The sequence below is a fragment of the Streptomyces sp. NPDC102258 genome (assembly GCF_055584685.1).
This window is the reverse complement of the sequence record NZ_JBVJLO010000023.1, coordinates 9,886-65,905: the sequence shown is the minus strand read 5'-3', so window position 1 is coordinate 65,905 and position 56,020 is coordinate 9,886. Positions and strand designations below refer to the sequence as shown.

54 protein-coding genes and 5 pseudogenes (1 of these 59 cut by a window edge) are annotated in these 56,020 nt (G+C 71.6%); 45 read left to right on the top strand and 14 right to left on the bottom strand.

Annotated features, from left to right (window positions below; genetic code table 11):
* Positions 1-96, bottom strand: a pseudogene (locus ACZ6ZT_RS30245) (NF041680 family putative transposase) (its annotated part extends 189 nt beyond the left edge of the window); the annotation flags it as partial.
* Between the two features lie 31 nt (positions 97-127).
* Here ACZ6ZT_RS30245 and ACZ6ZT_RS30240 point away from each other — a divergent pair.
* The 27 genes from ACZ6ZT_RS30240 to ACZ6ZT_RS30110 all read left to right on the top strand — a co-directional run bounded on the left by ACZ6ZT_RS30240 (position 128) and on the right by ACZ6ZT_RS30110 (position 27,311).
* Entirely contained in the window at positions 128-403 is a 276-nt protein-coding gene (locus ACZ6ZT_RS30240) for a hypothetical protein (protein WP_469723317.1), read from the top strand.
* Positions 404-482: 79 nt separating this feature from the next.
* Positions 483-2,237 (top strand): acetyl/propionyl/methylcrotonyl-CoA carboxylase subunit alpha, encoded by a 1,755-nt coding sequence (locus ACZ6ZT_RS30235; protein ID WP_469723316.1) that lies wholly within the window; start codon positions 483-485, stop codon positions 2,235-2,237.
* 310 nt (positions 2,238-2,547) lie between these two features.
* Positions 2,548-4,023 carry an FAD-dependent monooxygenase gene (locus tag ACZ6ZT_RS30230; protein WP_469723314.1) on the top strand — a complete coding sequence of 492 codons (1,476 nt, stop codon included), beginning with the start codon at positions 2,548-2,550 and terminating at the stop codon, positions 4,021-4,023.
* A gap of 63 nt (positions 4,024-4,086) precedes the next feature.
* The gene (locus ACZ6ZT_RS30225) at positions 4,087-4,746 is read left to right on the top strand and encodes a TetR/AcrR family transcriptional regulator (RefSeq protein ID WP_469723312.1); all 660 of its coding nucleotides are present in this window, start codon (positions 4,087-4,089) and stop codon (positions 4,744-4,746) included.
* Between the two features lie 20 nt (positions 4,747-4,766).
* Complete coding sequence (locus ACZ6ZT_RS30220; protein WP_469723310.1) at positions 4,767-5,096, top strand: TcmI family type II polyketide cyclase; 330 nt, start codon at positions 4,767-4,769, stop codon at positions 5,094-5,096.
* Positions 5,097-5,133: 37 nt separating this feature from the next.
* Entirely contained in the window at positions 5,134-6,402 is a 1,269-nt protein-coding gene (locus ACZ6ZT_RS30215; RefSeq protein WP_469723309.1) for a beta-ketoacyl-[acyl-carrier-protein] synthase family protein, read from the top strand.
* Positions 6,399-7,616: a ketosynthase chain-length factor gene (locus ACZ6ZT_RS30210; RefSeq protein ID WP_469723308.1), complete on the top strand. Its 1,218-nt coding sequence runs from the start codon at positions 6,399-6,401 to the stop codon at positions 7,614-7,616. Before ACZ6ZT_RS30215 ends, ACZ6ZT_RS30210 begins: the two co-directional genes overlap by 4 nt.
* Before the next feature lie 167 nt (positions 7,617-7,783).
* The gene (locus ACZ6ZT_RS30205) at positions 7,784-8,053 is read left to right on the top strand and encodes an acyl carrier protein (protein WP_469723307.1); all 270 of its coding nucleotides are present in this window, start codon (positions 7,784-7,786) and stop codon (positions 8,051-8,053) included.
* Positions 8,054-8,084: 31 nt separating this feature from the next.
* Positions 8,085-8,870, top strand: a complete 786-nt coding sequence (gene fabG / locus ACZ6ZT_RS30200; RefSeq protein ID WP_469723306.1) for a 3-oxoacyl-ACP reductase FabG — start codon at positions 8,085-8,087, stop codon at positions 8,868-8,870.
* Between the two features lie 53 nt (positions 8,871-8,923).
* The gene (locus tag ACZ6ZT_RS30195) at positions 8,924-9,871 is read left to right on the top strand and encodes an aromatase/cyclase (RefSeq protein WP_469723305.1); all 948 of its coding nucleotides are present in this window, start codon (positions 8,924-8,926) and stop codon (positions 9,869-9,871) included.
* A gap of 2 nt (positions 9,872-9,873) precedes the next feature.
* On the top strand, positions 9,874-12,186 hold the full coding sequence (locus ACZ6ZT_RS30190; RefSeq protein ID WP_469723304.1) for an SDR family oxidoreductase: 2,313 nt from the start codon (positions 9,874-9,876) through the stop codon (positions 12,184-12,186).
* 60 nt (positions 12,187-12,246) lie between these two features.
* The gene (locus ACZ6ZT_RS30185) at positions 12,247-13,653 is read left to right on the top strand and encodes an MFS transporter (protein ID WP_469723303.1); all 1,407 of its coding nucleotides are present in this window, start codon (positions 12,247-12,249) and stop codon (positions 13,651-13,653) included.
* A gap of 38 nt (positions 13,654-13,691) precedes the next feature.
* Positions 13,692-14,276: an NADPH-dependent FMN reductase gene (locus ACZ6ZT_RS30180; protein ID WP_469723301.1), complete on the top strand. Its 585-nt coding sequence runs from the start codon at positions 13,692-13,694 to the stop codon at positions 14,274-14,276.
* Between the two features lie 88 nt (positions 14,277-14,364).
* Positions 14,365-15,213 (top strand): 4'-phosphopantetheinyl transferase family protein, encoded by an 849-nt coding sequence (locus ACZ6ZT_RS30175; protein WP_469723300.1) that lies wholly within the window; start codon positions 14,365-14,367, stop codon positions 15,211-15,213.
* A complete protein-coding gene (locus ACZ6ZT_RS30170) occupies positions 15,210-16,175 on the top strand; it encodes an ACP S-malonyltransferase (RefSeq protein WP_469723299.1) in 966 nt (321 codons plus the stop codon). Before ACZ6ZT_RS30175 ends, ACZ6ZT_RS30170 begins: the two co-directional genes overlap by 4 nt.
* Before the next feature lie 34 nt (positions 16,176-16,209).
* Entirely contained in the window at positions 16,210-17,775 is a 1,566-nt protein-coding gene (locus ACZ6ZT_RS30165; RefSeq protein WP_469723298.1) for an acyl-CoA carboxylase subunit beta, read from the top strand.
* Between the two features lie 47 nt (positions 17,776-17,822).
* A complete protein-coding gene (locus ACZ6ZT_RS30160) occupies positions 17,823-18,695 on the top strand; it encodes an NAD(P)H-binding protein (RefSeq protein ID WP_469723297.1) in 873 nt (290 codons plus the stop codon).
* A 70-nt stretch (positions 18,696-18,765) separates the two neighbouring features.
* On the top strand, positions 18,766-19,470 hold the full coding sequence (locus tag ACZ6ZT_RS30155) for a putative quinol monooxygenase (protein ID WP_469723296.1): 705 nt from the start codon (positions 18,766-18,768) through the stop codon (positions 19,468-19,470).
* Positions 19,467-20,294 (top strand): methyltransferase domain-containing protein, encoded by an 828-nt coding sequence (locus ACZ6ZT_RS30150; RefSeq protein WP_469723294.1) that lies wholly within the window; start codon positions 19,467-19,469, stop codon positions 20,292-20,294. The genes ACZ6ZT_RS30155 and ACZ6ZT_RS30150 overlap by 4 nt, the downstream gene beginning before the upstream one ends.
* Positions 20,295-20,350: 56 nt before the next feature.
* Positions 20,351-22,090, top strand: a complete 1,740-nt coding sequence (locus ACZ6ZT_RS30145; protein ID WP_469723293.1) for an MFS transporter — start codon at positions 20,351-20,353, stop codon at positions 22,088-22,090.
* Between the two features lie 14 nt (positions 22,091-22,104).
* A complete protein-coding gene (locus tag ACZ6ZT_RS30140) occupies positions 22,105-22,773 on the top strand; it encodes a DsbA family oxidoreductase (protein WP_469723292.1) in 669 nt (222 codons plus the stop codon).
* Between the two features lie 113 nt (positions 22,774-22,886).
* The gene (locus ACZ6ZT_RS30135; RefSeq protein ID WP_469723291.1) at positions 22,887-23,825 is read left to right on the top strand and encodes a hypothetical protein; all 939 of its coding nucleotides are present in this window, start codon (positions 22,887-22,889) and stop codon (positions 23,823-23,825) included.
* Positions 23,822-24,058, top strand: coding sequence for an acyl-CoA carboxylase subunit epsilon (locus tag ACZ6ZT_RS30130; protein ID WP_469723289.1), 237 nt, complete (start codon positions 23,822-23,824; stop codon positions 24,056-24,058). The genes ACZ6ZT_RS30135 and ACZ6ZT_RS30130 overlap by 4 nt, the downstream gene beginning before the upstream one ends.
* The gene (locus ACZ6ZT_RS30125) at positions 24,055-24,651 is read left to right on the top strand and encodes a nuclear transport factor 2 family protein (RefSeq protein ID WP_469723288.1); all 597 of its coding nucleotides are present in this window, start codon (positions 24,055-24,057) and stop codon (positions 24,649-24,651) included. The genes ACZ6ZT_RS30130 and ACZ6ZT_RS30125 overlap by 4 nt, the downstream gene beginning before the upstream one ends.
* Before the next feature lie 230 nt (positions 24,652-24,881).
* Complete coding sequence (locus tag ACZ6ZT_RS30120) at positions 24,882-25,856, top strand: alpha/beta hydrolase (RefSeq protein WP_469723287.1); 975 nt, start codon at positions 24,882-24,884, stop codon at positions 25,854-25,856.
* A complete protein-coding gene (locus tag ACZ6ZT_RS30115) occupies positions 25,853-26,029 on the top strand; it encodes a hypothetical protein (protein ID WP_469723286.1) in 177 nt (58 codons plus the stop codon). Before ACZ6ZT_RS30120 ends, ACZ6ZT_RS30115 begins: the two co-directional genes overlap by 4 nt.
* Before the next feature lie 10 nt (positions 26,030-26,039).
* Entirely contained in the window at positions 26,040-27,311 is a 1,272-nt protein-coding gene (locus tag ACZ6ZT_RS30110; RefSeq protein ID WP_469723285.1) for an MFS transporter, read from the top strand.
* A gap of 13 nt (positions 27,312-27,324) precedes the next feature.
* Here the strand turns inward: ACZ6ZT_RS30110 and ACZ6ZT_RS30105 are convergent, their stop codons facing one another.
* Together ACZ6ZT_RS30105 and ACZ6ZT_RS30100 are read right to left on the bottom strand one after the other, a co-directional pair.
* Positions 27,325-28,290 (bottom strand): NAD-dependent epimerase/dehydratase family protein, encoded by a 966-nt coding sequence (locus ACZ6ZT_RS30105; protein WP_469723283.1) that lies wholly within the window; start codon positions 28,288-28,290, stop codon positions 27,325-27,327.
* 28 nt (positions 28,291-28,318) lie between these two features.
* Positions 28,319-28,858, bottom strand: coding sequence for an AfsA-related hotdog domain-containing protein (locus ACZ6ZT_RS30100; protein ID WP_469723282.1), 540 nt, complete (start codon positions 28,856-28,858; stop codon positions 28,319-28,321).
* A 456-nt stretch (positions 28,859-29,314) separates the two neighbouring features.
* Between ACZ6ZT_RS30100 and ACZ6ZT_RS30095 the strand changes: the two genes are divergently transcribed.
* Positions 29,315-29,962, top strand: coding sequence for a ScbR family autoregulator-binding transcription factor (locus tag ACZ6ZT_RS30095; protein ID WP_469723281.1), 648 nt, complete (start codon positions 29,315-29,317; stop codon positions 29,960-29,962).
* Between the two features lie 208 nt (positions 29,963-30,170).
* Positions 30,171-30,965: a response regulator transcription factor gene (locus ACZ6ZT_RS30090; protein WP_469723280.1), complete on the top strand. Its 795-nt coding sequence runs from the start codon at positions 30,171-30,173 to the stop codon at positions 30,963-30,965.
* Between the two features lie 37 nt (positions 30,966-31,002).
* On the opposite strand, the gene ACZ6ZT_RS30085 is transcribed toward ACZ6ZT_RS30090, so the two are convergent.
* Both ACZ6ZT_RS30085 and ACZ6ZT_RS30080 read right to left on the bottom strand, forming a co-directional pair.
* Positions 31,003-31,847 (bottom strand): IS5 family transposase gene (locus ACZ6ZT_RS30085; RefSeq protein ID WP_469723278.1). Its coding sequence is split into 2 segments (ribosomal slippage): positions 31,003-31,517 and positions 31,517-31,847, totalling 846 coding nucleotides; the frame shifts between segments, so codons are not numbered across the junction.
* Positions 31,848-31,933: 86 nt separating this feature from the next.
* A pseudogene (locus ACZ6ZT_RS30080) lies at positions 31,934-32,229 on the bottom strand (integrase core domain-containing protein); the annotation flags it as partial.
* Positions 32,230-32,827: 598 nt separating this feature from the next.
* Between ACZ6ZT_RS30080 and ACZ6ZT_RS30075 the strand changes: the two are divergent.
* Together ACZ6ZT_RS30075 and ACZ6ZT_RS30070 are read left to right on the top strand one after the other, a co-directional pair.
* Positions 32,828-33,331 (top strand): MarR family winged helix-turn-helix transcriptional regulator, encoded by a 504-nt coding sequence (locus ACZ6ZT_RS30075; RefSeq protein WP_469723276.1) that lies wholly within the window; start codon positions 32,828-32,830, stop codon positions 33,329-33,331.
* A 64-nt stretch (positions 33,332-33,395) separates the two neighbouring features.
* Entirely contained in the window at positions 33,396-33,893 is a 498-nt protein-coding gene (locus ACZ6ZT_RS30070; RefSeq protein WP_469723275.1) for a transposase, read from the top strand.
* 1,141 nt (positions 33,894-35,034) lie between these two features.
* On the opposite strand, the gene ACZ6ZT_RS30065 is transcribed toward ACZ6ZT_RS30070, so the two are convergent.
* The 5 genes from ACZ6ZT_RS30065 to ACZ6ZT_RS30045 all read right to left on the bottom strand — a co-directional run bounded on the left by ACZ6ZT_RS30065 (position 35,035) and on the right by ACZ6ZT_RS30045 (position 39,189).
* The gene (locus ACZ6ZT_RS30065; RefSeq protein WP_469723274.1) at positions 35,035-35,643 is read right to left on the bottom strand and encodes an SMI1/KNR4 family protein; all 609 of its coding nucleotides are present in this window, start codon (positions 35,641-35,643) and stop codon (positions 35,035-35,037) included.
* A gap of 456 nt (positions 35,644-36,099) precedes the next feature.
* Positions 36,100-36,291, bottom strand: a complete 192-nt coding sequence (locus ACZ6ZT_RS30060; protein WP_469723273.1) for an excalibur calcium-binding domain-containing protein — start codon at positions 36,289-36,291, stop codon at positions 36,100-36,102.
* 219 nt (positions 36,292-36,510) lie between these two features.
* Entirely contained in the window at positions 36,511-37,680 is a 1,170-nt protein-coding gene (locus ACZ6ZT_RS30055) for an MAB_1171c family putative transporter (protein WP_469723366.1), read from the bottom strand.
* Between the two features lie 205 nt (positions 37,681-37,885).
* Positions 37,886-38,452, bottom strand: coding sequence for a hypothetical protein (locus tag ACZ6ZT_RS30050; RefSeq protein WP_469723272.1), 567 nt, complete (start codon positions 38,450-38,452; stop codon positions 37,886-37,888).
* Positions 38,453-38,721: 269 nt separating this feature from the next.
* Positions 38,722-39,189, bottom strand: coding sequence for an XRE family transcriptional regulator (locus ACZ6ZT_RS30045; RefSeq protein WP_469723270.1), 468 nt, complete (start codon positions 39,187-39,189; stop codon positions 38,722-38,724).
* Positions 39,190-39,405: 216 nt separating this feature from the next.
* Between ACZ6ZT_RS30045 and ACZ6ZT_RS30040 the strand changes: the two genes are divergently transcribed.
* The 9 genes from ACZ6ZT_RS30040 (at position 39,406) to ACZ6ZT_RS30000 (ending at position 47,627) form a co-directional block, all read left to right on the top strand.
* Positions 39,406-39,600: a hypothetical protein gene (locus ACZ6ZT_RS30040; protein ID WP_351819693.1), complete on the top strand. Its 195-nt coding sequence runs from the start codon at positions 39,406-39,408 to the stop codon at positions 39,598-39,600.
* Between the two features lie 40 nt (positions 39,601-39,640).
* A complete protein-coding gene (locus ACZ6ZT_RS30035) occupies positions 39,641-39,841 on the top strand; it encodes a hypothetical protein (protein WP_469723269.1) in 201 nt (66 codons plus the stop codon).
* A 133-nt stretch (positions 39,842-39,974) separates the two neighbouring features.
* Positions 39,975-41,894, top strand: a complete 1,920-nt coding sequence (locus ACZ6ZT_RS30030) for an alpha/beta fold hydrolase (protein ID WP_469723268.1) — start codon at positions 39,975-39,977, stop codon at positions 41,892-41,894.
* Positions 41,895-41,899: 5 nt separating this feature from the next.
* Entirely contained in the window at positions 41,900-42,481 is a 582-nt protein-coding gene (locus ACZ6ZT_RS30025; RefSeq protein ID WP_469723267.1) for a hypothetical protein, read from the top strand.
* Between the two features lie 29 nt (positions 42,482-42,510).
* On the top strand, positions 42,511-43,338 hold the full coding sequence (locus tag ACZ6ZT_RS30020) for a class I SAM-dependent methyltransferase (RefSeq protein ID WP_469723266.1): 828 nt from the start codon (positions 42,511-42,513) through the stop codon (positions 43,336-43,338).
* The gene (locus ACZ6ZT_RS30015) at positions 43,338-43,514 is read left to right on the top strand and encodes a hypothetical protein (RefSeq protein ID WP_469723265.1); all 177 of its coding nucleotides are present in this window, start codon (positions 43,338-43,340) and stop codon (positions 43,512-43,514) included. The genes ACZ6ZT_RS30020 and ACZ6ZT_RS30015 overlap by 1 nt, the downstream gene beginning before the upstream one ends.
* The gene (locus tag ACZ6ZT_RS30010) at positions 43,511-45,316 is read left to right on the top strand and encodes an ABC transporter ATP-binding protein (protein WP_469723263.1); all 1,806 of its coding nucleotides are present in this window, start codon (positions 43,511-43,513) and stop codon (positions 45,314-45,316) included. The genes ACZ6ZT_RS30015 and ACZ6ZT_RS30010 overlap by 4 nt, the downstream gene beginning before the upstream one ends.
* Positions 45,313-46,800 (top strand): phytoene desaturase family protein, encoded by a 1,488-nt coding sequence (locus ACZ6ZT_RS30005; RefSeq protein WP_469723262.1) that lies wholly within the window; start codon positions 45,313-45,315, stop codon positions 46,798-46,800. Before ACZ6ZT_RS30010 ends, ACZ6ZT_RS30005 begins: the two co-directional genes overlap by 4 nt.
* Positions 46,797-47,627 (top strand): M23 family metallopeptidase, encoded by an 831-nt coding sequence (locus tag ACZ6ZT_RS30000; protein ID WP_469723260.1) that lies wholly within the window; start codon positions 46,797-46,799, stop codon positions 47,625-47,627. Before ACZ6ZT_RS30005 ends, ACZ6ZT_RS30000 begins: the two co-directional genes overlap by 4 nt.
* Before the next feature lie 183 nt (positions 47,628-47,810).
* Here ACZ6ZT_RS30000 and ACZ6ZT_RS29995 read toward each other — a convergent pair whose 3' ends face one another.
* Both ACZ6ZT_RS29995 and ACZ6ZT_RS29990 read right to left on the bottom strand, forming a co-directional pair.
* Positions 47,811-48,320 carry a hypothetical protein gene (locus ACZ6ZT_RS29995; RefSeq protein WP_469723259.1) on the bottom strand — a complete coding sequence of 170 codons (510 nt, stop codon included), beginning with the start codon at positions 48,318-48,320 and terminating at the stop codon, positions 47,811-47,813.
* 95 nt (positions 48,321-48,415) lie between these two features.
* On the bottom strand, positions 48,416-49,714 hold the full coding sequence (locus ACZ6ZT_RS29990; RefSeq protein WP_469723258.1) for an alpha/beta hydrolase: 1,299 nt from the start codon (positions 49,712-49,714) through the stop codon (positions 48,416-48,418).
* Between the two features lie 60 nt (positions 49,715-49,774).
* Here ACZ6ZT_RS29990 and ACZ6ZT_RS29985 point away from each other — a divergent pair.
* The 4 genes and pseudogenes from ACZ6ZT_RS29985 to ACZ6ZT_RS29970 all read left to right on the top strand — a co-directional run.
* Positions 49,775-50,653 (top strand): annotated as a pseudogene (locus ACZ6ZT_RS29985) (AMP-binding protein); the annotation flags it as partial.
* A gap of 69 nt (positions 50,654-50,722) precedes the next feature.
* Positions 50,723-51,757: pseudogene (locus tag ACZ6ZT_RS29980) on the top strand (diaminobutyrate--2-oxoglutarate transaminase); the annotation flags it as partial.
* A gap of 85 nt (positions 51,758-51,842) precedes the next feature.
* Entirely contained in the window at positions 51,843-52,505 is a 663-nt protein-coding gene (locus ACZ6ZT_RS29975; RefSeq protein ID WP_469723256.1) for a LysE family translocator, read from the top strand.
* A 410-nt stretch (positions 52,506-52,915) separates the two neighbouring features.
* The gene (locus ACZ6ZT_RS29970; RefSeq protein WP_469723254.1) at positions 52,916-53,245 is read left to right on the top strand and encodes an STAS domain-containing protein; all 330 of its coding nucleotides are present in this window, start codon (positions 52,916-52,918) and stop codon (positions 53,243-53,245) included.
* A 467-nt stretch (positions 53,246-53,712) separates the two neighbouring features.
* On the opposite strand, the gene ACZ6ZT_RS29965 is transcribed toward ACZ6ZT_RS29970, so the two are convergent.
* Both ACZ6ZT_RS29965 and ACZ6ZT_RS29960 read right to left on the bottom strand, forming a co-directional pair.
* Positions 53,713-53,937, bottom strand: coding sequence for an XRE family transcriptional regulator (locus tag ACZ6ZT_RS29965; RefSeq protein ID WP_469723253.1), 225 nt, complete (start codon positions 53,935-53,937; stop codon positions 53,713-53,715).
* 622 nt (positions 53,938-54,559) lie between these two features.
* The gene (locus ACZ6ZT_RS29960; protein ID WP_469723251.1) at positions 54,560-55,156 is read right to left on the bottom strand and encodes a hypothetical protein; all 597 of its coding nucleotides are present in this window, start codon (positions 55,154-55,156) and stop codon (positions 54,560-54,562) included.
* Positions 55,157-55,468: 312 nt separating this feature from the next.
* Here ACZ6ZT_RS29960 and ACZ6ZT_RS29955 point away from each other — a divergent pair.
* Positions 55,469-56,020 (top strand): annotated as a pseudogene (locus ACZ6ZT_RS29955) (hypothetical protein); the annotation flags it as partial.

Below are 56,020 nucleotides of genomic sequence, written 5' to 3'. Positions count from 1 at the left end.
GTGGGCGACGACCAGGAGCCAGGTCCAGCGGTCCGCGGCCTCGGGAGTACGCAGTTTCGGGGTCGTCCAGCCCAGCGTCTGCTTTACAAAACGGAACCCCGACGGATCCGACGGCAACTCGCAGCTCGTGGGAGCGGTTCTGGGCCAGGTGCGCGACCGGATGCGGGGGCTGCACGAGGACGGCGTGGCGGACCTGGCCGTGGTCGTGACGGCCGGCCTGGAATCGCTTGGCCGCGTTGATGCCACGTGGTGGGACCCGGAGACCTCCGAGCGCATCTGGGGCCTCCTCGGCCCGCTGTTCGAGGAAAGGAAAGGCTTAGGGGAACATCAGCGGAAGGAAAGAAACGGAATCCATGTGACCGGTTCTTGTCCCGGTGGCGGCGAGGAATTCACCAACGTCTGAACAGCGTCGAGTTGATCTCTGATGATGCCTGTGGGGAAACTGGCCCCGATCTCTAGGTCGTCAGGAGAAACGAGCCATCGTGCGCAAGGTACTCATCGCCAATCGTGGCGAAATCGCTGTCCGTGTTGCTCGGGCCTGCCGGGATGCCGGGATCGCGAGCGTAGCCGTCTACGCCGATCCGGACCGGGATGCTCTGCACGTCCGAGCGGCGGACGAAGCTTTCGCGTTGGGCGGTGACACCCCGGCCGCCAGCTATCTGGACATCGCCAAGATCCTGCAGGCCGCCACCGATTCCGGTGCGGACGCCATCCACCCCGGATACGGCTTCCTCTCCGAGAACGCCGACTTCGCCCAGGCCGTCCTGGACGCCGGCCTGATCTGGATCGGCCCGCCCCCGCAGGCCATCCGCGACCTCGGAGACAAGGTCGCCGCCCGCCACATCGCGCTGCGCGCCGGCGCACCCCTGGTCGCCGGCACCCCCGACCCCGTCTCCGGCTCCGACGAAGTTCTCGCCTTCGCCGAAGAGCACGGCCTGCCCATCGCGATCAAGGCCGCCTTCGGCGGCGGCGGCCGCGGACTCAAGGTCGCCCGCAACCTCGAAGAAATCCCCGAGCTCTACGACTCCGCCGTCCGCGAGGCCGTCGCCGCGTTCGGCCGCGGCGAATGCTTCGTCGAGCAGTACCTCGACAAGCCCCGCCACGTCGAAACCCAGTGCCTCGCCGACACCCACGGCAACGTCGTCGTGGTCTCCACCCGCGACTGCTCCCTCCAGCGACGCCACCAAAAACTCGTCGAGGAAGCCCCCGCACCGTTCCTGAGCGACGCCCAGAACGCCGAGCTCTACGCCGCGTCCAAGGCGATCCTGAAGGAAGCCGGCTACGTCGGCGCCGGCACCGTCGAATTCCTCGTCTCCGCCGACGGCCTGATCTCCTTCCTGGAGGTCAACACCCGCCTCCAGGTCGAACACCCGGTCACCGAGGAAGTCACCGGCATCGACCTCGTCCGCGAAATGTTCCGCATCGCCGACGGCGAAGAACTCGGCTACGAAGACCCCGCCCTGCGCGGCCACTCCTTCGAGTTCCGCATCAACGGCGAAGACCCCGGCCGCGGCTTCCTCCCCGCCCCCGGCACCGTCACCCGCTTCTCCCCGCCCACCGGCCCCGGCGTCCGCCTCGACACCGGCGTCGAAACCGGCTCGGTCATCGGCCCCGCCTGGGACTCCCTCCTCGCCAAACTCATCGTCACCGGCGCCACCCGCGAACAGGCCCTACAACGCGCCGCCCGCGCACTCGCCGAGTTCGACATCGACGGCATGGCCACCGCCATCCCCTTCCACCGCGCCGTCGTCACCGACCCCGCCTTCACCACGAACCCCTTCACGATCCACACCCGCTGGATCGAAACCGAGTTCGTCAACAACATCCCCGCCTTCGTGGTCCCCCCCACCGAGGACACCGAAGACGAACCCGGCCGCGAAACCGTGGTCGTCGAGGTCGGCGGCAAACGCCTCGAAGTCTCCCTCCCGTCCTCGCTCGGCATGACCCTGGCCCGCACCGCCGCGGCCGGCGGAGCCAAGCCCAAGCGCCGCGCCGCGAAGAAGTCCGGCCCGGCCGCCTCCGGCGACACCCTGGCCTCCCCCATGCAGGGAACCATCGTCAAGGTCGCCGTCGAGGAAGGCCAGCAGGTCAACGAAGGCGACCTCATCGTCGTCCTCGAAGCCATGAAGATGGAACAACCCCTCAACGCCCACCGCTCCGGCACCATCGTCGGCCTCAACGCCGAAGTCGGCGCCTCCCTCACCTCCGGCGCCACCATCTGCGAAATCAAAGACTGACACGCCCGTTCTACGGAACGGATGCGGAAGGCGGTACCACCGGACCACCCGGGGGTACCGCCTTCCGGCATGTCAGGGCACCCGCGCGAAGGCCCGTACGGGCATCCGAGCGTGTCCCGTCCGGCCCGGCCGGTGACGTCCCGCTTTTAGTTCCTCTGTAGTTCCTTTCACACTTCGCTGAATAATGCGCGAACCCGTGACGGAATATCACCAGGGTTTGAATAGCAGCGCATTGTTGCTTTCTCTTTCATCGCGGAGACTATTAACAGCTTCCGCTGAAAGGAACCTAGAGATGTCTGAGGAGAGGTACATGGACGCTGCCGTGATTGTCGTGGGCGCGGGTCCGGCCGGGCTGACGCTCGCCGGTGAGCTGCGGCTCGCGGGAGTCGATGTCATCGTTCTGGAGCGACTTCCCCAGCGCACGGGAGAATCCCGTGGCCTCGGGTTCACCGCCCGCACGATGGAAGTCTTCGACCAGCGGGGCATCCTGCCCCGTTTCGGTGACGTCGAGACGAGCAACCACGGGCACTTCGGCGGGATCCCGGTCGACTTCTCCGTGCTCGAAGGGGCCCTCCAGGCCGCCAAGACGGTGCCGCAGTCGGCGACCGAGACGCACCTGGAGGAATGGGCGACCAGCGTCGGCGCCGACCTGCGGCGCGGACACGAGGTGCTGTCCATCGACGACGACGGTGACGGGGTCTCCGTCGAGGTCCGCGGACCCGGCGGCGTCACCACGCTGCGCGCCGCCTACCTGGTCGGATGCGACGGCGGGCGCAGCATGGTGCGCAAGGCGGTCGGTTTCGACTTCCCCGGCACGGCCTCGACGATGGAGATGTTCCTCGCCGACCTGAAGGGCATCGAGCTGGAGACCCGGATGATCGGGGAGACGCTGCCCGGCGGCATGGTCATGGTCGGCCCGCTGCCCGGCGGCATCACCCGCATCATCGTGTGCGAGCGCGGCACCCCGCCGCGCCGCCGCCAGAGCCCCCCGGAGTTCCAGGAGGTCGCGGACGCCTGGAAGCGGCTCACGGGCGACGACATCTCGCACGCCGAGCCGGTGTGGGTGAGCTCGTTCGGCGACGCCACGCGGCAGGTGACCGAATACCGGCGCGGACGGGTGCTGCTCGCGGGAGACTCCGCGCACATCCACCTGCCGGCCGGCGGCCAGGGCATGAACACCAGCATCCAGGACGCCGTGAACCTGGGCTGGAAGCTCGCCGCCGAGGTCAACGGCTGGGCGCCGCAGGGCCTGCTGGACACGTACCACACCGAACGGCACGCCGTCGGCAAGCGCCTCCTGATGAACACCCGGGCACAGGGCCTGCTCTTCCTCAGCGGCCCGGAGGTGCAGCCGCTCCGCGACGTGCTCGGCGAGCTGATCGGGTACGAGGACGTCGCCAAGCACCTCGCCGCCATGGTGAGCGGGCTGGAGATCAGCTACGACGTCGGCTACGGCGACCACCCGCTCCTCGGCCGGCGCATGCCGCACGTGGAGCTGACGATCGGACAGCGCCGCAGGACGAGCCGGGAACTGCTGCACTCGGCCCGCGGAGTCCTGCTCGACTTCGAGGACAACGCACGGCTGCGCTCCCGGGCCGCCGGCTGGGCCGACCGCGTCGACATCGTCACCGCCGAGCCGGGCGAAACGGCCCCGGCGAGCGGGCTCCACGGAACCTCCGCCGTGCTGATCCGCCCCGACGGCTATGTGGCCTGGGCCGCGCCCGGCAGCCACCACGACCTGCCGATGGCCCTGGAGCGGTGGTTCGGCAAGCCCCTCGCGGTCTGAGACCAGCCCGCACCGACCCCGCAGACGCAGTCACATCAGCCGGACCACTGGAGACACAGACCCATGGCTACCACCCAAGCAACGATCGCCCGGCCCAGCGCCGGTCCGGCCGAGGAGCGCCGCGCCGTCGTCGCCGCGGCCCGCACGGTCTTCGCCCGCGAGGGCTGGACGCACACCGCCGTCGACGCCGTGGCCGAGGAAGCCGGGCTGGAGCAGGGCACCGTAGAGCACTACTTCAAGGACAAGGAACAGCTGCTGCTGTCCGTCCTGCTCGACGGCGCGGCCTCCGTCGCCGCCGCCCTGACCGTCATCGCCGAGGACCACCTCGTCGACGTCACGGACCTGGAGCGGGACCTGACCACCCTCGGGCGCGCCTGGCTCTCGCCGCTCGCCGTGTTCCCCGAGCACTTCGCCGTCGTACGCCACCTCAGCGCCGAGATCGTCCGACTCCCGGGCGGCGTGGTGGAGATGTGGCAGACCTCCGGCCCGCGGCAGGCACAGCGCGAGCTCGCACGCCGGCTCCAGCGCCTCGGCGACGCCGGACTCCTCGACATCCCCGACAGCGACCACGCTGCCGGCCGATTCATCCAACTGGTCGCGGGTGGCGTCGTCCAGGCCTCGTTCCACGGCGCACTGCCGCTGTCGGAGTTCGAGACCGACTCCCTCGTCACGGCCGGTGTCGCGGACTTCATCCGCCTGTTCAGCCCCGCGACCGCGCGCTGACCCCACGGAAGAGAGAAGACATGCACAGCACCCTGATCGTGGCTCGGATGGACCTGGCGTCCAGCACCGAGGTCGCCAAGCTCTTCGGCGAGTTCGACTCGACCGAGATGCCGCACCGGATGGGCACCCGCCGCCGCCAGCTGTTCTCGTACAAGGGCCTGTACTTCCACCTGCAGGACTTCGACGGCGACAACGGCGGCGAGCTGATCGAGCAGGCCAAGTCGGACCCCCGCTTCGTCGGCATCAGCCAGGACCTCAAGCCATTCATCGAGGCCTACGACCCGCTGACCTGGCGCTCGCCGGCCGACGCGATGGCCACCCGCTTCTACGACTGGACGGCCTCCAAGTGAAGCCGCTCCGCCACGACATGATGGGAGGCCACCGCTAGTGGGCCGCCGTGTAGTGATCACCGGTGTCGGTGTGCTGGCACCCGGAGGAATCGGTGCCAAGAACTTCTGGAGTCTGCTGAGCGAAGGCCGCACAGCGACCCGGGGCATCACCTTCTTCGACCCCTCCTCCTTCCGCTCCCAGATCGCGGCCGAGGCCGACTTCGACCCGGAGCTGCACGGGCTGACGCCCCAGGAGATCCGCCGCATGGACCGCGCCGCGCAGTTCGGCGTGGTCACCGCCCGCGAGGCGCTCGCGGACAGCGGCCTGGACCTGGCCGGCTTCGACCCGCACCGCACCGGCGTCACCATCGGCAGCGCGGTCGGCGCCACCACCGGACTCGACAACGAGTACCGCGTGGTCAGCGACGGCGGCCGCCTCGACCTGGTGGACCACTCGTACGCGCCCCAGCACCTCTACAACCACTTCGTGCCGAGCTCCTTCTCGGCCGAGGTGGCCTGGGCGGTCGGCGCGGAGGGCCCGGCCACGGTGGTGTCCACCGGCTGCACCTCCGGCCTGGACTCCGTCGGCCACGCCGTCGAGCTGATCCGCGAGGGCACCGCCGACGTGATGATCGCCGGCGCCACCGACGCCCCGATCTCGCCGATCACCATGGCGTGCTTCGACGCCATCAAGGCGACGACCCCGCGCAACGACGACCCCGAGCACGCCTCGCGGCCGTTCGACAGCACCCGCAACGGCTTCGTACTGGGCGAGGGCTCCGCCGTGTTCGTCCTGGAGGAGCTGGAGAACGCCAGGAAGCGCGGCGCGCACATCTACGCCGAGATCGCCGGCTACGCCTCCCGCTGCAACGCCTTCCACATGACGGGCCTGCGCCCCGACGGCCGCGAGATGGCCGAGGCCATCCGCGTAGCCCTCGACGAGGCGCGGATGAACCCCGAGTCGGTCGACTACATCAACGCGCACGGCTCGGGCACCAAGCAGAACGACCGGCACGAGACGGCCGCCTTCAAGCTGAGCCTCGGCGACCACGCGTACCGCACGCCCGTCAGCTCCATCAAGTCGATGGTGGGCCACTCGCTGGGAGCCATCGGCTCCATCGAGATCGCGGCGTCCGTCCTCGCGATGGAACACAACGTGGTGCCGCCCACCGCGAACCTGCACACCCCGGACCCGGAGTGCGACCTCGACTACGTCCCGCTCGTCGCGCGCGACCACCGCACCGACGCGGTCCTGACCGTCGGCAGCGGCTTCGGCGGATTCCAGAGCGCGATGGTGCTGGCCCGTCCTGAGAGGAGCGCGTCATGAGCGCCAAGGCAGTGATCACCGGTATCGGCGTCGCCACCCCCAACGGGCTCGGTGTGGAGGAGTTCTGGGCCGCCACCCGGGTCGGCAAGAACGCCATCGACCGGATCACACGCTTCGACCCGTCCTCGTACCCCTCCCGGCTGGCCGGCGAGATCCGCGGGTTCGAGGTCGAGGAGCACCTGCCGAGCCGGCTGATCCCGCAGACCGACCGGATGACGCGGCTCGCGCTGGTCGCCGCCGACTGCGCCTTCGAGGACGCCGGCGTCAAGCCCGGGGACATCCCCGAGTACGAGATGGGCGTGGTCACCGCCTCCACCTCGGGCGGCTTCGAGTTCGGCCAGAACGAGCTGAAGAACCTGTGGAGCCAGGGCAGCCAGTACGTCTCGGCCTACCAGTCCTTCGCCTGGTTCTACGCCGTCAACAGCGGCCAGATCTCCATCCGCAACGGCATGCGCGGCCCCTCCGGCGTCGTCGTCAGCGACCACGCCGGCGGCCTCGACGCCATCGCGCAGGCCCGGCGGCAGATCCGCAAGGGCAGCAAGCTGATCTTCTCCGGCGGCTTCGACGCCTCGATCTGCCCGTGGGGCTGGGTCGCGCAGATCGCCGGCGGCCGCCTGTCCACCAGCGATGAGCCGGAGCGCGCCTACCTGCCCTTCGACCGGGCGGCCTCCGGGTACGTGCCCGGTGAGGGTGGCGCGCTGCTGATCCTGGAGGACGAGGAGACCGCCCGCGCCCGCGGCGCGCAGAACGTCTACGGCGAGATCGCCGGGTACGGGGCGACCTTCGACCCGAAGCCGGGCAGCGGCCGCGAGCCGGGCCTGCGCCGCGCCATCGAGGCGGCCCTGGCCGACGCGGGCGTCGGGCCCGGCGACGTCGACGTGGTCTTCGCCGATGCCGCCGGCACCCCGCGGCTGGACCGCGAGGAAGCCGACGCGATCACCGCGGTCTTCGGACCGAACGGGGTCCCGGTCACCGCGCCCAAGACGATGACCGGCCGGCTGTACTCCGGTTCGGCCCCCGTGGACGTGGTCTCGGCCGTCCTCGCCATGCGCGAGGGCCTGATCCCGCCCACCACCAACGTCGAACTCTCCCCCGAGTACGCGATCGACCTGGTCACCGGGCAGCCCCGCACCGCTTCGCTGCGCAGCGCCCTGGTGCTGGCGCGCGGCGTCGGCGGCTTCAACTCGGCGGTTCTGGTGCGCGCCCCGCACTGAACGCCGTACGGGACGGCGTCTGCCGTGACGCCACTGCCCTGACCGGCGGCGGGCCGCCCGTCCCCCCCACCCCCGTACTTCTTCCGCCCCGTTCCGGACCGCCCCGCACCGCGCGGGCCGTCCGGGGGGCGGCACCCACGACGCACCGACGAGAGGCAAGGAAGCACATGTCCAAGCAGGAGTTCACCACCGAAGACCTCAAGCGCATCCTCCTTGAGGGCGCGGGCGCCGGCGACGGCGTCGACCTCGACGGCGACATCCTCGACAGCGACTTCGAGGAGCTCGGCTACGAGTCGCTCGCGCTGCTGGAGACCGGCGGCCGCATCGAACGCGAGTACGGCATCTCGCTCGACGACGACATCTTCGCGGACAACCGCACCCCGCGGACCCTGGTCGCCGCCGTCAACAGATACCTCCAGGACCTCGTCACCGCCTGATCGCCCTTCCCGGATTTTGGAGTACTGAGACATGTCGCAGCAGGACAAGCGGGTCGCCCTCGTCACCGGCGGCACCAGCGGAATCGGGCTGGCCGCGGCCCGCCTCCTGGCCGGCTCGGGCCACCAGGTGTTCATCGGCGCCCGCAACGCCGACAACGTCGCGGAGACCGTCAAGACGCTCCAGGCCGAGGGCCTGGACGTCGACGGCACGACCCTCGACGTCCGTTCCACCGACGACGCCATCGCCTTCGTCCAGGCCGCGGTCGACCGCTTCGGCCCCGTGGACGTCCTGGTGAACAACGCCGGGCGCAGCGGCGGCGGAGTCACCGCCGACATCGACGAGAGCCTCTGGCACGACGTCATCGACACCAACCTGAACAGCGTCTTCCGCATGACCCACGCCGTGCTCAACACCGGCGGCATGCGCAACAAGGACCGCGGCCGCATCATCAACATCGCCTCGACCGCCGGCAAGCAGGGCGTCGTGCTCGGAGCGCCCTACTCGGCCTCCAAGCACGGAGTCGTCGGCTTCACCAAGGCGCTGGGCAACGAGCTGGCCCCGACCGGCATCACCGTGAACGCGGTCTGCCCCGGCTACGTCGAGACCCCGATGGCGCAGCGCGTCCGGCAGGGCTACGCGGCCGCGTACAGCGCCTCCGAGGAAGCCATCCTCGAAAGGTTCCAGTCGAAGATCCCGCTCGGCCGCTACTCCACGCCGGAAGAGGTCGCCGGCCTCGTCGGCTACCTGGCCTCGGACACCGCCGCCTCCATCACCTCGCAGGCGCTCAACGTCTGCGGCGGCCTCGGCAACTTCTGAGCCGGCCCGCCGCCCGCCCGCCGCAACGACCCCGAATTCCAAGGAGCATGAGCATGTCGCAGCCCGGCCCGCGCGAGGTGGAGCACGAGATCAGGATCTCGGCGCCGCCCACCGCCGTCTACCGGCTGATCGCCGAGGTGCAGAACTGGCCGCAGATCTTCCCGCCCACGATCTACGTGGACCACGTGGAGCAGGGCGAGGGCACCGAGCGCATCCGCATATGGGCCACCGCCAACGGTGAGCCGAAGAACTGGACCTCGCACCGCACCCTGGACCCGGAGAACCTGCGGATCACCTTCCGCCAGGAGGTCTCCGTACCCCCGATCGCCTCCATGGGCGGCACCTGGATCATCGAAGCCGTCAACGCGGAGGTCTCCCGGGTCCGGCTGCTGCACGACTACCGGGCCGTCGACGACGACCCGGCGGGCCTGGCGTGGATCGACGAGGCCGTCGACCGCAACTCCCGCTCCGAGCTGGCCGCGCTGAAGAAGAACATCGAACTGGTCCACGGCTCCGAGGACCTGACGTTCTCCTTCGAGGACACCGTCCAGATCGACGGCTCCGCGAAGGACGCGTACGACTTCATCAACGAGGCCGACCTCTGGGAGGAGCGCCTCCCCCACGTCGCGAAGGTGCGGCTGGACGAGGACGTCCCGGGCCTGCAGACGCTGGAGATGGACACCCGGGCCAAGGACGGCTCGGTGCACACCACCAAGTCCTACCGGGTGACCTTCCCGCACGAGAAGATCGCCTACAAGCAGGTCACCCTGCCGGCGCTGATGACCCTGCACACCGGCTACTGGACGTTCGCGGAGAACGACAACGGCGTCGCCGCGTCCTCCCAGCACACGGTGACCATCAACACCGAGAACATCGCCCGCATCCTGGGCCCGGAGGCGACCGTCGCCGACGCCCGGGAGTACGTGCGCACCGCGCTCAGCACCAACAGCCGCGCCACGCTCGGGTACGCCAAGGCGTACGCGGAAGCCAAGGCGGTCTGACCGTGACCGGGGACTTCACGCACACGCAGGTGATCGTGGTGGGCGCCGGGCCGGTCGGGCTGATGCTCGCGGGCGAACTGCGGCTGGCCGGCGCGGACGTGGTGGTCCTCGAGAAGCTGACCGCACCGACCACGGAGTCGCGGGCGTCCACCCTGCACGCCCGCACCATGGAGGTACTCGACTCGCGCGGGCTGCTCGCCCGGCTGGGAGAGGTGCCCCGGGAGCCCAACGGACACTTCGGGGGCATCCCGCTCGACCTCACGCTCCCCGGCCCGTACCCGGGCCAGTGGAAGGTCCAGCAGATCCGCATGGAGGAGTTGCTGGGGGAGTGGGCGCAGGACCTCGGCGCGGACGTCCGGCGCGGCCACGAGCTGACCGGACTGACCGTGACCGGGGAGCACGTCGAGGCACGGGTGCTGCGCGCGGACGGGACGACGGCGTCCTTCCGGGCCAAGTGCCTCGTCGGCTGCGACGGCGAGAACAGCGCGGTACGGCGCCTGGGAGGGTTCGCTTTCCCAGGGGTCGACGCGCGGCGCGAGCTGCTGCGCGCCGACGTCGCCGGCATCGACGTACCGAACCGCCGCTTCCAGCGGCTGGAGGGCGGACTCGCCATCGCGGCCCGGCGTCCCGACGGAGTGACCCGGGTGATGGTGCACGAGTTCGGCGCGGCGCCGCGCGGCGGTACGCCGTCGTTCGAGGACGTGGCCGACACCTGGAAGCGCGTCACCGGGGAGGACATCACCGGCGGAACCCCGCTGTGGGTGAACTCCTTCGGCGACGCCTCCCGGCAGGCCTCCGCCTACCGCGACTACCGCCTCCTGCTGGCGGGCGACGCCGCCCACCAGCAGATGCCCGTCGGCGGCCAGGCGCTGAACCTCGGCCTCCAGGACGCCGTCAACCTCGGCTGGAAGCTGGCCGCCCAGGTGTGCGAGCGGGCCCCCGAGGGGCTGCTCGACAGCTACCACACCGAGCGCCACGCGGTCGGCGCCCGAATCCTGAGCAACATCCGGGCGCAGGCCCTGCTGCTGCTCGGCGCGGGCGAGGTCGACGCGGCCCGGCAGGTCATGGCGGAGCTCGTGGGCCAGGAAGACGTACGGGCCCACCTGGCCGGGATGATCGCCGGGCTGGACATCCGCTACGACGTCGGGCCGGGCACCCACCCGCTGCTCGGCCGCCGGCTGCCGCAACTGCGGCTGACCACCGCGGACGGACCCGTCACCAGCACCTCGCTGCTGCGGACCGGGCACGGCGTCCTGCTGCTGCCCGACGGCGCAGGCGCGCGGCTGCGGGACCGGGCGGCCCCCTGGGCCGGCCTCGTCGACACGGTCACCGCCACCGGGGCGGACCCGGGCGCAGCGGCCGTACTGGTCCGGCCCGACGGACACGTCGTGTGGGCGGCAGGGGAGGGCGACGGCGAAGGCGCCGGGCTCACCGAGGCCCTGACCCGCTGGTTCGGCACGCCGGGCAAGGCGGTCGCATCCGCATCATCCGAATCCGCATCACCCGCATCCACATCCGCCGCAGTGACGGCGAAGCGAAGGAGAACAGGCATGGCAGGCAGGCTCAACGGCAAGACCGCGCTGGTCACGGGTTCGAGCCGCGGCATGGGCCGCGCGACGGCCGTCCGGCTGGCCGCGGAAGGCGCCCTCGTCGCCGTCCACTACACGTCGAACGAGTCGGCCGCCGAGGACGTCGTCTCCTCCATCGAGAAGGACGGCGGCCGTGCCTTCACCGTCAAGGCCGAACTGGGCGTGGCCGGCGACGTCCACGAGCTGTTCCTCGGCCTGGAGAAGGGCCTGCGGGAGCGCACCGGCGGTACCGACCTGGACATCCTGGTCAACAACGCCGGCGTGATGGGCGGGGTCAAGGCCGAGGACACCACCCCCGAGATCTTCGACCGGCTCTTCGCGGTCAACGCGAAGGCGCCGTTCTTCCTCATCCAGCGGGCGCTGAAGAACATGCCCGACGGCGGCCGCATCATCAACATCTCCTCCGGCCTGACCCACTTCGCCAACCCGGACGAGATCGCGTACGCGATGACGAAGGGCGCCGTGGAGCAGCTCGCGCTGCACTTCGCGAAGCTCCTCGGCCCGCGCAACATCACCGTCAACAGCGTGGCGCCGGGCATCACCCGCAACGGCAACCCCATGTTCGACATCCCGGAGGCCGTCGAGGCCATGGCGGGCCTGTCCGCCTTCAACCGGGTCGGCGAGCCGGACGACGTCGCCGACGTGGTGGCCTTCCTCGCCACCGCCGAGGCCCGCTGGATCACCGGCTCCTTCGTCGACGCCACCGGCGGCACCCTGCTCGGCTGAACCGCCGGCCCGCGCGGCCCCCCTCCCCACCCGGACCAGACCAGAACCAGGACGAGGACCATGACATCCGTCTCGACCACGACACCGAAACCAGGGCTTCTCGGCCTCTGGGGCCTGCTGTTCGTCCTGGCGGGCAACATGCTCCTCGACGCACTGGAGGTGTCGGTCGCGCTGGTGGCGCTGCCGTCCGCCAGCGACGACCTGCACCTGGCCCCACCCCAGGCGCAGTGGGTGGTGACCGGGTTCGCCGCGGGTTTCGGCGGGCTGCTGCTCTTCGGCGGCCGGCTGGTCGCGCTGCTGGGCCGCCGGCCCGTCTACCTCGCGGCGCTCGCCGTGTTCGCGGCGGCCTCGCTCGCCGGAGCCCTCGCGGACGACGTGTACGTACTGGTCGCCAGCCGCGTGGTGAAGGGCTTCTGCGCCGCGCTGACCGCCCCCACCGGGATGGCGATCATCACCTCCGTCTTCCCCGAGGGGCGGGCGCGCGGCCGGGCCGTCGCCATCTACTCTCTCTTCGGCGCGGGCGGCTTCTCCGCCGGACTCGTGCTGTCCGGGGCCCTCACCGAGGCCAGCTGGCGCTGGGCCTTCGCCTTCCCGGCGCCCGTGGCGCTGCTGCTGCTCGCCGCCGGGCTGCGGCTGATCCCCCGCGACGGCCCGGTGCCGGTCGCGGCCGGCGGGAAGGCGTCCGGCGGCTACAACACCGCGAGCGCGCTCAGCCTCACCGGAGCCGTACTGGCAATGGTGTACGCCGTCACGTCGGTGCCCGGTGCCGGATGGAACGACCCCCGGACCCTGGGCGGCTTCGCCCTCGCGGCGCTGCTCGGCACCGTGTTCGTCCGGCGCGAGCTGACCGGCGGCCACCCGCTGGTACACCTCGAACTGCTGTCGCGGGAGCCGCTGGTGCGCTCCGCACTCGGCGCCGGCGCGCTCAACGGCTCGTACCTCGGGCTGCTCTTCGTAAGCACGCTGCACCTGCAACAGCGGGCTGGCTGGAGCCCGTTGGAGACGGGCCTGGCCTTCCTGCCGGCCAGCGCGCCCCTCGTGCTGACCGCGCTCCACTCGGGCCGGATCACGGCCCGGTTCGGCCCGGCCCGGCTGATCGCCGCCGGCGCCGCGGCCGCGCCGCTCGGATACGCCCTGTACCCGCGCGACGGCCGTGCGGACCTCTCCTACGCCACCGACGTCCTGCCCACGATGCTGCTCGTCGGCGCCGCGTTCGTCCTCGCCTTCACCGCCTTCCACCTCCAGGCCACCGCGGCGGTCCCGGACGGCCGGCAGGCGGCGGCGAGCGGGCTCTACCAGACCGCCGTCCAACTCGGCGCGGCCCTGGTGACGGCGGCGGCCGCCGCGCTCTACCCGTCCGGACCCGGCCGCTCCCTGCTGCTGGTCACGGCCGTCGGACTGGCCGGCTTCCTCCTCGCACTCCGCGGTCTCTGGCCGCGGCGGGCGGTGCCCGGCACCGCCCCCTGATCCCCCACACCACATCTCCACCCATGAAAGGAACAACCATGTCGAACGAGCCTCTGCGGCTTGCAGTGATCAACAGCAGTGTCCGTGAGGGCCGGTTCGGTCCCGTCGTCGGCGACTGGTTCGCCGGGCTCGCCAAGGAGCGCACGGACCTGATCGTCGACGTGATCGACCTCGCCGACCACGACCTGCCCGCAGCGATCTCGCACAACCCGTCCGAGGAGGCGGCCGGGATCCTCGCGAAGATCTCGCCGCGCCTGGAGCAGGCCGACGCCTACGTCGTCGTGACGCCGGAGTACAACCACAGCTTCCCGGCCTCGCTGAAGCACCTCATCGACTGGCACTACACGCAGTGGCGCGCCAAGCCGGTCGGCTTCGTCTCGTACGGCGGTCTGGCCGGCGGCCTGCGATCGGTCGAGCAGCTGCGCCCGATCTTCGCCGAACTGCACGCGGTCACCGTCCGCGACGCGGTCAGCTTCCACATGGCGTGGGACCAGTTCGGCGAGGACGGCAAGCCGAAGGACGAGACCGGCCCGGCCGGCGCCGCCAAGGTGCTGCTGGACCAGCTGGGCTGGTGGGCCCAGGCGCTCCGCGAGGCCCGCGCCAAGACCCCGTACCAGGCCTGACGGGGTGACGGGGGTGCGCCCCGCACGGCGCACCCCCGCCCCCGCCCTCCCACCCTCCCGACCACGGCCCGCCCAAGGGGGTTATGACATGACCACTGCGCCGGGTCGAAGGGACACGGCCCAACCGCGGTTCACGGTGGAACCCGGCCGGCTGGACCTGTGGCTGGTGCACAGCCCGCCGGGCGCCGACGCGGGGGAGCTGGACCGCTCCGAACTGGACGGCGCCGAACGGCGCCGCGCCGACGCCTTCGTCCGCCCGGACGACGGACTCCTCTACACCGCCGCCCACATCGCGCTCCGCAGACTGCTCGGCCGCTACACCGGCACCGCCCCGCAGGGCCTGCGCTTCGTCCGCGAGAGCTGCTCCGACTGCGGTGAGGAGCACGGCCGGCCCGTCCTGGCCGGGGCCCCCTCGCCGCCCCTGCACTTCTCGCTCTCGCACAGCGCCGGGATCGCCCTCGTGGGCGTCGCGGCCGTACCGGTCGGGGTGGACGTGGAGCGGCTCCCCCGGCCGGCCGCCGTGGAGTACTGCGTACCTTCGCTGCACCCCTGGGAGCGCGCCGAGATCGACGGGGTCCACGGCGCGGACCGGACCAGGCAGTTCGGCCGGATCTGGACCCGCAAGGAGGCTTTTCTCAAGGGCATCGGCACGGGCCTGAGGCGGCCCCCGGCCCAGGACTACCTCGGCGAGGACCGGACCGCGCACCCGGACGGCTGGGCCGTCCTCGACGTGCCCTGCGGGCCGGGCCACGTCGCCGCGGCGGCCGTACGCGCCGGGGCCTTGCGGACGGTCGACGTACGCCGGCTGTCCCGCGAATGGCTGCGCGTCCCCGACCCGCGCTCCGGGGACCGGCCGACGAGCGCCCCGCCCCACCTCCCGTCGGAGCACGCCCCCCGACCGATGACGACCCACGACCAGAAGGGCACGAGAGCATGACCCGCACCGCATTCGTCTTCCCGGGCCAGGGCTCACAGCGCGTGGGCATGGGCCGCGACCTGTACGCCCTCCGGCCGGAGCTCGCCGACCGCTACTTCAGGGACGCCGACGACGTCCTCGGCGTCCCCCTGTCGCGGCTGTGCCTGTACGGGTCCGCCGCCGAGCTGGCCGATCCCGCGATCGCCCAGCCGGCCGTGTTCCTGACGAGCCTCATCACCCACGCGATCCTCCGCGACCGGGGCATCGAGGCGGACGCGGTCGCGGGCCACAGCCTGGGCGAGTACACGGCGCTGACCGCCGCCGGCGTACTGCACTGGACCGACGCCCTGGAACTCGTACGGCTGCGCGGCGAACTGGTCGCCACCACGAACGACCGGGTGCCCAGCGCCACGGCCGCCGTCATCGGCCTGAACCGCGCCGAGGTGCGCTGGCTGTGCACCGAGGCCGCCCGCGACACCGGCCGGGTCGTGGAGGTCACCGGCGACAACGAGCCGGGCCAGACGGCGGTGTCCGGCGAGGCCGCCGCGGTGGACCGGCTGATCAGCCTGGCCCGCGCGGCGGGAGCGGTACGGGTCAAGGAGATCGCGACCGGCGGCCCCTTCCACACGAGCCTGCTCCGCGACATCGAGGCCGAGTTCACCGAGGCGCTCATCGGCACCCACTTCAACAACCCGCGGACCCCGCTGGTCTCCAGCGTCACCGGCACCGAAGTGACCACCGCCACCGAAGCCGTGGTCGCGCTGCGCGCCCAGCTCACCAGCCCGGTGCGGTGGACGGAGACGGTACGGCTGCTCGCCGCCCGCGGCACCACGCACTTCGTGGAGGTCGGACCCGGGCTCGTGCTGACCGCCCTGGGCCGCCGGATCGCGCCCCGCACGCGCGCGCTGGCCACCGGGACCACCCGCCAGGTCGAGCTGACCGTCGCCGCGTTCGCCGCCCGGCGCGACGCCTCCGCCGCCTGACCACCCGACCGACGTACGAGAATTGAGGAAGACGATGCCCGCAGCAGACGCCACGATCCTGAGCCGGATCGACGAGCTCACCGAGATCAAGGAAGGGGCGCGGCGAGGCCCGGACGAGGCGGCCACCGAGCGCCAGCACGCCAAGGGCAAGCTGACCGCACACGAGCGGATCGCGCTGCTCCTGGACAAGGGCTCGTTCAACGAGGTGGAACCGCTGCGCCGGCACCGCGCGAGCGGCTTCGGACTGGAGCACAAGAAGCCGCACGGCGACGGAGTGATCACCGGCTGGGGCTCCGTCCACGGCCGCACGGTCTTCGTCTACGCCCACGACTTCCGGGTCTTCGGCGGCGCCCTGGGCGAGGCCCACGCCCAGAAGATCCACAAGATCATGGACCTGGCGGAGGCGGCCGGCGCCCCGCTGGTCTCCCTGAACGACGGCGCGGGCGCCCGTATCCAGGAGGGCGTCTCCGCGCTGGCCGGTTACGGCGGCATCTTCCAGCGCAACACCCGCGCCTCCGGGGTGATCCCGCAGATTTCCGTGATGCTCGGCCCGTGTGCGGGCGGAGCCGCGTACTCCCCGGCCCTCACCGACTTCGTCTTCATGGTCCGCGAGACCTCGCAGATGTTCATCACCGGACCCGACGTCGTCAAGGCCGTCACCGGCGAGGAGATCACCCAGAACGGCCTCGGCGGCGCCGACGTCCACTCCGCGGTCTCCGGCGTCTCGCACTTCGCCTACGACGACGAGGAGCACTGCATCGAGGACGTGCGCTACCTCCTGTCGCTGCTGCCGGCGAACAACCGGGAGATGTCGCCCGTCGAGCGTTCCGGCGACCCCTGCGACCGGCTCACGGACGCGCTGCTCGACCTGGTCCCGGCCGATCCCGGCCAGGCGTACGACATCCGCAAGGTCATCGTCGAGGTCGTGGACGACGGCGAGTACTTCGAGGTCCACCCCGCCTGGGCCACCAACATCGTCTGCGCGCTGACCCGGCTCGACGGACACGTCGTCGGCGTCGTCGCCAACCAGCCCGCGTCCATGGCCGGGGTGCTGGACATCGAGGCCTCCGAGAAGGCGGCCCGCTTCGTGCAGTTCTGCGACGCCTTCAACATCCCGCTGGTCACCCTCGTGGACGTCCCCGGCTTCCTGCCCGGCGTGGACCAGGAGCACAACGGCATCATCCGGCGCGGGGCGAAGCTGCTCTACGCGTACTGCAACGCGACCGTGCCGCGGATCTCGCTCGTGCTGCGCAAGGCGTACGGGGGCGCGTACATCGTCATGGACTCCCGCTCCATCGGCGCGGACCTGGCGCTGGCCTGGCCCACCAACGAGATCGCGGTGATGGGCGCCGAGGGCGCGGCGAACGTGGTCTTCCGCCGCGAGATCAACGCGGCCGACGACCCCGACGCCGTACGGCAGCAGCGGATCGCCGAGTACAAGAACGAGCTGATGCACCCGTACTACGCGGCCGAACGCGGCCTCATCGACGACGTCATCGACCCCCGCGAGACCCGCTCGGTCCTCATCCGCTCCCTGGACATGCTCCGGGCGAAGCACGCCGACCTGCCGTCGCGCAAGCACGGCAACCCGCCGCAGTGACCGTCCCGCCCCGCCCCCGCCCCACCGCACACCGAGGAAGAGCACCCATGACAGAGCAGAAGACCGTCCTGGTCACCGCGGCGACCGGGAACGTCGGCCCGCACGCCGTGCGCCAGCTGCTGGCGGCGGGAGTGAAGGTCCGCGCGCTGGTCCTGAAGGACGATCCGAACATCAGCCGGCTGCCGGAGGGCACCGAGCTCCACGAGGGCGACCTGCGGGACCCCGACAGCCTGGACGCGGCCCTGGACGGCGTCGACGGCGTGTTCCTCATGTGGCCGTTCTTCACCACACCGGTGAACACCGCGCCCGCCGTCGTACGGAAGATCGAGCGGGCGGCCCGCAAGGTCGTCCTGGTCTCCTCGATCGGCGTGCACATCGGCCTGGAGCGCGTCGACAACAACTGCCACGCCTACCTGGAGGAGCTGCTGGAGGCCACCACGCTGGAGTGGACCTTCCTGCGCACCACCGGCTTCCAGGCCAACGCCCTCGGCTTCGCCCCGCAGATCGTCTCCACCGGCACGGTGTACTTCCCCTACGGGGCCGCCGTACGCACCTCGGTCCACGAGGGCGACCTCGCGGCCGTCGGCGTGGCCGCGCTCGCCGGTACGGGCCACGGCGGACAGAAGTACCTGGTGACCGGGCCGGAGGCGCTGTCGCAGGAGGAGCAGGTCCGCGTCATCGGCGAGGTCGTCGGCCGCGAACTGGGCTGGCAGGACGTGGAGCACGAGGACGCCCGCGCCGCCATGGTCGGGTCCGGCTGGCCGCCCTCGTACGCCGACGGCGCCCTGGACTACTTCGCCACGCTCACCAAGGAACCGGAGCTCGGCTCGACGGTCGTCGAGGACGTCACCGGCCGCCCGGCCCGCACGTTCCGGGACTGGGCCCACGAACACGCCGCGGCGTTCCGACCGCAGGCGTAGCACCGTGCGGCTGCCGAACCCCCGCGGCAGCCGCACTCCGCACCCCACTGATCCACAACGGAGTCGTCCCATGTCATCGGATCCCCCGATCCCCTCCCGGCCGGAAGCCGGATTCGTCACCTTCGGCGTGCTGAGAGTGGACACGCCGGAGACCGCCGCCACGCTGATGAAGACCCTGACCGGCGAGGTGGAGGGCTGGGTCCGGCACACCCCGGGCTTCATCTCCTCGCGGGTCCACCTCAGCGCGGACGGCCTCACCGTGATCAACCGCGGCGAGTGGACCGGCGAGGCGGCGTACCGCACCTCGTTCCAGGAGAACCCGGCCGGCGGAGTGCTGCACGCGCTGGGCTCCCGGCCCGGCGTCCTCGCGGCCACGGTCTTCTGCGGAGCCCCGGCCACCGGGGTCAGCGGCCCGGAGGCGGCGGAATCGCAACGTCCCGGTGTCGTGGTGGTCGCCACCCGGCACCTGGACGGCCACGGGGCGGCCCGCCGGGTACTGGACCTGCTCGCCGGGAGCGGCGAGTGGAAGCGGGAGTTCCCCGGCTTCATCTCGGCCACCCCGTACGTCGACCGGGACGGGACCACCTTCATCAACTACCCGATGTGGGTCAGCGAACTGGCCTACCAGTCCTGGATGGCGGACCCGCGCATCTCCGAGGGGCAGGAGGAGCTCGCCCGCCTGGAGGTGGCCCCGCCCGAGTACGTGCTGTGCACGGTCGCGGCCCAGGTGGACGCGGCCCCCCGAATCCCTACGAAGGAAGAGACGACCCGATGACCGCCACCACGCGGGAGACCGCGCAGGACGTGCAGGACGTGCAGGACGTACAGGAGACCGACGCCCGGTCCGTCGAAGCCGCCCTCGACGCGCTGTGGGAGACGATCTACGACCCCCAGAGCCGGGCGATCGTCGAGGAGCTCGGCATCGCGCGCGACTGGCGCATCCTCGAACTCGGCGCGGGCGCCGGCTCGATGGCGTACTGGTTCGCCGAGCTCGCCGACCAGGGCTCGGTGCTCGCCGTCGACACCAACATCGGCAAGCTCGACGCCAGCCGGGTCCCCAACCTGACCGTCCGCCAACTGGACGTGACCGAGGCCGACTTCGAGCCCGGTTCGTTCGACCTGATCTTCGCGCGGGCGTTCTTCGAGCACCTGGCGCACCCCGAGGACGTGCTCCGGCGGGCCGTCGAGTGGCTGGCCCCCGGCGGCCACCTCGTCGTGGAGGACTTCTACTTCCTGCCGAGCGAGCACTGCGCGACCGAGGTGGGGCGCTCGCTGGTCGGCGCGTACCTCAAGGGCTGGGAGGCCGCCGGGGCCGACATGCACTGGGGCCGCCGGCTGCCGGCGACCCTGGCGCGCGCCGGACTGTCCTCCGTCGACCTCCGGGTCACCCCGCTGGGACCGGGCCAGCACGCCGTCGACAATGAGCTGATGCGGCTGCGGATGAAGCTCCAGGGCGCCGGCCTGGTCGAGAACGGCCTGGTCAGCGCCGAGGACCTGGCCGCCTTCGTCGCCAACCTCGACGACCCCTCGGCCCGCGACGTCACGACGCTGCTGTTCTCCGCTTCCGGTCGGCGCGCCCCGGACGACTCCGGGCACTAGAGCCCCGGCGCGCCCGGCAGGTCCGAACCACACCACCCTCCCCGAGGACGGGAACCATGACTTCACCCTCGACCCGGCCCACCGGGCGCGGCCAGGCGGCCACGCTGGTGCTGGCCGGCACCCTGACCATCATGGCGGGCGCCACCGTGGCGCCCGCGATACCCGGCATCCGCGAGGCGTTCGCGGACACCCCCAACGCCGATCTGCTGGCGCGCATGATCACCACCACGCACGCGCTGGCCATCGTGCTGTTCTCACCCGTCGCCGGCCTCGTCGTGGACCGGCTCGGCCGCAAGCGCGCGCTCGTCACCGGCATGATCGCCTTCGGCCTCGGCGGCAGCTCCGGCGCGTACCTGCCCGACCTGATCAGCATGCTGGTCGGACGCGCGGTCCTCGGCATCGGCGTCTCGCTGATCATGACCAGCAGCATGGCCATGATCGCGGACCTCTACGAGGGCACCGACCGGCAGCGCCTGCTGGGCCGGCAGGCGGCCGCGGGTTCCTTCGGCGGCGTGGTCCTGCTCCTCGGCGGCGGCGCCCTGGCGGGACTTGACTGGCGCGTCGTCTTCCTCATCTACTTGCTGGGCGCCCTGCTGGTCATCCCGGCGCTGCTCTTCCTGCCCAAGGGCGGCGGCGGGACCGCCGCCACTCCGGTGGCGAAGGGGGACGCGGCCCCGGCCAAGCCGAAGGTGCCGGCCGGCATCCTGGCGGCGCTGGCCGCGATGATGCTGGGCCAGGTCGCCTTCTACTCCGTCCCCGTCCAGGTCCCCTTCCTGGTCGAGGACCACTTCAAGGCCGCCGCGGTGGTCTCCGGCGCGGTGATGGCCGTACAGACCTTCACCACCGGCATGGTCGCGATGCGGTTCGCGTTCTTCCGCCGGCTCGCGGGCGAGTACTCGCTCGCCGCGCTGTCCTTCCTCGCCATCGGCCTCGGCTACCTGGTCCTCGCGGTCGCTCCCAACGTGGCGGTGCTGGTCGTGGCCCTGCTGATCATGGGCACCGGCCTGGGCTTCCTGATGCCGAACCTCAACAACTGGGTCCTCGCCGAGGCGCCCGCCCAGGTCCGGGCCCGGTACGCGGGCCTGCTGACCACCGCGCTGTTCCTCGGTCAGTTCCTGGCCCCGATCCTGACCCAGCCGCTCGTCTCCTCCCTCGGCATCCAGCCGACCTTCGCCGTCGTCGCGGGCGCGGCCCTGCTCGTAGCGGTGGCCTACTACCTGGGCGGCCGCCGCGTCGCCGCCGGAAAGCGGGCCGCGGCCGGCACCACGGGCGCAGCGGGTGCACCCGTCGCACCGGGGGCCGACCCGGCCGCCGACTCCGCCTCGGACCGCCGTGCCCGCAAGGCCGCCGAGCGGTACGAGGTCCAGGAACTGGTCGACCGGCACCTGCTCGCGCTGGAGTCGGCCGTCCGGACCGGACGCCCCGGCGACGACACCCGCTCGGCCGCCGAGCGCCACCGCGACGTCTTCGTACCGGAGGTCCGCATCGGCTACCCCGACGGCACGGAGCGCGGCGCCGAGGGCCTGGACACCTTCCACGAGGAGGCGCGCCGCTACTGGGGCGCGGTCCGGGAGGTCAACGCCGAGTACGGCATCGACTTCGTGGACCAGGACCGGGCCCTCGTACGGGTGCACCAGATCGTCACCCACACCCCGGGAGCCGACGCCCCGGACACCGAACTCGACGTCATCGGCCACTACGAGGCCGAGGCGCTGCGCACGGCCGAGGGCTGGCGCTTCACCCGGCTGACCGTGCGGGCCGTCGAACCCGTCAACACCGAGCCCGACACCAGCTGAAAGGACGGCCCGCCATGAGTGCCGCCGAACACACCACCGGGCACACCGACCCGAGCGACACCGAGCCCGCCGTGCGCGTCGAGATCGCGCTCGACCTGACCTGCGTCCACTCGTACATCGGCTACACCCGCTTCGCACGGGCCGCCCGCCGGCACCGCGAGACGGGCGGCCGGGTGGACGTGGTTTTCCTCCCCTTCCAGGTGTCGCCCGACGCCCCGGCGGAAGGCCGACCGCTGTCGGAGGTCCACCTCGGCTTCTTCGGCACCGCGGAGCGGGCCGCGCGGGCCACCTCCTCGATGGCCGCGACGGGGGCGGCCGACGGCCTGGTACTGGACTTCGCGCGGGCCGTCCACGTCAACACCTTCGAGGCACACCGGCTGCTCGCCGCGGCCGCCGCCCAGGGCCGGGGCGAGGCCATGGCCGAACGCCTGTTCAGGGCCTACCTGACGGACGGTCTGAACATCGGCGACCGCGCCGTACTCGACCGGCTGGCGGCCGAAACCGGTGTACGGGCCGACCTCCCGGAAGCGGGAGCGCTCGACGCCGACCTGGCCCGCGTCCGGGGCCTCGGCATCCACTCGGTGCCGGTGTTCCGCTTCCAGGACGCGCAGGTGCTGACCGGGGCGATGCCCGAGGACACCTTCCTCCACGCCTTCGAAGCCCTCCGGGCCGCCACCCGCTGAGCGGGCCTCCCCGGCCCACCGGGGCTCGGGCCCGATCCGGTCCGGGCCCCGTTCCCGCCCGTCCCCGTGTTCCGCACCGCCAGTCACCAGTCACCAGTCAGTCTGGAGAACCCATGCGCACGAAGACCCCTCACCTGCTCCGGGGCGCCGTGGCCGCCGCTGTGCTGCTCGCACTGACCGCCGCCACCGGACTCACCCCGGCCGTGGCCGAGCCCGCGCCACAGCCCGAGGTCGCGGCCGCCGCGCCGGCCGCGACCCAGGTACTGGAGATCAAGTCCTCCGAGGCCGGAGTGTCCGTACCCGCCACCGCCCGACCGGGCGTGACCACGTTCCGGGTGACCACCACCGACCCCCGCTCGGGCTGGGTCTCGCTGGTCCGCCCGAAGCCGGGCGTCACCTTCGAGGAGTTCCGCTCCTCCCTGCTGAAGATCATCAACCACACGGGCCCGGACATCATCCAGGGCAGCGCCGAGCTGCGCGAACGCGCCGAGATCACCGGCGGCACGGTGATCCACCCGAACCTGCCGGCCTCCTTCACCCAGACCCTGGAGGCGGGCACGTACTGGTACTTCGACTACCAGAGCATCCGCGACGCGAACCCGCGCCACGGCACCATCGAGGTGTCCGGCCGCCGCAGCACCGGCCCCGCCCCCGTCCCCTCCGCGGTCCTCACCGGCAGCATGGTCGACGGCCAGCCGCGTTGGGACCTCGACGGCACCGTCCGGGCAGGCAGGCCCGTCCTGTTCCGCAACGCCATGCCGCAGGACCAGAACATCGAGGCGATCTTCTTCCGCCTGGCGGACGACGTCACCGAGGACGACCTCAAGGCGTACATCGCCGAGTTCGGCGACAGCGGCCAGTTCCCCGACCACTCCGGCGCGCTCGACCTGGAACAGGGCACGGGCGGACTGCCGATGAACTCGGGCCGGAGCTCGCTGCTGGAACTCTCGTTCCAGCCGGGCCGCTACGCGGTCGTCGACTTCTTCGTCGACGCCAAGGAGGGCACGATCTTCATCAAGCGCGGCCACTGGAAGATATTCGAGGTCAAGTGAACTCCGCCGACGCGTTCATACGGATAGAGAAGGGGTCCGCCGACCCCGACGAACTGGCCGCACTGACGGTGGTCCTGCTCGCCCGCGCCGCCGGACTGCCGGAGGCCGAGAGCGGTCACGCCCCGGGCGGGCCCCCCGTGCGCTGGCGGCGCCGCGAGCGCCGTGCGGGTCACCCCACCGCGCCGGGCTGGCGCGCGGGCGGTCCGGCCTACGGCGCCGGAGCGGCGACATGACCCGGACACCGGCCCGGACACCCGGCCGGACGCCGGCCGCGGAGCGCCACCACCTCCCGGCCGGCGAGCCCGCGCGGCACCCCGCGGGAGCCCCCGCCCGGGATTTGGCCGCCGAGGTCGACCGGCTCCGCGCCCAATTGCTGGCCGTCACCGACCGGCTGGAGCTCCGGGAACTGTTCGAGCGCTACGTCATCGCCCTGGACACCGTCCGCGAGCGGGGCCACGACGACGACTGGTTCCGCACGGTGCTCACCGAGGACGCCCGGCTGGACTTCCCGATCGGGACCCTCGAAGGGGTGGCGGGCTTCGCAGGGTTCCTGCGCGGAGCCCACGGCAAGTGGGACCGTACGCACCACATCGGCGCCACCACCGAGATCACCCTCGACGGGGACCGGGCGACGCTACGGGTGCACCAGCTGGCCACGCACGTACACGTCGGCGGAGCGCACCCGCAGGCACCGTTCGACGTCGGCGGCTACTACGACGCCCGCGCCGTGCGTACACCGGCCGGCTGGCGCTTCGACCGGATCGCCTTCCGGGTCGTGTGGTCCCGGGGGCAGCGGCTGGCGTCGATGGCGGATGCGGAGTTCTGAGCCCGTGCACCCCACACACCCCTCCACCCACCTGCCCATCCGCACGCTGCTGGGCCGCCGGATCGCCTGGTCGCTGCGGCCCGCGCGGCCGGCCCGGCCCCTACGGCCCACCGAGCCGGCGGCGGAGCCCGCCCCGCGAGCCTCCGCCGCCCCGTCAGCCGGGAGCCCGCGCCGAACACCGGCCGCACGGGCCGCCGGGGCCCCTCTGTCCCGCCAGGAGTACTGATCACATGTCAGAGCCGATGCGCCCAGGCGCTCCGGAGGTTCGTGCCGTCACGCTCGACGCGGGAGGGATCCCGGTCTCGGCCCTGCTCGCGGAGCCCCCTTCCCAGCCACCGCGCGCCGTCGTGGTGGCCGTCCACGGCGGCGGGATGAGCGCCGGCTACTTCGACAGCCGGGCCCGGCCGGGCCTGTCCCTGCTCGCGCTCGGGGCGGAACTCGGCTACACCGTGCTCGCCGTGGACCGCCCCGGATACGGCACCTCGGCCCCCCACCTGCCCGAAGGGCAGTGCCTGCCGGACCAGGCGGGAACCCTGCTCGCCGCGCTCGCCGACTTCTCCGCCACCCGGACCATCGGCGCGGGCTTCTTCCTCGTGGCCCACTCGAACGGCGGAAAGCTCGCACTGGCCGCGGCCGCCGACGAGCGCTCCGACCGGCTGCTGGGCCTGGACATCTCCGGACTCGGCAGCACGCTCGCCGTAGCCCCGCACCAGCTGCCCGGCCAGGACGGTCACGGCGACTGGCGCCGGCACTGGGGAGCCCTGCGGCTGTACCCGCCGGACGCCTTCCGGATGGGCCGCGCCCTGGTGTCCCCGGTGCCGGCCACCGAAGCGCGGGAGGGGCCACTGTGGCCGGAGCTGTACCCCACCCTGGCACCCCGGATACGGGTGCCCGTCCGGTTCACCTTCGCGGAGCAGGAGCAGTGGTGGCGCTTCGACGAGGCGTCGGTCACCGCGCTCACCGCCCCGCTCACGGCCGCCCGGACGGTGCGCGTGGAGGAGCTGCCCGACGCCGGGCACAACATCAGCCTAGGCTGGGCCGCCCGTACCTACCACCTGCGGGCACTCGGCTTCCTGGAGGAGAACCTGCTGGCCATGGACGCCGCACCGGCCGGGGCGCGGCCGGTGGCGCCGCGCCGTCCGGGCCGGCCGGCCACCGGCCCGGCGGAACCCACCGTCCCCTCCCACCCGAGGAGAGAAGCATGAGCCACGACCTCCTGGACCGGCCCAAGACGGTCGCCACCGAGCGCACCGCCATCGAGCGCACCAGCGCCCGTACGGAACACCCCGCCCGTACGGACCGCCCCCTACGGCCCGCCCTGCTGGCCGGCGAGCAGCGCGAGGCCCCCGACCACCACATCTTCCGCGGCACCGACTGACGAGGACCCGATGAAGCACGTTCTCGCCCGCGGCTTCCAGTCCCTGACGGTCCGCAACTTCAGGCTGTTCGCCGGAGGCCAGCTGGCCTCCGTCACCGGCACCTGGATGATGGTCGTCGCCCAGGACTGGCTGGTGCTGTCCCTGACCGGCGACTCGGCGACCGCCCTGGGCGTGGTGACGGCCCTGCAGTTCGCACCCCTGCTGCTGCTCACGCTGCACGCCGGCGTCCTCGCCGACCGGTACGACAAACGCAGGCTGCTGACCGGGACGAACGCTGCCTCGGGGATCCTCGCGCTGCTCCTTGCCGGGCTCGTGCTGACGGGGTCGGTGCGGCTGTGGCACGTGTTCCTGTTCGCCCTCTGCCTCGGCATCGTCAACGCGGTCGAGGTACCGACCCGGATGTCCTTCGTGACCGAGCTGGTCGGCCCCGACCTGCTGCCCAACGCCTCGGCGCTGAGCGCGGCGTACTTCAACGCGGCGCGGGTGGTCGGCCCCGCCCTGGCCGGCCTGCTGATCGGCTGGCTGGGCACCGGGACGGTGATGCTGGTCAACGCCGTGAGCTACCTGGCGACGGTGGCCGGGCTGCGGCTGATCCGGCCCGCCGAACTGCACCGGGGCGCGCGGAGCCGGCCGGAGCGGGCCCGCGCCGTGGACGGGATCCGGTACATGGCCTCGCGGCCCGACCTGCTGCTGCCCATGCTCCTGGTGGCGGTGATCGGCATGCTCGGCTTCAACTTCCAGCTCACCCTGCCGCTGTTCGCCAAGACCGTCTTCCACGCCGACGCCGCCTCGTTCGGGCTGCTCACCACGTCGATGGCGGCCGGCTCGCTCGTCGCCGCCTTCGCCACGACCGGGCGGCGCGGCAGGCCTTCGCAGAGCCTGGTCATCCGGGCGGCCCTCGGGTTCGGGGTGCTGGAGGTACTGGCCGGCCTGGCGCCGACGTTCGCCGTCGCCGCCGTCCTGCTGTTCCTCACCGGGTTCGGCTCGATCTCCTTCGCCCAGGCGGCCAACCACCGGATCCAGTTCGGCTCCGACGCCGCCTACCGGGGGCGGGTGATGGCCCTCTACACCCTGGTGTTCCAGGGCACGACCCCCTTCGGAGCCCTCCTGATCGGCTGGCTCAGCGAACGGTTCGGGGCTCGCTCCGGGCTGCTGGCCGGCGGGGCCGCCACCGTCCTGGCCGCACTGCTGGTCCTCGGCCTGCACCTGCGCGGGACGGGCCGGCGCAAGAGGTACGCCCCGGCCGGCGCCCCGGAGCCGTCGGACTCGCTCGCTCCGTAGCGGCGGGTCCGGTTCAGGCGGCCCGCCGCTCCTGCGCGTACCACCGTACGAAGTCTGCGGCGTGCCCCGAGAATCCGGGGTCGGGATCGCACCCGAGGTCGGCCCAGAGCGGCGCGCCGTCGAACCAGTGGTCGGTGGTGAGCAGGTCCAGTTCCCGGCTCGGGCGCCCGTGCTCCGCCAGCAGCGCGTGCGCCTGCCGGGCGGTGAGGTCGAGCCGGGGCCATGCGAGCCCGGAACAGTCGGCCACCGTGCGCAGCAGCTCCTCCCAGACGACCGGCCGGGGGTGGGCCGCGTGGTAGACGGGGGCGATCGCAGTCCCGGCGGGGGCGAGGGCGGCGGCCACCAGGGCGCGGGCCAGGTCCGACACGGCGATCACGGACGTACGGGCGGACCAGCCCTCCACGGTGCCGGGCAGGGCGCGCAGGAGCCGGGCCAGCCCGGGTACGACCCAGGAGTCCCCCTCCCCGTAGACGAGGTGGGGACGCAGTACGGTGCCGCCCGCGGCCAGCACGGCGTCCTCGGCGGCGGCCCGGCTTGCCGAGGTCGGCGACCCGGGACGCCGGTCGAGCTCCTCGGGGCGCTGCCCGCGGAAGGTTCCGCGGCCGTAGACGGAGGCGGTGCTGAGGTGGACGACGCGCGACACCCCGGCCCGCCGGGCCTCTTCGACCAGGGCGGCGGTGCCACGGGCGTTGACGGCATCGCACCGTTGCGCATTCCCGCCGATCTGCGCAGCGCAGTGCACCAGTACGTCGACCCCGTCGCACACCCCGCGCAGCGACGCGGGGTCGGTGAGGTCGGCCCGGACGACGACCGGGGCCGCGCCGAGCCCGTCGGCGGCCGGGGTGCCCGCGGGGACCCCGGCGACGTGCAGCGGACTGCGATGGGACATCAGCCTCAGGCCGACGCGCCGCCGCAGCGCCTCGCGGGTGACGTGGCGGCCGACGAACCCGGCCGCTCCGGTGATCATGATCGTGGTCAAGCGGAGACCTCCAGGTCGCGCGATGGGATCAGTTGCCGGTGGGCCGCAGGACGATGTCGGCCGTGAACACCGTCTCGGCCGCCTGCGTGCCGCGCACCCGGACCGGGACGTCACCGGCCGCGTCGGCCTCGCCGGCAACGGCCTCGAACAAGCAGGGGGAGTCGAGCTCTGCGTAGCGCGCGAACGCGCTGTCGAGGCTCATGGCGATCGCGTCGGGCAGTCCGGTGACGGCGCGGGCGGCCTGCCGGGCCGCCTCCGGGAGCACCATGCCGGGGGCGTGGCCGACCGGGTGGTCGAAGAGGATCGGGTGCTCGGTGTCGATGCGCAGCTGCCACTGGCGAGCCGTCCCGCCGGCCCCGCCCATGCCGGGCAGGGCGGCGAGCACGACGTCGCGCGGATCGATCCGGCCGACCTCGGCGGGAGGGATCCCGGGCGGTGGTGCCTGGGTGGTCGTGGTGGGCCGGCCGGCGCGCAGCCGCCGGTGAACGGCCGGGGCTGTGCAGTTGCAGCCCGCGCCGGCCGTCGCGAGCGGGACGCCGTCCCGCCAGACCGTGACTTCGTACCGCATGCTCACGAGCTTGCCGCCCCTGCGGACCACACGTCGCTGCAGACCGTGCGGCGTTCGACCTCGGTAGCGGTGGGGCCCACCACGAGCGCCTCGGATGTCAAGGCGACGGACATGTCCCACATCAGGAACTGGTCCATCCGTCCGGATCCGGCTCCCACTCCGTGAGCAGCACCTCCGACACGGCCGAGCGGTGTACGAACTCCCGCGGGACCGTGGTGGTGAGACGGGAGAGGGTCGCGGTCCCGGCGGAGCGGACGGGACGGGAGTCTGCCGTTAATACGCAGGCGTGCCTGGACGAGTACTTCGAGGTGAAGGACGGCATAGGAGACTCCCGTTTCTCGTGAGGCCAGGGCCAGGAGGCAGGTGTCTTAAAGACCGCATCCCCCGACGGGTAGTAAGATACCGACAGGTCGGTTAATTTCAAAGATCAATATGACTGATTCAGAGAGGGTGGACATGGCACTGCAAGAACGAGGCGTCCGGTCGAAGCGATCGATCCTGGAGGCCGCCGCGCAGGTCTTCGACGAGCGGGGCTACGACGCTGCCAGCACCACCGAGATCCTGGCCCGCACGGGTCTGACCAGGGGGGCCCTGTACCACCACTTCCCGTCCAAGGAGGCGATCGCGGCCGCCCTGGTGGCCCTGCAGAGCGAGGCCCTGGAGGTGCCCGACAACCCGGTCAAGCTCCAGGCGGCCATCGACCTCACGATGGACTTCGCGCGCCGCCTGCGCAGCGATCCCGTCCTGCGGGCGAGCGTACGGCTGGCGGTCGAGCAGACCTCCTTCTCCCGCCCGGCCCAGACTCCGTACAACATGTCCAGTACGGCCATCCTCGGACTGCTGGAACAGGCCTCGGACCAGGGCGAGGTGCTGCCCGGCGTGGATCTGCAGGAGGCGACCTCGCTGATCGTCGGCGCCTTCACCGGGCTCCAGATCATGTCCCAGGTCTACAGCAACCGCCGTGACCTGCCCGCACGCGTCTCCGTCCTCTGGAAGTTCCTGCTGCCGGGCCTCGCCACGCCCGGAGTCCTCGGCCGGCTCCACGTCACCCCGCCCCCGGAGACGGACCCGGAGGGCGCCGACGGCGAGGTATCCGCCGCCTAGGTAATGTAGAGCATACCAACAGGTCTGTTTGATACTGTACTTTCGTCGGTGGCTGGTTCCCAACGTGAGCGGGGGGTCAGGAGCTTGGGAAAGGAAGGCCAAGGAGCCCGATGGAACGTTTGATCGTCAGCCCGCCCGCGGCGGCGCCCCACCCGTACCCGGCATCTCACCCGTACCCGGCAACGTGACAGTGCCTCAGGAGGATCAGATGTACCGGCAGACCACGGATCTACTCGAATCCCGCACCAGGCGGCTCCGCCCCGAGCACACCCCGGTCCTCCGGGAACAGCGCCGCCTGCCCGGGGCCGACGCCCCGGGAACCACCAGGAGCCGGCAGGCGCTGCACGTCCTCGTCATCGAGAACGAGTCGCGCGCCGCCGACTCCCTGGTCCAGGGACTGCGCCGGCACGGCTACGTGGCCGAAAGCGTGGCCACTGGCGCCAAGGCCCTGCAGGTGCACCAGGGCGCCGACCTGATCCTGCTGGACCTGGACCTGCCGGACCTGGACGGCCTCGAGGTCTGCCACGCCATCCGGGCGGTCAGCAACACCCCGGTCATCGCCGTCACCGCCCGCGGCACCGAACTCGACTGCGTACTGGGCCTGCAGGCCGGCGCGGACGACTACCTGGTCAAGCCGTACGGGTTCCGCGAGCTCCTGGCGCGCATGGACGCCGTCATGCGACGGGTACGTCCGCCGCAGCCGTCCGCCGCCCGCGTCATCAGCCGCGGCCCGCTGCAGATCGACGCGAGCACCCGCGAGGTCCGGATGGACGGCCGCCATGTCGAGGTGACCCGGAAGGAGTTCGACCTGCTCCACCTGCTCGCCTCGGAGGCGGGGGCCGTGGTCTCCCGCAAGCAGTTGATGGCACAGGTGTGGGACGACTCCTGGTCCGACCCGGGGCGCACCATCAACACCCACGTCAGCAGCCTGCGCGGCAAGCTCGGCTCAAGCAACTGGATCATCACGGTCCGCGGCGTGGGCTTCCGCCTGGGCCACCCCTAACGGCCCCCGCCCCGGGGCCCAGGCCGTTTCCTTCGGATCATCTTGCTGACCAGATCAAGATGGCGGCGAGGTGGAGTCCGGCAAGGTAGATGGTGGCGGTCTTGTCGTAGCGGGTCGCCAGGCCGCGCCATTGCTTGAGCTTGTTGATGCGGCGTTCGACGGTGTTGCGCTGCTTGTAGGCCTCGCGGTCGAAGGCCGGCGGGCGCCCGCCGCGCCGGCCAAGTCGATTGCGGTTGGCGGCCTGGTCGGCGGGTTGCGGGATCACGGCCCGGATCCCACGCCGACGCTGGTGGCGGTGGATCGCCCGGGACGAGTAGGCCTTGTCGGCCAGGACCACGTCCGGCGTGATCCTGGGACGGCCGTTGTGCCGGGGCACCCGTAAGCGGGTCATGACCGGGGGGAACGCTGGTGCGTCACCCGCCTGGCCAGGTGTGAGGACGAAGGCCAGCGGCCTGCAGCGGCTGTCCGCAGCGAGGTGGATCTTCGTGGTCAGTCCGCCGCGGGAGCGGCCGAGGGCATGGTCGGCCGGCTCGCCGGCCGCAGCCCCCTTTGACGGGCCCCAGCGGCGTGCTGATGAGCCCGCACGTTCGTGGAGCCGCCCGCGACGACCCAGTCGAGGTCGCCCTCGGCGTCGGCCTGCGCGAGCAGGGCGGTGAAGACCTTCTCCCAGGTGCCGTCGGCCGCCCACTTCCGCAGCCGGTTGTGGGCGCCCTTCCACGACCCGAAGTGCTCGGGCAGGTCCATCCGTGGTGTTCCGGTGCGGTACTTGAACGCGATCGCGTCGATCACCTGCCGGTGATCACGCCACCGCCCACCCCGCCGGGGAGTCCGGTCCGGCAGCAACGGCTCAATGCGGGCCCACGGGGCGTCAGTCAACGACACACATCAGCCAACGATCCGATGATCTGAACGAAACGGCCCAGTCGGCGCCCGCAGTGCTGGTGCCAACCTTCGTGACCAGGTTCCATGTGTTGTTCGGACAGGTTGGTGACGCGGCTGGCGGGTGTTTTGCCGCTGATTCCGGTGTGGGGTCGGTGGTAGTTGTACCAGTCGATCCAGTGAAAGCGATCTGACGTTCGTGGTCTGAGGTGTAGGGCCGGTGGTAGGCCCATTCTTCGAGCAGGGTGCGGTGGAGGCGTTCGACTTTGCCGTTCGTCTGAGGCCGCCAGGGCCGGGTCCAGCGTGGGCTGATGTCCAGGTCACGGCAGGCCTGGCGCCAGGTGTTCTTGGTGTAGGCCCAGGCGTTGTCGGTCTTCACCCACTCCTGGGAATTCTGGTGGGACTGACCCCACCCGCCGGGAAACGATCGCTCACGAACGGGGAAGCGATCTTCAAGGCATTGCATTGGCTCAGGTCAGGCTCATCGTGAACAGCCCACGCCGGCGATCTCGTCCCCGCCCGCGGCCTGTTCTGGCACCTGCCCCGCACCGAGCCACATCAGGGTTCCTATGGCTTCGCCGGCACCGGCATGTCGATCAGCCCGGCCCACGGTAACTGGGCAGTACCGCCGAGACCCTGCCGGGACAGGCCTGGAGGAGATGCGCGACGACTACCGGGCCGCCCTGGAAGACGTCATCGCGGCCGAGACCGAACCGGCACTCCGCCAGCACCATCCGAAGAGGCCCCGCCCGCCTCCGCCACGGTCGTCGACCTAATACTCCGGTGCGGTCTCGTGATGCACTCGTTGGTTGCGTATGCGAGCCATCGTCGGCACAGGCCGCGGTGGGCTTCGGCATGACGGCGCGGGCTGCGACGGACCCTAAGAGTATGGTGGCCGGCGGTTCCGACGCGCACCCGGGGCGAGTTGCGGTAAGTGTCGCATTCTGATGTTCGGCGCGCCGGAGGGATGTAGCGTCGCGATCATGGAATTACTGACTGGATCCACCACCGACCAGGCGCCGGCGAACCCGGCCGCCACCGATGACATGCTGGCCACTCAGCCGGTCGGGTACTGGTGCGGCCTGACCCAAACGGCCGTCACCCGGCATCTACGTGACGCCATGGCCCGGATCGACGTCACTCAGCCGCAGTACTGGGTGCTCAACCGCGTGAACGGCGGTCCCCCGGCGCCGAGCCGAGTGGAGGTCGTCGCGCAGCTGACGCGCCTTGCCGACGGGCCGCACGAGATCGCCAGGGTCGTTGACCAGTTGCTCCATCGGGAATGGCTCCGGATCGACGACAGGCAGCGTCTGCACCTCACGGATGCTGGGGAAGCCGCCAGAGTACGGCTCCGTGAGCTGGCGACCGAGGTGCGTGCCGTGGTCCACCAGGGCATCAGCGACGAGGAGTATGTAGCCACGCTCAAGGTGCTGCGCAGGATGGTGGCCAATGTCGAGGGCGACGGGGCTCCTGGTAGTCCGTTCTGATGTTTTCGCGATTTTGTGACGGACCCGGGTGGAGCCGGGGGGCACCGCGTGATCATCGGTTGGTGTGTGGACAAACGAAGATCGTTCGGTGGCCGCGGGCCATAGCGTAGATCCTGCCCGCTGGCGGATGATGTCCGACCAGGTCGTGGCCCAGATCGCGGCCCGCTTCGGTCGAGTCGAGCCGAAGGCGAGTATCCGTGCCCATCTGCTCGGGCTGCTGTCGCAAGCAGAGCGGAAGAACTGCTGGGGGGCAGTTGGCCGAACAGGCTGGTCACGTCCGGCCAGGGCCGATGCAGCGGCTGCTGCGCTACGCCCGCGGGACGCCGACGCCGTCCGCGACGACATCCGCATCCACGCCGTCGAACACCTCGGCGACGACGACGGCGTGCTGATCGTGGACGAGACCGGCTTTCTGAAGATGGGCGGGGGCTCAACAGGCGTCCAGCGGCAGTACACCGGCACCGCCGGGCGCATCGAGAACTCTCAGGTCGGCGTCTTCCTCGCCTACGCCACCAGTCGGGGACGGGCACTGATCGACCGCCGGCTCTACTCTTCTGCCTGAGCACTCCTGGTGCACCGATCCCGAACGCCGCCAGGCAGCCGGGATACCCGGGGCGGTGCGGTTCGCGACCAAGCCCCGTCTGGCCTGGTAGATGATCACCGCCGCGCTGGACGCCGGAGAGGAGGCACGGTGGGTGACCGGCGACGAAGCCTACGGGCAGGACCCACAGCTCCGTGCCGGTCTGGAGACACGCGGGACCGGCTACGTGATGGCCGTCGCCTGCTCAACGGCAGGTGTAATGAACGAGGGTCGAACCCCCGTCCGCGCGGACATCGCCGATCGCCTGCCGCCACCGCCTGGCAGCGGCAGAGTGCGGGCCCCGGCGCGAGGAGCCCTCGCCACTACGACTGGGCCTGGATCCACATCGGCGCCGCCGAACACCACCACCTGCTCATCCGCCGCAACCGCACCAGTGGTGAACTGGCCTTCTACCTGTGCTGGTCACCCGCCACGGCGACCCTTCCGGAGCTGGTACGCGTGGCCGGTGTCCGGTGGGGCGTCGAGGAGTGCTTCCAGGCTGCGAACAGCCAAGTCGGACTCGACCACTACCAGGTCAGGCATTGGACTTCATGGCACCGGCACATAACGCTGGCCATGCTCGCTCTGGTCTCCTGGCCGCCGTCGCCGTCGCCGTCGCCGCCGCCGTCGCCGCCGTCGCCGCCGTCGCCGCACCGAAGCGGCCCAACGATCCGCACCGCCCAGCTCACAACAGCGAACCGATCTCCTTGACCGTCCGAGATCCGTCACTTGCCTTACCGCCGTCTTCGGCCCACCGACCCTGACTTCTGCCAGTCTGCGGCACTGGGCAATCTGGCGCAGACGCCAACAGGCAACAGCCCGACACAGCCACTACCGACGACGGTCCTGCTGGATAGATCACAAAACCGCACTGGAGTACTAATGGTCATGGTCGAGAAGTCGACTGGGCGCCGTCGGCGAACCGAACGAGTGGCCTCTGCTACCTGGCAGCGCAGGAGCTCGTGGATGACCTGGTCCGTTCCGTCATCCCGCCGGGCTGCGTACGTCGCGCCCTGATGGCCCCTGGCCGAACGGTGCCGGTCCTGCGACGCCGTGATCACCGGCTCGATCAGAGCGAGCCCACTTCGCCTCGGATAATAGGTCGTCTCAGTTGGTGTGGGAGTCACATTCCGCGGTCTGGGCCGTATGCCTCGCGCATGGGTTGGCCTGGGCCTGCAGGGGGGTACTCCAGCCACACGGGGCCGGGGTAGAAGGCTGTGCTGTCCCAGCCGGCCATCTCCTCGCCGATGAGGTACCGGTACAGCCACTCGGCGAAGGTCATGGGGTGTCCGACCCAGTCGCCCTCTGTCCCTTGTACCACCACACCGTCGGAGAACCCGTGGACCGACGAGGCTACGAACACCGCAGCTCCTTGATCGGTGGCGGCGATCGGTATGAGACCTTCGGTGGTTCCGAAGCTGAGTTGGGGGAGCCGGCAGAAGACGCGAGGATCATCGTCCGGCCCAGTGATGTAGGACTCCCATGTGCCATCGGCCCAGACTTCTGATGCCGAGCGGATCTCCTCGCCCAGGTTCCGCCAGCTTGACGCGGGGTGGGACAGGGTGAGGTGTCCGTTCATCTGCACTGGCGCATAGGCGTCGACGATCTGTTTGTAGTCCCCGGGAAACGTCCTGCCGAGCTCCTCCTCCAGGCGGAGCCAGGCCACAGGGTCGGCGTAGCGCTTCTCTCCGGGGCCGAGCATGGCGAAGACGGCCTGCAGGTAATCGGTCATGGTCGCTCGTGTCCCTCGAAGACGCTTGCCGGGAGTCGGTCGTGCCAGCATCGAGCACCCTTCCCGTCGACGGTTGGCAGGGGTCCTCGTTGTCATGGCATGGAGACGGTGCGGCAGCCGCGGTTTTCGCCTCGGGGTGCGTGCTCGCCGTGAGTGGAGGTGCTTCGGCACCGCTGACGCCGATCAAGGCCGCGAGCAGGCCGTCAGTTTCTATTGCGGCCCCAGCGCGCAGATATCAGGACATGCCGTCCCGTGTACGCGTCCTCGCACAGTGAGTTGCCGTCACGATCAACGACCGTCGTGCGGCTGTGCGCCTCCCATTGCAGGCCCATGTCACAGACAAGGCATACACCGGCGAACCGCCTGTACGGCGGGGGCACTTCGTGCGGTTTGAGCTTGGCCATGGAGGCACCCTAGACACCCAGGGGTGCTGGCGCGTCTGTGGCAGGTGGTGTCCTATTCGCAGGCGACGCCGTCACCGTCGCGGTCGAGGTGGCGCCCGTATCCGGGGTCTCCGCGATGGATCGGGGCCGATCCTGCCGCTCTGACCCCGTCGTCGCGGACGCTCTCGGCTACCGCAACAAGACCACCACCCGCCTGCTCAACGACACCGGCGGGACGTGGAGCCGATACGCCGCTGGAGACCACACACGGTCGCCAGCAGGCTGGGCTTCACGAAGAACTGGTGACAGTTGAATACGAGAGCTCACCAGTACCGAGGCCGTTCTACGCCGTGGGGGCGTTCATAACGGCCGCAGCGGTCGTGGCCGTCGCCCGGGCGTAGGCGGCGGGCCCGGGGGCCGGCTGGTAGACCCGTGGACGACATCCATCGGTCCGGCGCTGGACGGCGGCCCCGCCGAAGCCCGGTCAGGCCCGCTGACGGGGCTCCGCCGCATCCGCCGCGCGGCCGGTCAAGGCCCGGTCGACCACCCGCGAGCCGAGTGCGCGGGCCACGCGCTGCTGGTGGAGCAGTTCGGCCGCCAGCTCCGGGGGACAGGCGGCCAGCGGTGTGGCGGCCGGCCGGGCGGGCGGTTCGTCCCGGGCCTTGGCCGCGAGGGCGGCCTGCAGCTGGGCGGCCTCGACTACGGCGGCCGCCTGCTCCCCGCTGAAGCCGGCCCGGTCGGCCTCCCGGCGGGCCGCCCCTGCGATGTCCTCGTCCATCCAGGTGCGCAGCTCCCACTGGGCGTCGCGGATCTCGATGAGCGTGCGGTAGAGCCGGGTGCGAAGGTCCGTGCCGCGCCCCATCGGGATCACCGGGCCGGGCACCTGCTCGGTCAGCGTGCGGTGCAGCGGCATCAGGTTCCGGTGCGCCCTCCGGTAGCGGATCCGGTCGGCGACGGCGGTCAGGTGGGGGCCCCAGTCCGGCAGGATCCAGCCGATGGTCTGGGTGCACACCGCCAGGGCCACCCCGATCTGGGCGACCGGTTCCCATGCGTGGCCGGTGCCGCCGAACTGTGCGGCGACGACGCCTGCGGCCCGGCACACCGAGTAGCAGAGCGAGAACGGCAGCGAGAGGGCGACCAGCCGCAGTCCACGACGGAGCCACGGCGACGGGGCGAGCCGGGAGTAACGCCAGCCCATGACGCCGACACCGATCTGGGTGAAGGTGAAGGCAGCGAGGTAGACGACCAGATAGGCCGGTGTGTAGTGGGCCCGTACGACGGCAAAGTCGTCGGGGGACTCGCCGTGCGCGGCCGCTTCGAAGAACAGCAACACCATGGCGCCCAGCACCACGCCCAGCAGGACGATCCTGGGCACGGCCGCACGGCGCGCGGCTCCGGGCGACAGGGTGAGGCTGAGGAGCACCAGTTGCTGGCAGACGCTCAGGGCGATCACCGAGCTCTGGGAGAGCAGGCCGGAGAAGTTCTCGATGCCGACGGCCCGGCTGAGCCAGACCCAGACGGCCGGGGTGGAGACGGTGAAGATCATGACCAGGAAGAAGAAGCTGCCGATCAGGGCGAGCTGGGCCACCGAGCGGTCCGTGCGTAGCACCCGCGCCTTGTAGAGCAGGGCGACGGAGGCGAGAGCGGCGCACAGGGGGTAGAGGATGTCGTTGATGTCCGCTCCTTGGTCTTCTCCGGACGGTCTTCTCCGGACGGTGTTCGCCGGATCTGCCTTCGCCGGTCTCCGGTGGCTTCCGGTGGTCTTCGCTCGTCCCGGCCGCTCAGCGCTCCGGCCGCCCCAGCCCCCCGGCACCAGCCGAAGCCCCCAGCCCCCCAGCCCCCGGCCCTCCCTCCACCCCTCAGCCGTCGGTCTCGATCCGTCCCGGCGGTTCGAGCAGGGCGAGCCGCGCGACGAGCTCGTGGGCCTCGGGCGGTACGGGCCGGTCGCGGTGGACCGTCCAGCCGCTGAGCCGGCGACCGATCAGCGAGCCGACCAGCTCGGCCTCGACCTCGGCCTCGGAGTCGGTGTGTCCGCGCCCCAGGACGCGCCGTACCAGCCCGGGGTCGAGGGACGGGAGCAACAGTCGGGACACCTCGGCGGCCAGCACCGGTGAGGTGTCGTGGTCGAACACGAGGTGCCCGATTTCATGCAGCACCACCTGGTGTTGGTGGATGGGGGCGAGCCGCTCCTCCAGGAACACGTAGTCGTTGCGGTCCGTCGCCACCCACAGGCCGTGCGGGCTGTCGGCGGGAAGGGCCGTCGGGAGCACCAGCAGGGGGCGCCCGCGCCGGGCGCCGACGTGTTCGCAGACTTCCTCGATGGTCATCTTGCGGCGCGGGGGCAGGGCGAGTTCACGGAACCGCTCCTCACACCGTCGCTCCAGAGGGGTCTTCCCGAGCCCGCGGGCCCCGATGAGCCGGCGCACGACATTCACCGGCCGACGGCCGTGGCCGGCGACTGGGCATGGTTCACGTGAAGACTCCCCCGATGAGCTCGACATACGGATCCCAACACAACGATCCCGCCCCGTCCAGGCTAATTCACGCCAGTTCGGCATTTACGGGCATCCGCCCCGGAAGGAGAACCGCAGCTCAGGGCAGACTCACGCCGATCCGCAGCGCCCTCGGGCGGCGGGCCGTCCACGAGACGGCGGCCCCTCCACGAGCCCGCGCGCCCTCCAGGAGGCGGCGCCCCTCAGGAAGCCGGGCCGTCCAACGGGGCTTCGGGGAGGCCCTCCAGTTCACGGACCCGCTCGATCACGTCGTTGATGGAACGCAGGCTCTTCTCGGAGAGCCCGGCGGTACGCAGCGCCACCCGCCGGACCTGGGCGTCCCGCAGCGCCATGAGCAGGGCGAGTTCGGCGCCGATGCTCTCGGCCACCTCGTCGTCGAAGAAGTACGCGGCCGGGACGCCGAAGAACTTGGCGAGACCTTCGAGGTGACGGAGGGTCGGATTGTCGCGCTGCCCCTTGCGCAGCAACCAGATATAGCTGCCGGAGATGGGGATGCCGTCGGCCGTGATGGCCCGCGCCACGTCCTCGACGCTATAGGGCCCTCGCCCGGCCGGGACCACGTGAGCGAACAGGTGGTTCAGCTTGTCCGCCAGCGACCTCGGCGGCGCTTCACTCTGTTCGGCAGTCGGTTCGGCACTCTGTTCGGCCATGGTGCCTCCATCCTCGGGCGCACCCTATCACCACACTGGTGTAACAAGCATCGCCTATCGGCCAGCCATATCAGTTGACGCATGGATCGGAATCGGCCTAGCATCACGACGTCAACTGGTGTTCGATTTGGATAACCGGCGCTCCACACCAGTTGATGAGCGAGCGAGGTTTCCCAGGCGCAGTCCCGGTACGACCAACCGAAAGGAAATGCCCCCATGGCCAAGATCGCGGCCTTCATGAACGAGCAGCAGATGGGCCCCATCACCGAATCCGTGGTCAACCGTGACGGCACCCCCGTCATGGCCACCCCGGCGGTCGTCGCGGTGCCCGCCTCCGTCAAGATCACCGCGGCGGTCGTCGCCTTCACCGTTCCGGTCGGCGCCTATGTCGCCGGCCGCGTCGTGAACTGACCCCGCCCATTCCGCATCCCGACCCAGGGAGGTCCAGCAAGTGAACCGAATCACCGAAAGCGTCCGCGTGATCGCCGACGCGACCCTCTCGGAGGACACCGGCGAGCGCACCAGCCGGATGATGCCGGTGGCCTTCACCCCGGCCGTCCTCGTGGTCTGCCCCTACGCGGCCGGCGGCCTGGCGGCCGGCGCCGCCGCGGTCGGCGCGTACGAGGCCGGACGGGCCGCCGCCAAGGGCTGACCCGCCCCGCGGAGTCCGCTTCCGGACGGCCGGCCGGAACGGGCTGTCGGGCCGCGCGCCAATCGCGGCCCGACAGCCCGCCCATGCTAGCCAAGCAGCGCAGCCACTGACGAGCCGAGAGGTAGGAACGTCTTTGCGGTACTTAGGGAAACTCGCCTCGGCGGTCTTCTCCCCCGTCCCGGTCTCACGGGACCGGGCCCTGGGAATTTCGGAGCGGCTCTCCGCCCTCACCACCCTTTCCTCTTCCCTGGAATACCTGCACCAGCGCAAGCAGCTCGATCCCGGCGGCCTGAACGACTGGGACATCATGAAGAAATCGCCGGAATCGAAGAACTTCTTCATCCGGCGCGTCAGCGGAGCCGTGGCCGAAAAGCACGTGACCCTCGCCCTACACGCGTCGCGCGCGGCGGTCAGCGCCGGCCTGCTGCTGCCCGGCAACAGCCGCTGGCGCGGCGCCGGCAGCCTGTTCCTCGGCGCCACCACCTGCCTGCTCTCCGCCCGTCACCGCTACGGCACCGACGGATCCGACCAGGTGGCCACCCTCGTGCAGGGCGCCACAGGCCTGGCCCGGCTCTCCACCAGCACCCGTACCCAGGACGCCTTCCTCTGGTATGTCGCCCTCCAGGCCAACCTCTCCTACGCGGCGTCCGGCTGGGTCAAGCTGATCGGCGAGCGGTGGCGGGACGCCTCCGCACTGCCCGGCGTGATGCGCACCCGGACCTACGGCTCCGAGGGCGTGTACCGGCTGACCCAGCGCTACCCGAAGAGCTCCAAGTACCTCCAGCACGGCGTGCTGGCGATGGAGTGCCTCTTCCCGCTGGTCTACCTGGCCGGCGGGCGGCTCACCCGCCCCTTCCTGGCCTCGGCCGCCGGCTTCCACATCGCCAACGGCTTCGTCATGGGACTCGGCCGGTTCATGACGGCCTTCCCCTCGCTGCACCCCATGGTCGCCTACACCACCACACCCGCTTCGCACCCCGCCGTGGCCGGGCGCGACGACCGGGCGGTGAAGGCGGCCGCCGTACTGCTCGCGGCCGGGGTCGCCCTGAGCGCGGCCATCGCCGTCCAGCGCCGCGGCACCGTACTGGAGGGCTGGCCCACCTCACGGAAGTTCGTCACCCGGCACGGCAACGAGCTGATGTACGAGACCGGTGGGGCGGAGTTCTCCGAGGAGCCCGTCCTGGTCTTCTGCGCCGGCCTGGCCTCGACCTCCGAGCACTTCTCCTGGATCACCGAACGCTTCGTCAACGAGACCGAGCACGCCGTGGTGTCCTACGCCCGGGCCGGCTACGGCGGCAGCCTGCGCCGCACCACCGCCCCGTACGAACTCGCCGAATCCGTGGACGACCTGGAGGACCTGGTCCGCGGCGTGGTCCCGGCGAACCGTCAGGTGGTGCTCGTCGGGCACTCCCTGGGCGGCGAACTGATCCGGCGGGCCGCGGCCCGGCTCGGCGACCGGGTGGCGGGGCTGGTCTACCTCGACCCGGCGCACCCGGCGGAGCTCCAGCGCTCGGAACGCCAGAGCGCGGGCGCCAAGGACCTGCGCGACACCATCGCGCACGCCGCGCTGTACCTGCGGCTGGGCACCGGCGTCCTGATGAGCCGGCCCGACTGGCTCGACCGGCTGCCCAAGGCCTACCGCGAGCGGGTGTTCGCCCAGTACACCGACGCCCGGCTGTGGCGGGCGGGCAAGCGCGAATGGGCGGCCGTGGAGAAGGAGTTCCGGGCCTTCGACGGACGGATCGATGCGATCACCGCCCCCGGCCTGATCATCGCCGCCCAGCAGACCGTGGACCAGGACCCGGAACAGCTGCTGCTCTACAACGAGCTGGCCCACGCCCATCGAAGCCACGGCGAGCACGGCGGGATCAAGGTCGTGGAGGGCTCGGACCACGACTCCCTGCTGACCAACGCCCCGCACGCGCACCGGGCGGCCGAGCTGATCGCCGAATTCCTCGGCGGTGTGCGTACGTACGGGGCGGCCCAGGAAGAGTCCAGGGCGGCCCAGGAAGAACAGGCACGACAGCAGCGGCGGGAAGGGGCGGAGCGGTGAGGACGGTGACCGTAATCCTGAAGTCGGCGTTCACCGGCGAGGGCGCCTGGGCGCGGGTGCTGGGCGCCGGGATGCTGGTGGCCACGGTGGCCGCCCAGCACCCGCACCCGGCGTTCGACAGATCCCGTACGAAGGACGTCTTCTCCCTCGTCCCCAACTGGAAGTTCTTCGCTCCGAATCCGGCGGTGCACGACTTCCACTACGTGTACCGAACGCTGGAGCCGGGCGGCGCGACGAGCGAATGGCACGAGATCGAGATGATCGAGAGCCGCCGGCTGCACCAGGCGTTCTGGTTCGCCACCCGGCGGCCGGAGAAGGCGGTCTTCGACATCTGCACCTCCATCCTCCAGCTGGCCGCCAAGGGCGGCGCCGCGGCCGCCCAGACCAACTCGGCCTACCAGGTGCTGGTCGAGTTCATCCGCAAGACCATCCGGGAGCGGCACGGCGAGGACGCCGTACGCGGCTTCCAGTTCGCCGTCGTACGGGCGGCCGGGCACGACACCTCCGAGGAACCGGAGCCGCTGTTCGTGTCCCCGTACACCCCGATGAAGCGGCCGCCGGTCGGCGGCCACCTCGTCACCGCCTGATCCCCCACGGCAAGGAAGAGGCCCCGCACATGGCCGGCACCACCCACGACACGGTCGAAGACACCGCGGCCGACGACACCACGGCCGACGACACCGCAGTCCCGGACATCGGATACGGAACGCAGTTCTCGTCCTGGTACGACCGCGTCTTCCCCAAGGACGCGAGCGCCGCGGCGGTCGCCACTGCCCTCGCCTCGCTGCACCCCGCTCCCGGCTCCGGCACCCTCGAACTCGGAGTCGGCACGGGCCGGATCGCCGTCCCCCTCTCACGGCGCTCCGGCCCGGTCAGAGGCGTCGACTCCTCTCCCGAGATGCTGGCCCTGCTGGCCGCGGAACCGGGTTCGGAGCTGGTCACCGGTGTCCTCGGGGACGTACGCACGTACACCGACGAGCGGCGGTACGGGCTGGTGTACGCCGTGTGCGGGATCCTCTCCATGCTGCTCACCCCCGAGGAACAGCAGGCCATGGTCCACCGGGCGGCCGCCCTGCTGGCGCCCGGCGGGCGACTGGTGATCGAGACCGGCAACCGGCCCGCGGTCGAGGCGATGCACGAGGGACGCTCACGCACGACCCTCTTCACGCCCTACCCCGAGCCGGGCACCGGTCTGCAGACCCACTCCACGCTGCCGCCCGGCTCCGAACTGTGGCAGTGCTCGCACGTCTGGTACGAGTCCGACGGCACCACCCGCGTCGGCACCGAGCTGTCCCGGCTGACCACCCCCGACGAGACCGACGCGTACGCACGGGCCGCCGGGCTGGTCCCGGAGGGCCGGTACGCGGACTGGGACCTCTCGCCGTACTCGGAACGGTATCCGCTGTTCCTCACCACCTACGTACTCCCGGAGAAGGAACAGTGATGAACACGACGCGCACCCTCTGGTTCCTCTTCTCGTTCGCCGTGGCCGTACCCGTGATGGCGGTGATGTTCCGCGAGGACGGGCAGTTCACCGGCCAGTCATGGGCCAAGGGCCTGATCATCGGCACGGCCGTGGCCGTGGTCGCGGCCATCGCGGCGGGCAGGACACGGCCGTGAACATCGGCGCGCTCGTCCGCCGGCACCGCCTGCTGCTGGGCGCCGGGGTCCTGCTGGGCCTCGGCGGCACCGCCGCCACCCTGCTGCAGCCGCTGCTGATCGGCGACCTGATCGAAGCGGTCGCCCTGGACCGGTCCATGACCTGGCCGATCCTGCTGATCGCCGGGCTGTTCCTGCTCGACGCGGTGTTCGCGGCCGCGCACTTCTACCTGATCGGGCGGGCCGGCGAGAACATCGTCCTGGACATGCGCACCACCCTGACGGGCCGTCTGCTGCACTCCCGGATCAGGGCCTTCAACCAGCTGGAACACGGGGACGTGTTCACCCGTACCGTCGCGGACACCTCACTGGCGCGGGTGGCGCTGTCCTCCTCCGTCTCGCAGCTCATCACCTCCGCGCTGAGCACCATCGGCTGCGTCGCCGTCATGGCCTGGATCGACTGGCGGCTGCTGCTGGTGACGGCGGGCTGCCTGGGCGCGGCCTCGGCGGTCGCGCTGGGCCTGGCCCGGGCCGTACGCACGGCCGCGGTGGTCAACCGTACGGACACCAGTGCCTTCGGCTCCGGGCTGTTGCGGGTACTGGGCGCGCTCACCACGGTGAAGGCGTCCCGGGCGGAGCGGCGCGAGGCCCGGCACATCGGGGAACTCGCCGACGCGGCCCGGGTCAGCGGGATCCGGGTCACCCGGCTGTCCGCGCTGCTCATGCCGGCGATGAACGTCGGCACCCAGGTCTCGCTGGCGGTGGTGATCGCGTGGGGCATGGCCCGGACGGCGACCGGTGCGCTGCCGATCGAGGACCTCACGGCCTTCATCATGTACCTCTTCTACCTGGTCAGCCCGTTGGTGATGCTGTTCCTGTCGCTGGGCGAGCTCCAGCAGGGACGGGCGGCCATCGACCGCGTCAAGGAGCTCGCGGAGATCGAGACCGAGACCGACGGCGCGTACGGGCACGGGTACGGGGACGGCCCCACGGCCCCGCCCCAGGACGCGGCCACGGCCGGGGTCACCTCGGGGGCCGTCACCTCAGGGGCCGTCGCCGCAGGTGCTCCGGAGCCGCCCGCCGTCGAGTTCGCGGACGTCGTCTTCGCGCACGCGGGAGCGCAGGGCCCCACCCTCGACGGGATCTCCTTCACCCTGCCCCGCACCGGAGTAACGGCCCTCGTCGGCCCCTCCGGGGCCGGCAAGACCACCCTGTTCCAGCTCATCGAGCGCTTCCACACCCCCGACCGCGGCATCATCCGCCTCGCCGGCACCGACACCGCCGCCCTGCCGCTGGACGAACTGCGCTCCCGGATCGGCCTGGTCGAACAGGAAGCCCCGCTGATGCGCGGCACCGTCCGGGAGAACCTCACCTACGCACAGCCCGACGCCGGCGAGGCGGAGATCGCCGAGGCCGTCTCGGCAGCCCACCTCACCGAGGTCATCGCCGCACTGCCGGCGGGCCTGGACACCCGGCTCGGCGAGGCCGGCACCGGTCTCTCCGGCGGCCAGCGCCAGCGCCTGGCCATCGCCCGTGCCCTGCTGACCCGGCCCGACGTGCTCCTCCTCGACGAGGCCACCTCGCACCTGGACTCCGACTCCGAGGAGGCCCTGCGCCGGGCCATCGCCGACATCGGCTCCCGCTGCCAGGTGCTCACCATCGCGCACCGGCTCACCACCACCATCGACGCCGACCGGATCCTGGTCATCGAGGACGGCAGACTGCGCGCGCACGGCTCGCACGCCGAACTGATGGACCGGGACGCGACCTACCGCCGACTGGCCGGACGCCAGCTGGCCCCGGCCGCGGGAGCCGCGTCATGAGCGCCGGGGCTGACGCGGCCGTCGTGGGGACCGGCCCCAACGGGCTCGCCGCGGCCGTCACCCTGGCCCGGGCGGGGCTCCGCGTGGTCCTGTACGAGCAGGCGGAGAGCATCGGCGGCGGCCTGCGCACCGAAGCGCTCTTCGACAGCGACGTCCGGCACGACATCTGCTCCGCCGTCCACCCGATGGCCGCCGCCTCCCCCTTCTTCCGGGCCTTCGACCTGCCGGGCCGGGGAGTGCCGCTGCTCCAGCCGGAGATGCCGTACGCGCATCCGCTGGGCGCCGGCCGGGCGGTGGCGGCCTGGCGCTGCCTCGACCGGACCGCGGCGGAGCTCGGCGCCGACGGGCCGCGCTGGTCCCGTCTGATGGGACCCCTGGTGCGGCGGTCCCAGGCCGTGGTCGAACTGCTGCTGTCCGACCTGCGGAGCCTCCCGTCCGATCCGGTCGCGGCCCTGCGGCTGGCGACGCGCGTGCTGGCGCACGCGCTGCCGCGCGGTCCGCTGCGCACTCCCGACGCGCGGGCGCTGCTCACCGGGGTGGCGGCGCACGCGGTCGGGCCCCTGCCCTCGCTCCCTGCCGCAGCGGTGGCGATGCTCCTCGGGCACACCGCGCACAGCACGGGCTGGCCCCTGCCCGAGGGCGGCAGCGGCCGGATCGCGGCGGCGCTGGCCGAGGACATCACCGCGCACGGCGGCGAGTTCCGCACCGGCCACCGCGTACGGGACCTGGCCGAGCTGGGCGACGTACCGCTGGTCCTCCTGGACGTGGGGCCGAGGGGCTTCCTGTCCCTGGCGGGGGGCCGGCTGCCGTCCGGCTACCGGCGGGCACTGGCCCGCTACCGGTACGGGCCCGGCGCGGCGAAGGCCGACTTACTGGTCGACGGGCCCGTCCCGTGGGCCGACCCGCTCTCGGGGCGCGCCGGGACGGTGCACCTGGGCGGAGACGCGGCCGCCATCGCCCGCCAGGAGCGGGCGGTGGCCGCCGGGAACCCGGGCAGCGCCCCGTTCGTCCTCGTGGTGGACCCGGCGGTGACCGACCCCTCGCGGGAGGTCCGCGGCCGACGCCCGGTCTGGGCGTACGCGCACGTGCCCAACGGTGACACCCGTGACCCGGTGGACCTCGTACGGCGGCGCATCGAGGAGTACGCGCCCGGCTTCGGCGACACGGTGATCGCCGCGCGGGGCCGGTCCGCGGCCGCCTTCGAGGCGTACAACCCGAACTACGTCGGCGGGGACATCGCGGCGGGCGCCCTCACGCTCCGCCAGTCGCTGGCCCGGCCCACCCCGCGCCTCGACCCGTACGCCACCCCGCTGGCCGGGGTGTACCTGTGCTCGGCGGCCACGCCCCCGGGGCCCTCGGTGCACGGCATGTGCGGGTACCTGGCGGCGCTGGCCGCACTCCGCCGCCACCACGGCATGCGCGAGGCCCCCGGCCTGTCTCCTTCCCCTTCCCCGTCCCCGTCCCCGTCCCCGGAGCCCGCGTGATCGTCTGGAAGCGGCACGGCCTGGTCTTCGGCGCGGGCACCCTGTGCGTCCTGCTGAACAACGGCGGGGTGAACCGCTTGTGGACCCTCGGCGTGGTCCTGCTGGCCGTGGGCGGTGCGATGCGATGGTCCCTGACCCGCCGGCAGCGCCCCCGCGGCGAGCGCCCGCCGGTGGCGCTGCGGGTCCCGGTCGAGGGCCGCTGGGTGGCCCTCAACGGACCCGCGACCAAGGTGCCCAGCCACACCCACAGCCACGCCCAGACCTACGCCATCGACCTCAAGTACGCGGGCGACGCCCCGGAGCCGCCGCCCTTCCGCAACCTCTGGCCGCCCGGCCGGCGCCCGGAACGGCACCCGTCCTTCGGCCGTCCGGTCCTGGCCCCCGCGGACGGCGTGGTGGTGGCCACGGCCGGCCGGATGCGGGACCACCTCTCCCGCTGGTCGCTGCCCGCCTTCGCGTTCATGTACCTGGAGGGCTTCGTCCGGGGCCTGGGCTGGCCGTGCCACGTCTGGGGCAACTACGTCCTGCTGGACGTGGGCGACGGTGTGGTGGCGGGCTTCGCCCACCTGCGCCGGGGATCCCTCCGGGTTGCCGTGGGCGACCGCGTACGGGCGGGGGACCATCTGGCCGACTGCGGCAACTCGGGGAACTCCTCCGAACCGCACCTGCACTTCCAGCTGATGGACGGCCCCGACCCGGCCACCGCCCGGGGCATCCCCTTCACCTGGACCTACCGGCACGACGACGGCACCCAGCACACCGGCGTCCCGGCCGACACCACCTTCTTCACCGCCGGCCCGCCACCCTCCGAACGGACCCCCACATGACCGAACCAACGCCCCCATCCCCGGCAAGTCACCGTGACTGGTACGACGAGATGTGGGCCAGATCCTCCGGGTCGACCTCCCAGCCCTCTCGAGGAGCTGGCGGAGGATGCAGCCGGCCAGGTGGTCCGGTTCAAGTCCGCGGTCCGACGAGCTGACTGCTACGGGGTGCGGCCGGGCGGGTCCTCAGGAGGTAGGGCTGCCCGACGGAACGGGGGTGCTCGCGCTCCAGAAGTCGTCCCTCACGTCTGGGCGCTGTGGGTACGGGGTGGTGCGCGTCGGGGTGTTGGGTTCGGCGGTGGGGGCCTGTACGGGCGAATCGGTCAGGCAGGGGGTGGCGACGTCGAGGAAGAACTGGCCTTCGGCGGCGACCTCGACGGACAGGCTGTAGCCGTCCGGTGTGCTGGCGCGCATCGCGGGAAAAACGGGGTTCTTGTTCACCGAGGTGACCTTGTAGCCGCGGCTTTTCCATTCGCGTTCGATGACTCCGAGGAGAGCGCCGCGACGCTGTTCGGAGACAATGGTCAGGATAAGGACGGAGCGTTTGGCGGCGCCGGTGCCTGTAGAGCCGCCCGTTGGGTTCGTGCACCCGGCGTCAGAGGAGGGGCCGTGGTTCCATCGCAGCTCGGGCCGTACTGCGGCGAGCGTCTCCTGGAGCATCGCGTCGGCCCGGTCGGCACCCTGTTGCATGTTCATGCCTGCGTTCCCCTTCGTGGCTGTCGTATCCGGGCCGCTGCACGCTGCGGCGAGGACCGTCAGCATGAGCGGGACGGCGGCGAGTCGGTGCTGTCTCATCGAGGCTCCTCCGTGCTGATCGCTCCGGACTGGCCGGCGATGATCCGGGCGATGTTGGACGCGGAGTCCTGGTCCTTCAGCGGGTTGAAGTAGTTCGAGTGGGCATCGAAGGGGCCGCTTCCCTCGATGAACGGCTTGGGCCCGTCGGTCACCAGGAAACGATGGGCGCCGAAGTCTTTGCTGGCCGGGTCCGTACCGAAGTAGATTTCGTTCTCGTCGCTGACCACGTCACCAATGAGGTATCCGACGGCTCCGCCCGCGATGGCGCCGGGCAGTCCCGCCGCTCCCAGGCCCGCGGCCGCACCGTTCAGCATGCTGCCGGATTCGGACTTGTTCGGGAGCATGCTCACGGGGTCGTGGTCGGACGCGCCCACGAACACGTGGTCCTTCCCCACGTTGAGCTGATCGGCGTGGTGCGCGCCGGTGCCCGGACTCCCGACCAGGATGATGTCATCGACCCCCGGAATCCCACCGTCCAGCTGCGCCGCCTGGCCGACGGTCAGTGACCCGTAGGAGTGCCCGAGCGCAACAATGTGAGGGTCGGGGTTTTCGTTGGTGGCGCTGATGCCGGCCATGAACCGGTTGTAGTCGGGCGCACCCCTGCGGGCTCGGTCCTCGGACATGACGTCGAGGTTGTTTACCACGTGGTCCGCGGGCAGCTGTGGTGCGTCATAGCCGAGCCAGACGATGGCAGCCGAACTCGGATCGTATCTTCGTGCTCCAAGGGCCGTGTCACGGGCCCGCTGGACGTCGTTGCGGGCGAAGTCCGCGTCCAGTGCCGTGCCCAGACCGGGGACGTACGCGGACACGTTGCGAGACGTGTCGGGGTTGCCGAAGGCCACGATGGCGCGCCCGCCACCCTGGTCACCGATACCAAGCAGATACATCGGGGGCTCGCCCGGCTTCTGGTTCCACAGCTGGCTGTCGATGGAGCGCATTCCCGCCAGCTGAGTCCGTGACTTCTCGTCGTCCTGTCCGGACAGCTTGCCGATGAGCAGCTGCAGATTGTCGCGGTTGGCGTCATCGCGCACCGCGGACGGGATGCCGTCGAGGTTTCCGAGCACATCCGGATAGACGGCCAGGAGCTCGGCGCGGTGATCGGGTGACAGCTCCTTCCACCAGGCCCCGCGCTCCGCCGGCGACTTCTTCTCGGGAATCGTGTCGCGCAGATAATCCCGGGCCTCCTCACGGACCACCTCGGCGTCCCCGGCCACGTCGGCCCAGGTCGCGTCCGTGACCTCCAGGCCATCCGGAGCCTTCAGACGGTTCAGAGCCCGGACGAACCGCGAGTCCACCTCCTGTGCGGCCGATACCGCGCCGACTATGCGGTTGGCGATCTCCTGCGCGACGGCGGCATGCGGATTCGGGCGCTGTCGACCAGCGACGGCCGGGGACGGCCGCGGCGAGCGGAGTTCGCGGCGAACCGGAGCATGCGGCGTTCACGGCGCTCGCAGAACGGGAGGAAGCCGCCTCACCGGTGCACGCGGCCCACGGCTACGGCACCCCCGCCGACCGGCCGACCGCCGACCGTTCCCCCGTACGGCAAGGAGGCTGACGTGTCCGTACCCGCCCTCACCCTGTGGGACCGCTTCGCCCGCACGACGGAGCGCCACCCCGACCGCCCGGCCCTCACCGCCGCGGGCACCACCCTGTCCTACGCCCAGTTGCGCACCCACGCCGAGGCCCTGGCCGCCCGGCTCTGCTCCGGCACGCCACCGCCCCGCCGAGCCGCCCTGCTGGCGGAGCGGACCCCCGTGACGTACGCCGCCTACCTGGCGCTGCAGCGACTGGGGGCCGCGGTGGTGCCGCTCAACCCGGCCGCACCGCCCGGCCGCAACGAGGCCGTCGTACGGCAGGCGGAGGCGGCGGTCGTCCTGGCCGACGCGGCCTGCGACGCCCGGGCGGCGGGCCAAGCCGCGTCGCTCGTCCCGGTCGCGCTCACCGACCGCGCCGACGGCCCCGGCCTGAGCGGCGTCCCCGTCCCCGGACCGCAGGACACCGCGTACATCCTGTTCACCTCCGGCTCCACCGGGCGGCCCAAAGGGGTCGTGATCCGCCACACCAACACCGACGCCTACCTGGACCACGCCGTCGAGCGCACCGGCGCCGGCCCGGACAGCCGGCTGTCCCAGACCTTCGACCTCACCTTCGACCCGTCCGTCTTCGACATGTTCGTGGCCTGGAGCACCGGCGCGGCCCTCGTCGTGCCCACCCGCGACGAACTGATGGACCCGGCCGGGTTCGTGGCGCGGACGTCACCGGGTTCCTTTCCGGTCGGGGCCTGCGGCGGGGAAAGCCGTGTCATGCACACCGCGGCCAAACGGCTCTTCCTGACGCGGCTGCGGGACCTGGTCCTCACCCCGCGAGGTCTGGACTACCGCGTCCAGTTCCCCGGACCCGGCGGCACCAACGCGGTCGAGGCCGCACTCAAGCTCGCCCGGAAGGTCACCGGACGGCACACCGTCGCCTACTTCGAACGCGGCTTCCACGGCATGACGCTCGGGGCCCTGGCGGTCACCGCCAACCCGGCGAAACGCGCCGGAGCGGGGGTACCGCTGCCGCACACCGTCTCCGTGCCCTTCGACGACCCCGCCGACGGCGACGCACAGGCGGCGGCCCGGCTCACCCGGGCGCTGGACACCGCCTCCGCCGGCAGGCCGCTCGCCGCCGTCGTCGTGGAGACCGTACAGGGCGAGGGCGGCGTCAACCCGGCCCGACCGGCCTGGCTGCGCACCCTGGCCGGCTGGGCCCGGGAGCACGGCACGCTCCTGGTGGTGGACGACATCCAGATGGGTTGCGGGCGCACGGGACCCTTCTTCTCCTTCGAGCCGGCCGGCATCGTCCCCGACATCGTCTGCCTGTCCAAGTCCATCAGCGGCTACGGGATGCCCATGGCCCTGACCCTGATCCGGCCCGAGTACGACGTGTGGAAGCCCGGCGAGCACAACGGCACCTTCCGCGGCTACAACCCGGCCTTCGTCACCGCCGCCCGGGCGCTGGAACTGTACTGGTCCGACAGCACGCTGGAAGCCAGGACCACCGCGCTGGGCCGCCAGGTGGAGCGTGCCCTCACGCGGACCGCCCGCCGGTACGGGCTGGGCGCACCGCGCGGGCGCGGCCTGGCCTGGGGACTGCCCTTCGACAGGCCGGGAGCGGCCCGCGAGGTGTGTGACGCCGCCTTCCGCGACGGCCTTTTGCTGGAGACGGCCGGACCGCAGGACGACGTCGCCAAGCTCCTGCCGCCGTTGACGGTGACGCACGGACAACTGGAACGGGGCCTGGCCGTCCTCGACGGAGCCGTCGCCACGGTGGTGGGCATACGGACCCTCGTGGCCTGACTCCCGCAGCCGCGGGGGACCAGGGAGCAGGAAGCGGGGACCGCCCGGCGGCACACCGGCCGCCGGGCCGACGAACGGAGAACGGATGTCGGTCGACCTCTTGGGATTCCTCGGCGTGGTGCTGCTCGCGTACCTCGTGCCCGGACCCGACTTCCTCGTGGTGCTCCGGTCGGCGACCGAGCACCCGGCCAAGGGCCGTGCCGCGGCGCTCGGCGCCCAGGCGGGGTTGTGCGTGCACATGCTCGCCGCCGCCACCGGGCTCTCCCTGATCGCCGCCCGTTCCCCGGTGGTCTACGACGCCGTCAAGTTCCTCGGCGCGGCCTACCTCGTCTACCTCGGGGTCAGGGCCGTCCTGGCCGCCCGGCGGTCCGCCCGCGAGCGGACCGCCGGGCGGCAGGCGGACGCCGCCCCCGCGCCCGGGGACCCGGCGGAGCCGGGACCCGCCCGGGGCCGCCGACGGGCCGGCTTCAGCCAGGGCTTCTTCACCAACGTGCTCAATCCCAAGGCGGCCCTGTTCTTCATCAGCATCCTGCCGCAGTTCGTCCACGGCGGGGGATCCATGACCCGTCAGATCTTCTTCCTCGGCACCCTGGACGTCGTCATCGGCATCGCCTACTGGTTCGCCCTGGTCGCCCTCGCCGCCCGCTTGCGGGCACTCCTCGCCCGCCCCGCCTTCCGCCACCGCTGGGAACTCACCACCGGCTGGCTCTTCATCGCCATCGGCATCGGTGTCGCCGCAACCGCCTGACCCCAGCGTTTGTCGACGAGTTCCGAAACCCATCGACAAACGCTGCTGCTGAACGTGAACAAAGCCACCGGCCCCGCTTTCCAGCTGCGGACCCGCGGCTTGGCGGCCGCGGGCGCCGTCGCCGAGGAGGCCGGCAGCTACTGTCCGCCCGCGCCGCACCCCGTCGCCGTGCGCACCGGCCCTGTGCCGGGGAGGCCGCGCGTCCTCGCACGCCGGACATCACGGCCCCGGGATGCCGCCGGCACAGCCGGGCGTGGAGCGGTCTGCCGCTCTTGCCGTTTCCGCCGGGCCCGTGGCCCGATACGGTGGGACGCCGGTCACTACCGCCGCCTGCGCGCAGCGGGGCCTGCTTGCCCCACTCGTCCGTCCCTGCCCACAATGCCCGCAGACTCGATGTGGGGAGTGCGCGGATGCAGCAGCGGGTCACCGTTGGGCCGGATGAGGACGGCGTGCTGGTCATCACGTGTACGGGCGAGTTCGACCAGGACACCCTCAACCCGCTCGCCGCGGCCGGCATCGCGGCCGTCACCGACCCGGATATCCGCCGTGTCGTCCTGGACGTCGGCCAGGTCACCTTCGCCGACTCCTCCATGCTCAACCTGATGCTGCGCCTGCTGCGCTCGGACCGCCTGGTCCTGGTCGGCCCCCTGCCCCGCCGGCTTGAGCGCCTCCTGGACCTCACACAGGCGATCCACCTGTTCCCGATCGCCGAGAACGTCGTCGCGGCACGCCTCCTCTGATGCCGGCCCTCTGGGAGAACCCGTCCGCTGCCTCAGGCGCCTCTGGCTCGCGGCAGGCGCCCGGGGTGGTGTGGGGGTCTCCGTACCCGTGGCTCGCTGAGCAGCTCGAAGGGGGTCTTGCCGGTGCCGGGCATAGGGCCCGGGACCGGGGCCGGATGAGGCGTGGCATCGCGCCCAGCGTCTGCTCCGTGTCAGCCGACACGCTGTGTGTCGGCTCCGGTGGCTCCGGACTGGGCGGGCATGTGGGGCAGGGGGACGGTGCAGGAGGCGCAGCGGCGGGCCTGGGCGGGGACGGGGCTGAGACATTCGGGGCAGTCGCGCTTGGGCCGCAGGGCCGCCGGTGCAGTCAGCGGTCCGCAGGATCAGGAGGAGTTCCTCGTACCGGCCGAGGGCGAGACCGCCGACAAGGAGTGCTCCGGGCAAGGCCAGCGCGAGGAGGGCGGTGGTCGGTACCACCGGGTCTGGCATCACGCGCCGGGCACGCCGGCGAGGGCGGCGTCGGGTAGGACCTTGGTGAGAGGAAGATCAAGGGCGCGGGCGATTTCGCGAAGCTCTTGCTCGGTGGGGCGGGTGGGGCCTACGGTGCCGCCCTGGACGAAGACTCTGATGTGCGCGGTGCGGTCCGCCAGCGCCTGCACACTGAGGTGCCGACGGCGCATGGCTGCTTCGAGGACGGGCGACAAGTCTGCCATTTCCCGCTCGTGCCCCGGCCGGCCCGTGGCCCTCATGCCGTGCCGTATCCGAGGACACCCCGACCGCGTGGGTTGCAGCGCCGCAGGACCGGACCGTCCCGGGAGCACTGCCCGCCGCCGGGCGAAGACTCCGGCCAGCCGCCGCCGGTAGAAGCTGTGCAGGCTGAACACGGTCTGGTCAATGCTCACCGCCAGGAGCCGCGGCCCAGGGCATCAGCGCGAGGCGGAAAGAACGCCACCAGCAGCAGGACCAGCCAGCAGACCACGGCGCGGACCCAGCCGCGGGAGCCCAGGGGCCGCCGAAGGCACCCCTTGACCGTTGCCTCGTCTGCCCGATATCCCAGCAGGCCGTACCCACACTTACGACCCGATCGACCTGTCCGGCCGACGTGGCCATGCGGTCATCGACTCCTTCTGCCAGACGAATCCGAGCGGAGTCTCCCGCACGGTCGGGGGCATGCGGGCAGCATGACTCTTCTGCTGCTGTTCCTGCTCCCGCTCGGGCTGGCTCTCGGACTTCTGACTGTTAAGGAGCCCCAGCGCGGCCGGCACCGCGAGAGTCGCTGACCCCGATGGTGGCTCAGTGCCCACGGAAGGCCAGCACATCAGAGGCCGCAGCCGATCAGTGAGCCGGATACCAGCGGTGGTCGGTGGGCAGGCTGGGCGCCAACGCGCGGGCGCGTTGCCACATGCCGTGGAACTGTTCGGCCGGGCGTTGCTGTTCGCCATGGAGGGCGTTGAGGGCGATCAGGCCGCAGGTCAAGGCCGGTACCGCCCATTGGGCGTAGGACAGGTGGCGTTCGGCCTGGTCGGTGTCGAGCGGGTGGTGCTCGGACTTCTCGGTGTCCTGCGGGTCATCGGAGGCGCAGAGTTCGATCTTCTTGCCGAGGACCCGGGTGTAGGCGGTCGCGGCGAGAGCGGCGCCGGTCAGAACCGTCTTGGCGAGGGTGGAAGCGGCGACGCCCTGCTGGGTGACGACACGGGCGGTGTTCGCGCCGAGCAGGCCGCTGGAACCAACGAGGTGTGCGCCGATCGCAACAGCGCAGACGGGAGTCCACCTCGCCCAGCCCGCACTGGCGATCCTGGCACCCGCCTCCCAGGTCTCGCCTTGCTCCTTCGCTGCGCCGTTGAGGCCTACCGCGCCCATCAGGGCCCCACCAAACCAGGCGGCCAGGCCGATGTCGTGAAGGCTGCGCAAGACGGTGTTGCGTTCGGACATGTCAGGCTCCTTGCACGGGGACGTGCCGGCAGGCCTGCCGGGCACCCTGTCACCGTCACCTCGCCGGCCCGACAGCGCCATCCCAGCTGATCCAAACGGCCGCCGACAGCAAGGCGCGAGCGCCACCACTGACCAGGCCGATGAAAGTTCCCACAGGTGGGCGGGGGTCCTGTCGCCACTCGCTCGCCGGTGGACACTGACCCATCATCCCCTGAGGCTGACAGGCGGTGCACAGTGACCGGCGCGCTGCTCATGTCCCCAGCCTCACCCGCGGAACCCTGTGTGATCGGAGGACGTTTCATGGTGCGTTCGGTGCGTGAGAGCTATGACGAGGTTCAGGTGGCGGCCCGGTTGCGGGTGCCGGTGGCGGCGTGGCGGTGGGCGGCGGGCTCCGGTCTGGTCCCGGCCGCCGACGCGGGGCCGGGGCTGTGGTCGCGGGCGGTGGTGGAGGCCGCCGACCCGGAAGCGGTCCGCGCCGCGCTGCGCGGCCCGGTGGGTGCCGGGGCGGCGGCGGACCGGCTCACGGATGCCCTCGGCAGGGTGTTGCCGCCGCGCCGGCCGAGGGTGACCGCCGCCGAGGTCGGCCACCTGGCTCGGGCCGGCCTCCTGGTCCGCCTCGGCGAGGACAGCGAGTTCCCCGACGTCCACCCCGACGGGGTCGCCGCCCTGGCCCCCCGCCGGGACCTGCCCGCACTCTTGGACACACATGTGCCCCTGGGCCCGTACCAGGCCGCCGTCCGCCTCGGCGTCTGCCCACGGACTGGGATCACGTCGTGCGCCTGGGGCGGGTGTCCCCGGTCGGGACGGTCGCCGTCCGCCTCGGCGTCTGCCCACGGACTGGGATCACGTCGTGCGCCTGGGGCG

Excerpts from the sequence above, each read along its gene's own strand:
- ACZ6ZT_RS30230 (WP_469723314.1), top strand. The coding sequence starts at position 2,548 with ATGGACGCTGCCGTGATTGTCGTGGGCGCGGGTCCGGCCGGGCTGACG.
- ACZ6ZT_RS30225 (WP_469723312.1), top strand. The coding sequence starts at position 4,087 with ATGGCTACCACCCAAGCAACGATCGCCCGGCCCAGCGCCGGTCCGGCC.
- ACZ6ZT_RS30220 (WP_469723310.1), top strand. The coding sequence starts at position 4,767 with ATGCACAGCACCCTGATCGTGGCTCGGATGGACCTGGCGTCCAGCACC.
- ACZ6ZT_RS30210 (WP_469723308.1), top strand. The coding sequence starts at position 6,399 with ATGAGCGCCAAGGCAGTGATCACCGGTATCGGCGTCGCCACCCCCAAC.
- ACZ6ZT_RS30205 (WP_469723307.1), top strand. The coding sequence starts at position 7,784 with ATGTCCAAGCAGGAGTTCACCACCGAAGACCTCAAGCGCATCCTCCTT.
- fabG (WP_469723306.1), top strand. The coding sequence starts at position 8,085 with ATGTCGCAGCAGGACAAGCGGGTCGCCCTCGTCACCGGCGGCACCAGC.
- ACZ6ZT_RS30195 (WP_469723305.1), top strand. The coding sequence starts at position 8,924 with ATGTCGCAGCCCGGCCCGCGCGAGGTGGAGCACGAGATCAGGATCTCG.
- ACZ6ZT_RS30185 (WP_469723303.1), top strand. The coding sequence starts at position 12,247 with ATGACATCCGTCTCGACCACGACACCGAAACCAGGGCTTCTCGGCCTC.
- ACZ6ZT_RS30180 (WP_469723301.1), top strand. The coding sequence starts at position 13,692 with ATGTCGAACGAGCCTCTGCGGCTTGCAGTGATCAACAGCAGTGTCCGT.
- ACZ6ZT_RS30175 (WP_469723300.1), top strand. The coding sequence starts at position 14,365 with ATGACCACTGCGCCGGGTCGAAGGGACACGGCCCAACCGCGGTTCACG.
- ACZ6ZT_RS30170 (WP_469723299.1), top strand. The coding sequence starts at position 15,210 with ATGACCCGCACCGCATTCGTCTTCCCGGGCCAGGGCTCACAGCGCGTG.
- ACZ6ZT_RS30165 (WP_469723298.1), top strand. The coding sequence starts at position 16,210 with ATGCCCGCAGCAGACGCCACGATCCTGAGCCGGATCGACGAGCTCACC.
- ACZ6ZT_RS30160 (WP_469723297.1), top strand. The coding sequence starts at position 17,823 with ATGACAGAGCAGAAGACCGTCCTGGTCACCGCGGCGACCGGGAACGTC.
- ACZ6ZT_RS30155 (WP_469723296.1), top strand. The coding sequence starts at position 18,766 with ATGTCATCGGATCCCCCGATCCCCTCCCGGCCGGAAGCCGGATTCGTC.
- ACZ6ZT_RS30150 (WP_469723294.1), top strand. The coding sequence starts at position 19,467 with ATGACCGCCACCACGCGGGAGACCGCGCAGGACGTGCAGGACGTGCAG.
- ACZ6ZT_RS30145 (WP_469723293.1), top strand. The coding sequence starts at position 20,351 with ATGACTTCACCCTCGACCCGGCCCACCGGGCGCGGCCAGGCGGCCACG.
- ACZ6ZT_RS30140 (WP_469723292.1), top strand. The coding sequence starts at position 22,105 with ATGAGTGCCGCCGAACACACCACCGGGCACACCGACCCGAGCGACACC.
- ACZ6ZT_RS30135 (WP_469723291.1), top strand. The coding sequence starts at position 22,887 with ATGCGCACGAAGACCCCTCACCTGCTCCGGGGCGCCGTGGCCGCCGCT.
- ACZ6ZT_RS30125 (WP_469723288.1), top strand. The coding sequence starts at position 24,055 with ATGACCCGGACACCGGCCCGGACACCCGGCCGGACGCCGGCCGCGGAG.
- ACZ6ZT_RS30120 (WP_469723287.1), top strand. The coding sequence starts at position 24,882 with ATGTCAGAGCCGATGCGCCCAGGCGCTCCGGAGGTTCGTGCCGTCACG.
- ACZ6ZT_RS30115 (WP_469723286.1), top strand. The coding sequence starts at position 25,853 with ATGAGCCACGACCTCCTGGACCGGCCCAAGACGGTCGCCACCGAGCGC.
- ACZ6ZT_RS30110 (WP_469723285.1), top strand. The coding sequence starts at position 26,040 with ATGAAGCACGTTCTCGCCCGCGGCTTCCAGTCCCTGACGGTCCGCAAC.
- ACZ6ZT_RS30100 (WP_469723282.1), bottom strand. The coding sequence starts at position 28,858 with ATGCGGTACGAAGTCACGGTCTGGCGGGACGGCGTCCCGCTCGCGACG.
- ACZ6ZT_RS30095 (WP_469723281.1), top strand. The coding sequence starts at position 29,315 with ATGGCACTGCAAGAACGAGGCGTCCGGTCGAAGCGATCGATCCTGGAG.
- ACZ6ZT_RS30090 (WP_469723280.1), top strand. The coding sequence starts at position 30,171 with ATGTACCGGCAGACCACGGATCTACTCGAATCCCGCACCAGGCGGCTC.
- ACZ6ZT_RS30075 (WP_469723276.1), top strand. The coding sequence starts at position 32,828 with ATGGAATTACTGACTGGATCCACCACCGACCAGGCGCCGGCGAACCCG.
- ACZ6ZT_RS30065 (WP_469723274.1), bottom strand. The coding sequence starts at position 35,643 with ATGACCGATTACCTGCAGGCCGTCTTCGCCATGCTCGGCCCCGGAGAG.
- ACZ6ZT_RS30045 (WP_469723270.1), bottom strand. The coding sequence starts at position 39,189 with ATGGCCGAACAGAGTGCCGAACCGACTGCCGAACAGAGTGAAGCGCCG.
- ACZ6ZT_RS30040 (WP_351819693.1), top strand. The coding sequence starts at position 39,406 with ATGGCCAAGATCGCGGCCTTCATGAACGAGCAGCAGATGGGCCCCATC.
- ACZ6ZT_RS30020 (WP_469723266.1), top strand. The coding sequence starts at position 42,511 with ATGGCCGGCACCACCCACGACACGGTCGAAGACACCGCGGCCGACGAC.
- ACZ6ZT_RS30015 (WP_469723265.1), top strand. The coding sequence starts at position 43,338 with ATGAACACGACGCGCACCCTCTGGTTCCTCTTCTCGTTCGCCGTGGCC.
- ACZ6ZT_RS30005 (WP_469723262.1), top strand. The coding sequence starts at position 45,313 with ATGAGCGCCGGGGCTGACGCGGCCGTCGTGGGGACCGGCCCCAACGGG.
- ACZ6ZT_RS29995 (WP_469723259.1), bottom strand. The coding sequence starts at position 48,320 with ATGAACATGCAACAGGGTGCCGACCGGGCCGACGCGATGCTCCAGGAG.
- ACZ6ZT_RS29975 (WP_469723256.1), top strand. The coding sequence starts at position 51,843 with ATGTCGGTCGACCTCTTGGGATTCCTCGGCGTGGTGCTGCTCGCGTAC.
- ACZ6ZT_RS29970 (WP_469723254.1), top strand. The coding sequence starts at position 52,916 with ATGCAGCAGCGGGTCACCGTTGGGCCGGATGAGGACGGCGTGCTGGTC.
- ACZ6ZT_RS29965 (WP_469723253.1), bottom strand. The coding sequence starts at position 53,937 with ATGGCAGACTTGTCGCCCGTCCTCGAAGCAGCCATGCGCCGTCGGCAC.
- ACZ6ZT_RS29960 (WP_469723251.1), bottom strand. The coding sequence starts at position 55,156 with ATGTCCGAACGCAACACCGTCTTGCGCAGCCTTCACGACATCGGCCTG.